Here is a 55180-nt window from a genome sequence, read left to right on the forward strand (position 1 = left end):
AGCGCATCATCAAGCAGGCCCGCACGCTGAACCGCGCGGTGATCACCGCCACGCAGATGATGGAATCGATGATCGAGTCGCCGCTGCCCACCCGCGCCGAGGTGTTCGACGTCGCCAACGCGGTGCTCGACGGCACCGACGCGGTCATGCTCTCCGCCGAAACCGCGGCCGGCGACTTCCCGGTGGAGACCATCGAAGCCATGAACCGCGTCTGTCTCGGCGCCGAGCGCGAGCGCGTGATTCAGGAGTCGGGGCACCGCATCCACGAGGGCTTCAGCCAGATCGACGAGACGATCGCGCTGTCGGCCATGTACGCCGCCAATCACCTCGCGGGGGTGGGCGCCATCGCCTGCATGACCGCCTCGGGCTATACCCCGCTGATCGCGTCAAGGATCAGCTCCGGGCTGCCGATCGTCGGCCTCGCCCACAACCCGGTCGCCCAGCGGCGTATGGCGCTGTATCGCGGCGTGGTGTCGCTACCCTTCGACACCAGCGACATGGCCGCCAACGACCTCAACGACCATGCCCTGGCGCGGCTGGTCCGCCACGGCATCGTCAGCCCCGGCGATCATGTGATCCTGACCCGCGGCGACCACATGAACGCCCATGGCGGCACCAACACCATGAAGATTCTCGATGTGAGCCACGGCCATGAATGATATCCGACCGCGGCGGGACGTCCGTCGCACCCTGCCGGCCCAAAAGCGCATCGCACTGATCGCCCACGATGGCAAGAAGGACGAGATGCTTGAATGGGCCGAACGTTGGCAGGTCATCCTCGCCGAGCATAGTCTGGTTGGTACCGGCACCACGGCGAGCCGTATCTCGCACCAGCTTGGCCTGACGGTCGAGGGGCTGATGAGCGGGCCCTTGGGTGGTGACCAACAGATCGGCGCGCGTATCGCCGAACAGCGCCTCGACCTGCTGGTCTTCTTCTGGGACCCCTTCGCGCCGCAGCCCCACGACCCCGACGTCAAGGCGCTGCTGCGCCTGGCCGCGCTGTGGAACATCCCGGTGGCCTGCAATGCGGCCAGCGCCGACTTCCTGATCACCTCCCCCTGCCTGACACAGGATTACGAGATGACCATTCCCGACGCCGGCGCCTGGGTATCCGCCCGCATTAGCTGATCGACGCGCTGCACGGTGTCACGTCTCTATTGCCAGGCGCTGGCCGACGCGATAGCCATGCCAGGCGGCCGCTAGCCACAGTGGTACGCTGATCATCATATAGCCAAGCGCCAGCCAGGGCCTGGCCTCGTTCAGCAGTTGCAGCGTCTCGAGGCCGAACAGCGAAAAGGTTGTGAACCCGCCGCAGAACCCGCTGGCCAGGAAGGGCTGCCAGCGTGCCACACGACTGTGTAGGCGCTGCGTCGCGACGGCCGCAACGGCACCCATCAGCCACGACCCTACCGCGTTCACAAGCAGCGTCGGCCAGGGGAAGACAGGGCCGAGCATTGCCAGCGCAATCGCGTAGCGCAGCGAAGCGCCAAGCGCGCTGCCCAGCCCCACCGCTGCATAGTGTTGCCAAGCCTTCATGTGAGACCGCCTGCCAGCCACACCCCAAGGCCCAGCGCAGCGAACCCCGCTAACAAGGTAACAAGCACGTTGGCAAGGGCGGCGCCCGTACGGCCCTGTCGCCAGAGCAGCAGGGTCTGCAGGCTGAACGAGGAGACCGTCGTATAGCCACCCAACAGCCCGACCGCGAGCAACGCCCAGCCAGGACGTGGTGCCTCGGGCCCCGGCAGCCCCACCGCGCCCGCCAGCAGCCCCATCAATAACGCACCACTGAGATTGACCGCCAGGGTGCCCCAGGGAAACCCGGCACCGAGCCACGCTGACACGCCATTACCTACCGCCAGGCGGCTCATGCTGCCCAGCGCACCGCCGGCTGCCACCATCAGCAGAATCATCGGCTCAACGTCCATGCGCCCTCATTATTCTTGCTTGCCTGCGCTTAGGCCTACCGGCCTAGTGCGAACCCGACCAGGCGTCATGATAGTCATGCAGCCTATTAACGAGTATGTCATGCCGGGCTGGCAGAACGGCCATGCAGAGTCGTGATCACGCCCTAAAATCCGTATCATGCTGCTACTTGACGCACCCCGACACACCCTATCCACACGCCAAGAAACGGAGGTCACCGCGTGAACCCCAAGCGAACCCTTCCCCTGATACTGGGTTGGCTGTTGCTGGCCCTGATGGCATTTGCCATGCCCGCTCAGGCCCAGCAGGAGCAGAGTGGAGAAGCGCCACCGGCTTATTCCACCCTCGCCGACATGCTCGAGAACGACCAGACCCGTCAACAACTGATCGACCAGCTGCGCAGCCTGGCCGATGACCCGGCGAGCGCCGACACTGCCGCTGACGCCCCTGACCTCATCCGGCTCGAACTCTCGCTGCCGCGTCAGCTGGCCCAGGCCACCAGCCGTATTGCCGGCGACGTCGGCGATCAGTTCGAGAATCTTCTCGGCGCCGTCTCGTCGCTGGTGACTGGTGGCCTTGCGAGTCAGGACAGCGTTTTCGACATGGCAGCCTTCTCCACGGCGGCGATTAACCTTGGCCTGGTGATCCTGACGACTTTCGTGCTATTCGCTGTCGTGCGCCGCCTGGCCAAACCGCTGTTCACGCGAATCAGTCAGTGGTCGCTCAACGGCACCGGCCTCACGCCGGTCCTGCGCCTGGTCATCTGTGTTGCCGTCGCAGCACTCATCGATGTCATGATCGTGGCGCTTTCCTATGTCGGTGGCAACCTCACCGCCACCTTCGCCATCGGCGAAACCGGCGAGCTGACAACTCAGGCTTCGCTGTTTCTCAACGCCTTTCTGGTGATCGAGCTGATCAAGGCCGCCATCCGCATGCTCTTCTCGTCACGCTACGAGGGGCTGCGCCTGTTGCCAATCACTGCCGAGGAAGCCTCTTACTGGAACCGTTTTCTCGCCCGTCTGATCGGCACGGTCGGCTATGGCCTGATGGCGGTGGTCCCGTTGATCAGCGCCAACGTGTCGCCAACCCTGGGCCAGAGCATCGGCACGCTGATCATGTTCGCGGCCTTCATTTACGCGGTCGTCGTTGTGCTCACCAATCGCCAGCGGCTGCGCGACGCCCTCAATGTCAGGGCGCAACAGACCACCATGGCGGCCAGCCGCGTCTCGCTGCAGCTGTTCGCGCGCACCTGGCACCTGTTCGCCCTGGCGTACTTCCTGATGGTGTTAATACTGACGCTGACGCGCCCCGTGGATGCGCTGCCCTTCGTGCTCTTCGCGACTCTCAAGACGCTTGCCGCGGTGATCATCGGCATGCTTGTCTCCAGCCTGCTGACCCAGACCATCGGTCGGCGCATCCGGCTTTCCGATGACCTGCGCCGCAAGCTGCCCCTGCTGGAGCCGCGCCTGAACAGCTACGTGCCCAATGCCCTGCGGGTCATTCGTACCCTGATCCTGATAGTCGTAGTCATGGTCGTGCTCGATGCCTGGGGCGCCTTCAACCTGGCAGGTTGGTATGCCTCAGAGGCGGGTCGCGGCCTGGTCGGCAAGCTGATCAGCGTGGCGGTCATTCTGGTGGTCGCCATTGCCGTATGGCTGGGTCTCGCCAGCCTCATCGAGCACAAGCTCAATCCCGATACCGGCAAGGGCGAACCCTCGTCGCGGGCCAAGACACTGCTGTCGCTGTTCCGCAATGCCCTGGCCATCGCCCTGATCACCATGACGGTGATGATCGTGCTGGCCGAAATCGGCATCAACATCGGGCCGCTGATCGCCGGTGCCGGTGTGCTGGGCCTGGCCATCGGTTTCGGTTCCCAGAAACTCGTCCAGGACATCATCACCGGCGTGTTCATCCAGATCGAGAACGCCATGAACACCGGCGATGTGGTCACGGTCGGCAATGTCACCGGCACTGCCGAGAAGCTCAGCATCCGCTCGGTAGGTATCCGCGACCTTAACGGCACCTACCATCTCGTGCCCTTCTCCAGCGTGGATACCGTCTCCAACTACATGCGCGAGTTCGCCTACCACGTCGGCGAGTACGGCATCGCCTACCGCGAGAGCATCGATGAGGCCATCGTGGCGCTGCGCGAGGCGTTCGATGAGCTCTCCCAGGACGACGAGCACAAGATGAATCTGCTCGCGCCGCTGGAAGTCGCCGGCGTCATCGCCCTGGCCGACAGCTCGGTGAACATCCGGGTGCGCATCAAGACCACGCCGGGGACGCAGTGGTCCACCGGCCGTGCCTACAATCGGCTGGTCAAGCTGCATTTCGACGCCAAGGGCATCGAGATTCCCTTCCCGCACACCACCCTGTACTTCGGTGTCGGCAAGGAAGCCGAGGCGCCGCCGGCCAACCTGCGCGTCATGCAGCAACGCTTCGATATCAACGGACGTCCCGGCGGACAGCCAGCCTCCGGCGAACAGAGCCGCGAAGGGGAAGACGACCCCCGCTCGCGGCCCAACCCCGCCTACCAGGGCGACTTCGACGAAGACTGACGAGATCAACCGAAGCATCATAAAAACAGCGGGGCTGCCCAAGATGGGCAGCCCCGCTGTCGTTTAGCGCCTGGCAATGCCAGGGCACGCTCGGGTCACGTGATGCGTCGGGTCACGTCTTGACGCTCTGGTCTTCAGTGGTTTCAGTGGGTTGCGGTAGCGAGGGCAGCGACTTGTCGAGCAGCTCGACGCTCTGCCGATAGTAAAGCTGGCTCTTGTTGTGCTCGCCAAGGTTGGCGAAAAGCCTGGCGAGCTCAGCACATACCACCCCGCTGGGCCGCTGGCGCTGACTGGCCTCGAAATATTCCTGCGCCTTGCCCCAGAAGGCATTGCGCAGCGACAACCGCCCCAGAGTGAGCAGCAGGTCAGGGTCGTTGGGACGCTCCTGAAGCCACTTCTCGGCGTATACCAGCTGGCGGGAGGCATCCACGTCGAGCAAGCCATAACGCAGCACCAGACGGCTGTCCCAATGCTCCTTGAGGGAGTGACGCAACAGCCGCTCGGCGATCGCTTCCTGCCCACCCCGGATCAATGACTCGGCATAGAGCACGATCAGGTCGGTATTGGTGCGCAGGTGGTCGGGCATATCGGCCCAGAGGCTGCGTACCCGTTCGATATCACCGCCCTCACGGGCTTCATGAATGATCAACTCACGGTAGGCACGCTGCTCGAGCTCTTCACGCTCCTCGCGGGCGATCAGTTGCTGGGCCCCGAGTCGCGGCATCAGGCGACGCAGACCCTCCCAATCGCTCAAGCTGATATAAGCCTGCTTGAGCTGCTTGAGCACCTGAGGGTGGTTGGGCAACTGACGATCGAGACGGGTGAGAATAGCCAGCGCCTCTTCGTATTGCTGACGGTCCAGCATCAGCTGGGCCTGCATCATACCCACCGCGGTATCGGCCCCTTCGGTGCTCAGGTGAGCCCGCTTGAGCAGGGTATCCGCCTGCTCGTAACGCCCTTGGTAGTGGGCGGCCAGGGCCGCGGACAGGTAGTTGACCAGCGGGGCGCTTGAGTCATCGGCGGCCTTGACCAGCGACTTCTCGGCGCGCTTCCAGCGGCCTTCGGCCAGGGCGACCAGGCCGCGCACGGTCCGCTTCATGGCGTTGCGGTTACGGGTACGGCTGTTCCACACCTTGTAACGGCTTACCGGGCGGCGCAGACGCAACAGCAACCGCAGGACGAAATGCAACACGATGAAGGCCGCAAGCAACAGGACCAGACCGAACCAGAAGGAGGTCTGGAAGGACGTGTCGCCCACTCGCACCAGCCAATAGCCGGGCACCGACATCATCAGCTGGCCGAACAGCGCACCGATCGCCAGGCCGAGGACGATGATCAGGATCAGCTTTCTCATGCGTCATCCCCCTCATCACCGCGCGACGCGTAGCGATTGTCGATGAACTCGGCCAACGCCTGCTGAGAGTCGCTGATGTCGGGAAGTTCGGGGCGGATGCTGCGCTGCTTGAGCTCCTCGAGACGCGCGATCACCGACTGAACACCGCTGTCGTCGGTATCGTAATAACCCTCGATCAGGGTCAGCACCTTGTCGAGGCTGGCGTCATAGAGTTCCTGCTCTTCCTTGAGCAGCGCCAGCTGGGCCTGCTCGAGTACCAGGCGCACGCTCTGGCGCAGGTAGGACTCTTGCTCGGGCGAGATCAGCGCCTCGAGGGCCTGGTCGTGCTGGCGCACGGTGACCAGATCCTTGAGCTCCTGACCGAAGCGTGACAATTGATTCTGCCAACTGCCGGTAGGCGCCTCCTCGATCGAGCTGTTGGCGGCGATCTGTTCGATATCCTGGGCCAAGGGCTGTCTGGCGAGCTGTTCCTGCTGGGCGTTGAGCGCCAGGTAGAGGCCGGTGCGATCGACCTCGGGCACCGATTCCAGCGCGGCAAGCTCCTCGGCGATCTCGCGACGCACCGGCACCAGCGCCGGATTGTCGGCCTCCTCCAAACGCTCGTCGGCAGTACGAAGCAGGGCGGCGGCGCCTTCCACGTCACGCTCGAGCTGCAGGCGCTGGTTGGCAAGGCGCAGCAGGTAGGCGGCCTCGGCATGCAGCCATTCGCGCTCGTCGGTATTTTGCTCGCGGGAAAGCTCGGCCAGCACCTGGTCCAGCGTCTCGTCGACACTGCTGCGATAATCGTTGAACTCACTGCGCAGCTCGCTCAGGGCATTATCCAGCGAAGCCTGACGCTCCTGCTCCCCCTCATCGAACCGGGATTCGAGCTCAGCCAGCTGATCGGCAGTGGCGGCCTGTTCGCTGCGCGCCTCGACGGCCGCCAGACGCTGCTGCTGGGCGTCGAGCTTCTGCCAGGCCTGCCAGCCGAACAGGGCGACACCCAGCGCGAGCAGGATCACCAGCACCAGCGCTACGATGCCGGCCTTCCCCCCCCCTTTACTACCGCGACCGTCACCGGAAGACGGACGGGGCGCGGCCGCGCCTCCGCCACCACTGCCAGCGGGCCTGGGCGCTGCCGTCGACGGCCCCGAGGTCTTGGTCGAGCTTGCCTGGGCAGCAGCAGGCTTGTCGGGTTGGGTTGTGCTTTCCTTCCCCGTCCCTTCCTTACCAGCCCCTTCTTTTTCCTTGTCGGCTCCCTCTTTGCCGGTTCCTGGCTTGTCGACACTACTTGTGACCGAACCTGGCGTGGCGGCATTCGGCGCTTGGATGGCGCTCTTGTCAACGTTAGTGCTGGATGGCGTGTCAGCCGAACTACTCGCCGGCTGCGTCTTGTCGCTCCCGGCAGGTGTGGCCGACGATGCCGGCTTGCTCGACTCGGTCGCTGGCGTGGCGTCCGGCTTGGCGGTCCCTGTCGTTGATGCCGCGGCCGAGGCCGTCGTCTGGCCACCCCTGCCGCGCCGTCGTGACTTGCCCTTGGCGGTAGGGCCGCTCTTGTCGGCCTCGTCACCCGGGGACGCCGATGCCGGTCCGGCCTTGGCCGCGCCGGTGGGCGTCTGCTGTTCGTCCTGATCGTGTGGTTGCTTGCTCATCTGTCGCTAGCCCTTTTCGAGATCGTCTTGGTCGACATCGGCATCCTCCGGGTCGCAGGCATCGGCCACCGCAGTCGCCAACGCAGTAGGCGTGGCTCCAGACGCCACGACGGGGGCGTAAAACCCCAGCTTGCCAGCCAGTGTAGCCAACCGGCTACTGGAAACGATTAACGGTTGGTGGAAGGCGGCTTCCCCGCACCATCTTGCCAGATGTTTGAGAATTTCTCCGCTACTGACCACCAGCGCTCGATATTCACCGCTTATCAATCGTTGCTGCATGGGCAAGGAAGGCGCCTGCAGGCCGCGCCGATACACGGCTAACCGGGTGACGCGAGCCCCCCGTGCGGCAAGCGTGTCGGCAATCAACGTCCGCCCTCCCTCGCCGGCGACGAGCAGTACACGCTGCTGCTCAACGCAGTGCAGCGACGCGAGCTGCAACAGCGCCTCGCTGGTATCTTCTCCTGCCTGCGCGGGCGGTAGGTGCACGCGTACGCCGAGCCGCTCGTGCAGCACACCCGCCGTGGCCGCCCCCACAGCATAGTAGGCGATGCCTAGGGGTAACTGCGGCCAATAGCGATCCAGCGCATTCGCCAGGCATTCGGCGGCGAAGGGACTGATCACAATCACCTTGGCAAAGTGATCAATATCCAACCAGGTACTGCGCATCAACGGCGTTTCCGCCAGCGGCTCGAGCTGCATCGCCGTCAGGCGCGCCACGCGATAGCCGCCCGCCTCGATAGCCGCCGCCAGCACCTCGCCTCGATCGCCGGGGCGGCTGACCAGTACCGGAAAGCTCGCCATCAGCCAGGGCCGTAGACCTCGGCGAGAATCTCGCCGGCCCCTTGGTCGAGCAGGTCCTCGGCAACGCGAAGCCCCAGCAATTCGGGCTCATGAATCGACCCACGCCCTTCGGCGCGCAATACGCGCGTACCGTCCGGATTACCCACCAGGGCGCGCAACCAGAGGGTCTGGCCGTCATTGTCGAACACCGCATGGCCGCCGATGGGCACCTGGCAGCCGCCTTCCAGCCGGGTATTCATGGCACGCTCGGCACGCACCCGGGTAGCCGTGTTGGCGTCATCCAGCGGCGCCAGCAGCGAGATCAATTCGGCATCGTGCATGCGACACTCGATGCCCAGCGCACCTTGCCCGCAGGCCGGCAGGCAGGTTTCCGGCGGCAGCTCCAGGGTGATACGTGACGCGAGGCCCAGGCGCTTGAGCCCGGAGGTCGCCAGCAGGATGGCGTCGAACTCGCCGTCATCGAGCTTGCCCAGACGCGTCTGCACGTTGCCGCGCAGGCTCAACACCTCGAGATCCGGGCGCGCCTCGCGCATCTGCAGGCCGCGACGCAGGCTCGAGGTGCCGATGCGCGCGCCCTCGGGCAAGGCCTCGATGGAGGCATAATGGTTGGAGACGAAGGCATCGGTGGGCTCAGCCCCCTCGAGAATGACCGAAAGTCCCAGGCCCTCGGGGAAGTGCATGGGTACGTCCTTCATAGAATGCACGGCGATATCGGCGCGACCGTCGAGCATTGCCTCCTCGAGCTCCTTCACGAACAAGGCCTTGCCGCCGACCTTGGCCAGCGGCACGTCGAGGATCTTGTCACCGCGGGTCGACATGGCGACCAGCTCAACTTCCAGGCCGGGATGGAACGCCATCAGGCGATCGCGGACATGTTCGGCCTGCCACATGGCCAGCTGGCTCTTGCGGGTGGCGATACGCAGGGTGGTGATGGATTGCACGTGGGTCTCCCGGTTCGACTCGTCACTCAGGGCGCTACAGCGCGAGCCCGGTAATGATGGCTGTTGCCCCCATCATAAAGCACCGGAGAGAGCAGGAAAAATTCGCCATGGCCGGCAGCGCGCATCGAGGGCCATACGGAGCAAGGCGCGCCACTCGCCAGCCTCGTCGACTCTGGTACACTTCCGGGCATGTCCCGGCAGCGTCTGCGGCGCTGCGTCGGGCACCTTACCCACCGCACTGTCATGCAGGATGCCCAGCCCGATGAGCCCAAGTCCGACGAGCAATCGCACCAACCAGTCCTGGGGCGGTCGCTTCACCGAGCCCACCGACGCCTTCGTCGAACGCTTCACCGCCTCGGTCGATTTCGACCAGCGTCTCGCTTTCCATGATATCCAGGGCTCCGTCGCCCACGCCACCATGCTGGCGCGGGTCGGCGTGCTTACCGATGACGAGCGCGATGCCATCATTGGAGGCCTTGGCGAGATCCGCGCCGAGATCGAGCGCGGCGAATTCGCCTGGTCGGTGGCGCTCGAGGACGTGCACATGAACATCGAGGCGCGGCTCACCGACAAGATCGGCATCACCGGCAAGAAGCTGCATACCGGCCGCTCGCGCAATGACCAGGTAGCCACCGACATCCGGCTCTACCTGCGCGAGGAAATCGACGTGATCGCCGCCGAGCTGGCCCGCCTTCGCGAGGGGCTGACCGAGCTTGCCGACCGCGAGGCCGACACCATTATGCCCGGCTTCACGCACCTGCAGACCGCCCAGCCAGTTACGTTCGGCCACCACCTGCTGGCCTGGCAGGAGATGGTCGCCCGCGACCACGAGCGGCTGCTCGACTGTCGTCGCCGGGTCAACGTGCTGCCGCTGGGCGCGGCGGCGCTGGCCGGCACCACCTATCCCATCGACCGCCACGTCACCGCCGCGCTGCTGGGTTTCGAGCGTCCCGCCGAGAACAGCCTCGATGCGGTCAGCGATCGCGACTTCGCCATCGAGTTCGTGAGTTTCGCCAGCCTGCTGCTGATGCATTTGTCGCGGATGAGCGAAGAGCTGGTGCTGTGGACCAGCGCGCAGTTCGACTTCATCGACCTGCCCGACCGCTTCTGTACCGGCTCCTCGATCATGCCGCAGAAGAAGAATCCCGACGTGCCGGAACTGGTGCGCGGCAAGACCGGGCGCGTCTACGGCCACCTGATGGGCCTGCTGACGCTGATGAAATCGCAGCCGCTGGCCTACAACAAGGACAATCAGGAGGACAAGGAGCCGCTGTTCGACACCCTTGATACCGTCAAGGGTTGCCTGCGCGCCTTCGCCGACATGGTGCCGGCGCTTGAAGCAAAGAAAGCGAGCATGTATGAGGCGGCACGGCGCGGGTTTTCCACCGCCACCGATCTCGCCGATTACCTGGTGCGCCAAGGGGTGGCCTTCCGCGACGCCCACGAGATCGTCGGCCAGTCGGTGGCCTTCGGCCTGCGCGAAGGCAAGGACCTCTCCGAGATGCGCCTCGAGGAGCTCCGGCAGTTCTCCACCGCCATCGAGGCGGACGTCTTCGAGGTGCTGACCCTCGAGGGCTCGGTCGCCGCGCGCAATCACATCGGCGGCACCGCCCCCGATCAGGTCCGCGCCGCCGCCCAACGCGCCCGCGATGCCCTGGCAGCGCTCTCTCTCCAAACGGAAGGGGCGAACTGATGCGCCGGCTGGCCTGCACCCTGCTCGCCCTGACGCTCGCCGCCACCCTCGCGGGATGCGGCCAGAAAGGCCCGCTGTACATGCCCGACGATGAACGCGCCGCCGAGCGCTACGACCCTACCGGCCAGGAGGATGCCTCCGAGGACACCGGCCAGGACGACGCCACCGCCAGCGAGGACGAGACCTAGGCATGGATCATTTCGACTACCGCGACGGCGTGCTCTACGCGGAAGACGTGCCCTTGACGCGCATTGCCGACGAGTTCGGCACGCCTTGTTACGTCTACTCCAAGGCCACCCTGGCCCGACACTTTCGTGCCTATACCGAGGCGCTGGGCAGCCATCCGCACCTGATCTGCTATGCGGTAAAGGCCAATTCCAACCTGGCGGTGCTGGGGCTGCTGGCCCGCCTGGGCGCGGGTTTCGACATCGTGTCGGTGGGCGAGCTCGAGCGCGTGCTGGCCGCCGGCGGCGACCCTGCCAAGGTGGTGTTCTCCGGTGTCGCCAAGCAGGAAGCCGAGATGGCCCGCGCCCTGGAGGCGGGCATCAAGTGCTTCAACGTCGAGTCGCGCCCGGAGCTCGAGCGCCTCGACGCCGTGGCCCGCCGGCTCGGCAAGGTGGCGCCGGTCTCGCTGCGGGTCAATCCGGACGTCGACGCCGGCACCCATCCCTATATCTCTACCGGGCTCAAGGACAACAAGTTCGGTATCCCGGTGGACGAGGCACTGGCCGTCTACGCGTTGGCCGCTTCGCTGCCCAACCTCAAGATCGTCGGCCTGGACTGCCATATCGGCTCGCAGCTCACTGAGCTCTCGCCTTTCCTGGATGCGCTCGACCGCTTGCTGGCGTTGCTTGCGCGGCTGCGTGAGCGGGACATCGAGATCGAGCACCTGGACCTCGGCGGCGGGCTCGGCGTGCCCTATCGCCACGAGCGCCCGCCGCAGCCCTTCGACTACGCCACGGCGCTTCTTGAGCGTCTCGCCGGCTGGCCGGGCAGCGAGCGTCTGACCCTGCTGTTCGAGCCTGGCCGGTCGATCGCCGCCAACGCCGGGGTGTTGCTGACGCGCGTGGAGTTCCTCAAGCCCGGCGAGACCAAGCACTTCGCCATCGTCGACGCCGGCATGAACGACCTGATCCGCCCCGCCCTCTATCAGGCCTGGCAGGCCATCCTGCCGGTGGATACCCGCCACGCACGCGATACTGCCACCTTCGACGTGGTCGGCCCGGTCTGCGAGACCGGCGACTTCCTCGGCAAGGACCGCGAGCTCGCCATCGCCGCGGGTGACCTGCTGGCGGTGCGCTCCGCCGGCGCCTACGGCTTCGTGATGGCCTCGAACTACAACAGCCGACCGCGCCCCGCCGAGGTGATGGTCGCGGGTGACGAGGCTCACCTGGTGCGGCGGCGCGAGCGCCTGGAAAACCTCTGGGCCGGCGAGGCCCTGCTTCCGGATGTTGCCGACGGGGAGGCCCGTTGATGCTGCTGCACTTCACCAAGATGCATGGCCTTGGCAATGACTTCATGGTGGTCGATCTGGTCACCCAGCGCGCCCATCTGCTCGACGAGCAGATTCGCCGCTTGGCGGACCGCCGTTTCGGCATCGGCTTCGACCAGCTGCTGGTCGTCGAGCCGCCCCGGGACCCGGACATGGATTTCCGCTATCGCATCTACAATGCCGATGGCAGCGAGGTGGAAAACTGCGGCAACGGCGCGCGCTGCTTCGCGCGCTTCGTACGCGAGCAGCGGCTGACCCACAAGCGCGAGATCCGGGTGGAAACCGCCGGCGGCCCGCTCACTCTCGTCATCGAAGACCTCGACCAGGTCCGGGTCGACATGGGCACGCCGCGCTTCGCGCCGCATGCCCTGCCCTTCGACGCCGGTGACGATCGGCTATTGCACCCGCTCGAGGTAGGCGACGAGCGCCTCGATATCGGCATCGTCTCCATGGGCAATCCCCACGCGGTGCTCGAGGTCGACGACGTCGATACCGCCCCGGTCGAGCGCCTGGGGCCCGCCATCGAGGCACACCCGCGTTTCGCGAACCGCGTCAACGTCGGCTTCATGCAGGTCGTCTCGCCCCGCGAGATTCGCCTGCGCGTGTTTGAGCGCGGCAGCGGCGAGACGCTGGCCTGCGGCACCGGCGCCTGCGCCGCCGTGGCCAGCGGTATCCGCCGTGGACGGCTGGAGAGCCCGGTCACCGTGCATCTTCCCGGCGGCGACTTGCAGATCGAATGGGCCGGCGACGACGCTCACCTGAGCATGATCGGGCCGGCCGTGCGCGTCTTCGATGGCCGCATCGCGCTGCCCTGACCGTCTCGGGTTGACGCCCCATCTTCCTCAAGGAGTTCGCCATGACCCACGCCGCCCCCGAACCTCGCAAGACATTGGACCCGGATCGAGTGGCCCAATGGCTGGCTCGTCATCCGGACTTCTTCGTCGGCCGTGAAGGACTGCTTCAGCAGTTGCGCATTCCGCACCCGGAGGCCCAAGGCACGACCTCGCTGCTCGAGCGGCTGGTGCACGACCTGCGCTCGCGCGCCGAGCAGGCCGAATGGCGCCTCGAACAGCTGCTGGAGTCGGCGCGTCACAACGAAGCCCAGTACCGGCGTACCCGCGAACTGGTCCTGGCGCTGCTCGAGGCGGAGAACAATGACGCTTTGGGCCAGGCGCTGGCCACGCAGCTCAGCGAACGCTTCCATACCCCGTCGATCGCGCTCTGGTGTCCGGCCAGCCTCACCGACGACGAGCCCCGACCGCCCCAGCCGCCCCGGCACGTGCTCGACGATCATGCCGGCCAGCGTCTCTCGGCCCTGCTCGACAGCCGCGTCAGCCGCTGCACGCGGCTGACGCCCACCGACTGGAAGCGACTGCTGCCCCACGCGCCGGCCCCGCGCACGGCCGGCTCCTGCGTGCTGACCCGGCTGACGCTCGGCGAGCCGCTGGGCTACCTGGTGCTGGCGAGTCACGACCCCGATCACTTCCGCGCCAGCATGGACACGCTGTTCACGGAATATGTCGGCGACGTGGTGTCTCGTCTGCTGGTCAGCTTGGCGCGCCATCCGCATGACTGAGCGCGCCCCACCCCGGTCGCCGCTTGATGATGAGCGCCATGCCTTCCTGGCCGACCTGGCGCGCACCGCCAGCCCGGCGACGGTGAATGCGTATCGACGCGACCTGGACGCCCTGGTCGCGTTCCTCGATGCGCGCCTGATCGACACCTGGACGCGCCTCGATGTCGGCCTGCTGCGCCGCTTCCTCGGCGCCGAGCGCAGCCGGGGCCTGGCGCCGCGCAGCCTCGCCCGTCGCCGCGCGGCGATCTCGCGCTTCGCCGCCCACCTCGTTCAGGCCGGCCTGCTCGCCCATAATCCCATTGCCCTGATAAGGGCGCCGCGCCAGCCCAGGCACCTGCCCAAGCCACTGGACGTAGACCAGCTGGCGGGCTTTCTCGATACGCCCCACGACGGTTCGCCCCTGGCGTTGCGCGACCAGGCGATGCTCGAATTGTTCTATTCAAGCGGACTGCGCCTCGCCGAACTGGCCGCGCTGGACCTCGGTCATCTGCAACCTCAGCGCGTCCGTGTGCTCGGCAAGGGCGGCAAGCCCCGCCAGGTGCCGGTGGGACGGCGGGCACGACAGGCGCTGGATGCCTGGCTCACCGTGCGCGGCCAGCTGACCGGCAGCGGCGAGGCGGCGCTGTTCGTCGGGGTCCGAGGGGCGCGACTGGGACATCGCGCCATCCAGAAACGCCTCGACGAGCTCGCCCGACGCCGCGGGCTCGCCGAGTCGCTGCACCCTCACCGACTGCGCCACTCCTTCGCCAGCCATCTGCTGGAATCGAGCCAGGATCTGCGCGCCGTGCAGGAACTGCTCGGCCACGCCGATCTCTCGACTACCCAGGTCTACACCCACCTCGACTGGCAACACCTGGCGGCCAGCTACGACGCCGCGCATCCCCGCGCCCATCGACGCGCGGGCGAATCGGGCAAGCTTACGACAAAAGACGAAGACTAGCCGGCACGCTCTGTGGGCTACCTCGACGTCTGGTTCGACATTAGCGCCTGTTTCGACATTAGGGCGGAGCTTGACTAGAGTTTCAGTCACGATACGGACAGAGCCGCGGGAACACGACTCCGAAAGTTCTCGAAGAAAGTTCTCGAAGAAAGTTCTCGAAGAAAGTTCTCGAACGACCAAAGGAATGGGCGTCGGCTGAAAACCTACATGAGAGAGGGAACTCCATGTCCAAGGTAACTTGCACGATTATCTATGATGGGCAGCCCCTGACCGGCGCGGCGGACGAGCCGCTCATCGATTTCCTCGACGCGCACGACATTGATCTGCCGCATGTGTGTTACCACCCATCACTCGGTCCATTGCAGACCTGCGATACCTGCTGGGTGGAAGTGGACGGCGAGCTCAAGCGCGGCTGTACCCTGCGCAGCGCTGATGGCTTGACCGTTTCCAGTCAGGAGCAACGGGCCCGGGCCGCTCGCGAGGAGGGCATGGATCGCCTGCTGGGCAAGCATGAGCTTTACTGCTCGGTTTGCGAACACAACACCGGCGATTGCACCCTGCACAACACCGTGGCGAGCATGGACATTCCCATCCAGCGCTACAAGTTTCGACGCAAACCCTACGAAAAGGACGATTCCGGGCCTTTCTACACCTACGATCCCGATCAGTGCATCCTCTGTGGACGCTGCGTAGAGGCGTGCCAGAACGTCGAGGTCAACGAGACGCTGAGTATCGACTACTCGATGGAAAACCCACGCGTACTGTGGGATGGCGGCATGTCGATCAATGACTCCAGCTGTGTGGACTGCGGGCACTGTGTCACCGTTTGCCCCTGCAATGCGCTACTGGAAAAGACCATGCAGCCCGATGCCGGGCCCTTTACTGCAATGCCGCAAGATCTCAAGCGGCCGATGATCGAGATCGTCAAACGGCTGGAAGAGACCATTGGCGCCCCGCCGATCACCGGCCTTTCCAATATGGACATGTATTGGCGCCAGCCAGAGATCAAGCGCACCAAAACGGTATGTACCTATTGCGGGGTCGGTTGCGCCTTCGAGATGTGGACCCGAGATCGGCATATCCTCAAGGTCCAGCCGGTCGCCGCGGCGCCGGCCAATGGCATCTCCACTTGCGTCAAGGGAAAGTTCGCCTGGGATTTCGTCAATAGCGAAAAGCGCCTGACCATGCCCTTGATCCGCGATAACGGGCGCTTTCGTGAAGCCAGTTGGGACGAGGCGCTGGACAAGGTTGCCAAGGGCTTGCTGCATGCGCGTGACACTTATGGGGCAGATAGCGTCGGCTTTATCGGTTCGAGCAAGGCGAGCAACGAAGAAGCCTACCTGACCCAGAAGATTGCTCGCTTGATCATCGGCACCAACAGCGTCGACAACTCATCGCGCTATTGCCAGAACCCCGCCACCAAGGGCCTGTTCCGTACCGTCGGCTATGGGGGCGATGCCGGCAGCATCGAGGATCTCGAAAAGGCCGAGGTGGTGGTGATCGTCGGCAGCAATACCGCCGAAAACCATCCCGTCATCGCCTCCAGGATCAAGGCGGCGAAAAAGCGGCGTGGCCAGAAGCTGATCGTAGTCGATCCACGCAAGCACGAGATGGCCGAACGCGCCGACATCTTCTTGCGTCCCAACATAAGCACGGACTTGATCTGGGCATCGGCGCTGTCTCGCTACATGTTCGAGCATGGCTACGCCGATCTAACGTTCCTCGACCAACATGTCAATCAGGTCGAGGCGTATCGCCAGTCGCTCGAACCCTTCACCCTGGCGTTCGCCGAGGAGAAAACCGGCATCTCCCGGCAGGCCCTGATCGATACGGCGGAAATGATCGGCACGGCGCAAAGCGTCTGCCTGGTCTGGGCAATGGGCATCACCCAGCATAGCCACGGAGCAGACATCAGCACCGCCCTGTCGAACTTGTTGCTGGTGACCGGCAACTACGGCAAGCCCGGGACGGGGGGCTACCCGATGCGCGGCCACAATAATGTGCAGGGGGCGAGCGATTTCGGCTGTTTGCGCAACATGTATCCAGGCTACGAGAAAGTCACCGACGATGATGCTCGAGCACGCTGGGCCAAGGCCTGGGGCGTGGACAAGGAACAGCTCTCCGACAAGATCGGCGAAGGTAATTTCCTGATGGTCCAGTCCGCCCAGCAGGACCGGATCAAGGCGATGTATGTCATCGGCGAGGAAACCGCCTTTGCCGATGCCGATTCACACAACGTGCACACGGCATTCGAGGAGCTCGATTTCATGGTGGTGCAGGACATGTTCCTGAGCCGTACTGCCGAATTCGCCGATGTGGTGTTGCCGGGGTGCCCGAGCGTCGAGAAGGATGGCACTTTCGTCAACACCGAGCGACGTATCCAGCGCTTTCACGAGGTCATGGCGCCGCTGGGCGACAGCCGCCCCGACTGGGCAATCCTGACGGAGTTGGCGGCGCGCATGGGACATGACTGGGGCTACACCCACCCATCACAGATCATGGCGGAATGCGCGCGTATCGCGCCTATGTTTGCCGGCGTGACCTACGAACGGCTGGAGGGATGGAAATCACTGCAGTGGCCGGTGGCGGCAGACGGCACCGACACGCCGCTACTCTATACCGATGGCTTCCCCACAGAGGATGGCAAGGCAACGCTTTTTCCGCTGGAGTGGAAAGAGCCCGACGAAGAGGCCGATGACGAGTACGACCTGATGCTCGACAATGGTCGCATGCTTGAACATTTCCAGGGCACCAACCAAAGCGGTCGCACTGCGGAGATCTGGCATCAGACGCCTTACGGCTTTATCGAGGTGAGCCCGCAACTGGCCGCCGAGCGCGGCATTGAAGAAGGCACCTGGGTGCGTCTTACCTCGCGTCGCGACAGCGTCGAGATGCCGGCAGTGATCACCGACAGGGTCGATGGAAAAACCCTCTTCGTGCCCATCCATCACGGCAAGATCGGCATCAATGCGCTGACCGGCGAGCACCACGACCCCGACGTGCATACCCCGGCCTACAAGGAAACCGCCGTGAAGCTCGAGGTGCTGGACAGGGAGCGGCACGCACCACCCCTTCCCGCGCATAACTTCCGTTTCGGTCGACGGACGCCAACCGATGGTGTGCCTGTCGAGGTCAAGTGGATGCGGCAGGAGTATGTCGAGCCACCCGCGCACCAGCCCCGCCCGGAGAAACTCTAATGGCCGAACGAATCTCACACGACGTTACGCCCCCGAGGATCGGGCCGGATGCCCGCGAAGAACTGGATCGCCTCTTGCAGACCATGCATGAGCATGGCGTGTTGCGATTTGCCAATGACATGGTGGCGGCCAACCCCCAGATCGCCAAGGTACTGGTCAACGGGCTCAGCAAGGAGGGCTCGCTCAATGCGATACAGAACTTGTCGGCGCTGGCGATGGCGCTTTCCACCATCCCGCCCAATCAGTTTTACAAGATGACCTTTGCCCTGCGCGACGCGGTGGCCGTGATTGGCCAGCATTCACGCAGCAAAGACACTGACGATGCATCGCCCGGGGTTAGCGGTGCCTACCAACTGCTCAAGGACGAGGAGCTTTGGCACGCCGTAAGGCCCTTGATCGAAGGGCTCAAGGCGTTCGGTAAAGGCCTCGACAAGGACATCGACAAGCCTATCTCGGACTTTACCGGCAAGCCCACGGAAGGGCCATGAAGCCAGCGCCGCACCGATGGCCATGACGGCAACCACGCTCACCCCGGAGTCATTAGCCTCTATTTCCAGCGCATTTTTCGTTATTATTTGGCCTGACTTCCCTCGCTCAGGCGTAGCGCATGACAGCTCTTCAGTCGCTCGACGTACCCGACCACCGTGGTGATGAGCCATGACAGCCACCACGCTGAAGGCCATCACCTTCGACCTGGACGATACGCTGTGGGACAACCATGGCGTGATGGAACGCACCGAAGCCGGCCACTACGCATGGCTTGATGCGGCGCTCGCCGAGTGGCTGGAGCACTCGAGCGGCATACCGCCCGAGCGCTTCGCCGAACGCTTTCCGCTGGCGGCTTATCAGGAACGTCGGCTGGCGCTGGCTCGCCGGCACCCCGAGCGTCGCAGCGACTTTACCTGGCTACGCGAGCACGCACTCGCCTCGCTGCTGCGAGACTACGCCCTGCCCGAGCATGACGCGGCGCACTGGGCCGGGCTCGGCATGCAACGCTTTCTGGAGCTTCGTCACGACGTGACGCCCCACCCCGAGGTAGAGGCCATGCTCGAGGCACTGGCGCTGCGCTATCGGCTGGCGAGCATCACCAACGGCAATGTCGATATCGCCCGCCTGGGCTGGCAGCACCACTTCCCCATCGCCATCGCGGCAGGCGAGCTCTGCACGCCCAAACCCGACCCGCGCCCCTTCCTGGCGGCACTGTCGCGGCTACAGACGCAGCCTGCTGAGACCTTGCATGTGGGGGATTCGTGGCAGGAGGATGCCCTGCCGGCGTGGCGGCTGGGCATGCCGGTGGCGTGGATCGCCAGTGCCGATACCGGCCTGCCGGCGGGCATTCACCGGCTGTCGCATATCAGGGAGTTACCCGAGCTGCTGGCCTGGCTGGACAGGCGCTAGCCGTTGATAGCCTCGCCGAGCAACCACTGGTTCAGGCGCGCATGGGCCTCTTCGACGCCCTGTTTCTTGAGGGCAGAGAACAGCTGTATCGACACCAGGTCGTCCCATTCGCGCAAGCGGCTACGCACCTGCTGCAGCGCACTCTTCGCCGCCCCGCTCTTCAGCTTGTCGGCCTTGGTCAGCAGGATGTGCACTGGCATGCCCTTGTCGTCGGCCCAACCCAGCAGGGTCTGGTCGAACTCGGTCAGCGGATGACGCACGTCCATCACCAGCACCAGGCCACGCAGCGAGTCTCGCCGCTGCAGATAATCGGAAAGATGTCGCTGCCACTCGAGCTTGACCGATTCCGGTACCTTGGCATAGCCGTAACCGGGCAGGTCGACCAGTCGCCGCTCGCTGGCATTCTCCAGCGTGAAGAAATTGATCAACTGGGTACGGCCCGGTGTCTTGGAGATTCGCGCCAGGGCTCGCTGATGGGTCAAGGCGTTGATCGCGCTGGATTTTCCGGCATTGGAGCGCCCGGCGAACGCGACCTCGGCGCCCTCATCGGGGGGGCAGCCGGCCAGGGTCGGGGCGCTGGTGAGAAAACGCGCGGTCTGGTAATTGAGTGCAACGTTGAGCGAAGGGCTGTGTGACGGCATTCGGGCGGGTCCTGACGATGGTCGAGGGTGGCAGGGCCGCGGCTTGCATTCCCGCGGCCGGGGTGATTCGTTATACTGCAGTATCTTCTGTCTGCGACCCGGGACACACTAGTGTATCACCGCGCCTTCGATGACCGCGAACCATCGCCCCTTCGAGGCCGCAGGCACGCCCGGCTTGGCCCGATTTCGCAAGGTGGGCGGCACTCAGAGTAGATACCGGTCAATAACATAACGGCATAGTGGATCAGCGATGAGAAAGTTACTGGCAAGCCTGGCAATCACCATGGGCGCCGTCGGCGCCGCCCACGCGGATTTAGCCGCCGACGCGGACGCCTCGGCCGGCAGCGAGAAGGCACAGACCTGTGTCGCCTGTCACGGCCAACAGGGCATCAGTCCCTCGCCGGCCTTCCCCCATCTGGCCGGTCAGCAGGCCTCGTACACGGCCAAGCAGATCATGGAGATTCGTGACGGCGACCGCGTCGTGCCACAGATGGCCGGCATCGTCGATGACTTCTCCGATCAGGATGCCTGGGACGTGGCCGCCTACTACGCCGACCAGGAGGCCAACCTGGGCCAGGCCGACCCCGACGAGATGCTCGTCCAGCGCGGCCGCGAGCTTTACCGCGCCGGCGATGCCTCCAAGGGCATTCCGGCCTGTGCCTCCTGCCATACACCGACGGGCGTCGGCATCGGCACTGCGGTCTACCCGGCGCTCTCCGGACAGACCGTCGATTACACCGTGTCCACCCTGCAGGACTTCGCCGCCGGCGAGCGAAACAATGACCCGGCCAACATGATGGGCGATATCGCCTCCAAGATGAGCGATGAGGACATGCAAGCCGTGGCCAATTACGTGTTCGGCCTTCATTGATAGCGTAGCCGGCGCTCGTGATGCCCGCCCCAGGGGCGGCCCAACGGCCGCCCTTGTCGTTTCCGAACGTCAGGGGAACCCTCGAGGCACCAAACGCTCAAAGCCAGCGAGTTTCTCGCTCCGCTCGCTGTTATATCCTTCTCAGGAGAATCCTACGATGCTCAAGTCCCTGTTGGTCGCCATTGCTGGCCTCGGTCTGTCGACCCTAGCCTCCGCCGCCCCCCTGGTAGAGGGCGAGCACTACACGGTCCTCGATGAGCCGGTGGAAACCCAGGTGGCGGATGACCGCATCGAAGTGACCGAGGCTTTCTGGTACGGCTGCCCTCACTGCTACAACCTGGAAGACCCCCTCAACGCCTGGGTCGACGAGCAGCCCGAGGATGTGGCCTTCCAGCGCATGCCCGCCACCATGGGCGGCGATTGGAACCAGCATGCCATGGCGTTCTACGCAGCACAGGAGCTCGACATCCTCGACGCCATCCATGACGACTTCTTCCACGCCATCCATGAAGACGGACAGAGCCTCACCGATGTTGACGACATTGCGGCTTTCTTCAGTGATTACGGCGTCAGCGAAGACGAGGCTCGCCAGGCGCTGACTTCGTTCGGCGTCAAGAGCCAGGTCAATCAGGCCCATGCCCGCATGCGTGCCATGCAACTCAGGGGCGTGCCGGCTCTCATCGTCGATGGTCGCTACGTGGTGACTCCTGGCCAGGCAGGTAGCCTCGAAAACATGCCGCAGATTGCCGGCGCACTGGTGGAGCAGGTCCGTGAGGCGCGAGCCGACTGAGATGACGCATCGTCTGGCCAATGCCCGGACACCGGTGCTCAAGGATGGCCACCTGAAGCTGCTTACCTTTAACCTTCAGGTGGGTATCCAGACATCGGCGTATCACCATTATTTGACACGCAGTTGGCAACATCTGCTGCCGCACCCTAAACGACAGCACCGCCTGGAGCTGATGGGTGAGGTGATGAGCCGCTTCGATATTGTCGGCCTGCAAGAGGTTGACGGGGGCAGTTTCCGGTCGGGACATGTCAACCAGGTTGAATACCTGGCCACCAAGGCCGGCTTTCCTCATCATTTCCAGCAGTTGAATCGCAACCTGGGGCGCATCGCCCAGCACAGCAACGGCTTGTTGTCGCGGTTGGTGCCGGCGCACATCATGGAGCATCGCCTGCCGGGCACCCTGCCCGGCCGTGGCGCCATCCATGCCCGCTTCGGCGAAGGGTCCGATGCTCTGCATCTCTTCGTGGCCCACCTGGCGCTGAGCCATCGCGGCCGAGTTCGTCAGCTCGATTACCTCAGCGAGATCATCCAACCCCTGCGCCATGTGGTGGTCATGGGCGATCTGAACTGCACACCCGAACAACTCCATGGCCACGGCCGGTTCTGCGCCTCGCTGCCGCTGCACCCGGTGCGCCAGATGCTCAGCTATCCGTCCTGGCAGCCCAGTCGGGCGCTGGATCATATCCTGCTCTCCGATTCGCTGGAGGCCGACGAGGTGCGCGTACTCGATCACCTCTTCTCCGATCATCTGCCGATTGCCGTGGACGTGAAGCTCCCCGAGGCTTGCCTGAACGCTTGTCTCGCATGACGTCGCCGGGTCTTCTTGCATTTCCCTGCACGTTTGTCCTCCCGACCCGGCACATCGGCACCGATACCGTATAGACAACGTTAAACGCACCGCCCCTTTCCCCTGCAGGGGTATGGCACCATGGCGGCCCGCAACAACTGGACTTTTACAACGAGACCCCCTCCATGGCCGACTCACGCGAGCTACCAGGCCTGATCGCCTGGCTCGACCGCGCTTCGGAACGGCTCGGCAAGAGCCTTTCCTGGCTGGTGCTGGCAATGATGCTGATCCAGTTCCTGATCGTGGTGCTGCGCTATGCGTTCAGCTTCAACAGCATCCCTATGCAGGAATCGGTGATGTACATGCATGCCATGGTATTCATGCTCGCTGCGGCCTGGACCCTCAAGCACGACGGCCATGTGCGTGTGGATATCTTCTATCGCGCCATGACACCGAAGCGGAAGGCGCTGGTCGACCTGCTCGGCACCCTTTTCCTGCTGTTGCCGGTGATGACCTTCGTGATCCTCACCAGTCTTGGGTACGTGGGCAAGTCATGGCGAATCTTCGAGGGCTCGCCCGACTCCGGGGGCATTCAGGGCATCTTCCTGCTCAAGACGCTGATTCCGCTGTTTGGCGGTCTGATGATCCTGCAGGGCCTGGTGGAAGCCACTCGCCACTTTCTCATCCTTACCGGGCGCATCTCGCCGCCCAGGGATGATGAAGATCGCCACCTCGAGGAGCGCCTCTGATGCTGGAGTTCATGCCACTGGTGCTCTTCGCTGTCATCTGCATTGTGTTGATGTTCGGCTATCCGGTTGCCCTATCATTGGCCGGCACCGCGTTGGCCTTCGCCGGCCTGGGCCTGGGCCTCGAGACCCTGGGCATCGACGCCCACTTCGATGGTGGCTATCTCGGCGCCTTCCCCAATCGTCTCTACGGCATCATGAGCAACCAGACATTGCTGGCGGTGCCGCTGTTCGTGCTGATGGGAGTGCTGCTGGAGAAGTCCAGGGTCGCCGAGACCCTGCTCGACGCCATGGCCATGCTGTTCGGTTCGCTGCGTGGGGGCCTGGGTATCTCGGTGACTCTGGTGGGGATGCTGCTGGCAGCCTCCACCGGCATCGTCGGCGCCACCGTGGTAACCATGGGCCTGATGTCGCTGCCCACCATGCTCAAGCGCGGCTACAGCATGCCGCTGGCCACCGGCACCATCTGCGCCACCGGCACCCTGGGACAGATCATCCCGCCCTCCATCGCCCTGGTGCTGCTCGGCGACGTGCTGTCCTCCGCCTACCAGCAGGCCCAGCTCTCCATGGGTATCTTCAGCCCCAAGACGGTCTCGGTGGGCGACCTGTTCATGGGCGCCCTGGTGCCGGGGTTGATCCTGGTGGTGCTCTACATCGCCTATGTCGCTGTGGTCGCCTGGCTCAGGCCGCAATCCGCCCCCCCCGCCGACCGCAAGGAACTGATGGCCGAGCTCGGACACGAGGGCGGCCTGGGATGGCTGCTGCTCAAGGGGCTGGTACCACCCATCGTGCTGATCATTGCCGTGCTGGGCTCGATCCTCGGCGGCTTCGCCACCCCTACCGAGGCCTCGGCGGTGGGGGCCTTCGGTGCGATGATTCTGGCCCTGGCCTATCGCCGGCTGGACCTCGCGACCCTCAGGGACGTACTACGCTCGACGACGCATGTCACCACCATGGTGTTCATGATCCTGATCGGGGCCGCACTTTTCTCGCTGGTGTTCCGCGCCTATGGCGGTGAAGAGCTGGTCACCGGCCTGTTCGAAGGCATGCCCGGCGGAGTCGTGGGCGCCACGCTGATCGTGATGTTGGTGATCTTCCTGCTCGGCTTCATCCTCGACTTCATCGAGATCACCTTCGTGGTCGTGCCCATCGTCGGCCCGATCCTGCTGGCGATGGGGCTGGATCCCATCTGGCTGGGCATCATGATCGCCATCAACCTGCAGACCTCGTTTTTGACGCCACCCTTCGGCTTCGCGCTCTTCTACCTGCGTGGCGTGGCGCCGGACTCGGTGCCCACCTCGGCGATCTACAAGGGGGTCGTGCCCTTCATCATCCTGCAGCTGTGCATGTTGCTCGCGCTTGCCTGGTTTCCGGAGCTTGCCACCTGGCTGCCGGACCAGTTTTGATCAACTTGCGTGAGCTCACGGTTGTTGGCGGCCTTATCTCAATAACGCCAATGTGGCAAAGGGTAAAATGGCACAGGAAAAGCAGTCATCAGCAACGAAACGGGATCCCCGACATCGCTGACGGTGCCGTTATGGCAGCCATGTCCGCTTCCACTCGCCAGTCCGCCCCGCCCGGGGCGCTTATAACAACACTCCAATGCCCTGAAGGAACTCCATGAAACTCAGATCACTCGCCATTGCCGTGGCCATGACCGGCGCCTCTGCCGGCCTGCTGCTCGTCTCAAGCATCGACAACACCGCCCAGGCCCAGGAAACCTTCGAATGGAAGATGGTCACCTCGTGGCCCAAGAACTTCCCAGGCGTCGGCCAGGGACCGGAACGCCTCGCCGAACTCGTCAATGAGATGTCCGATGGTCGCCTGACCATCGAGGTCTTCGGCGCCGGCCAGCTGGTGCCGGGTTTCGAGGTGTTCGACGCCGTCGCCGAGGGCACGGCCGAGCTCGGCCACTCCGCCTCCTATTACTGGAAGGGCAAGGCGCCGGCCGCACAGTTCTTCGCCGCCGTGCCCTTCGGCATGAACGCTCAGGAAATGAACGCCTGGCTGCACTACGGTGGCGGCATGGAACTCTGGAACGAGCTCTATGACGACTTCGGTGTCGACGTGCTGGTCGCTGGCGCCTCCGGCGTACAGATGGGTGGCTGGTACAACAAGGAGATCAACTCGGTTGCTGACCTCGACGGTCTCAAGATGCGCATGCCGGGCCTTGGGGGCGAGGTGATGAACCGCATGGGCGTGGCCATCGTCAACATGCCGGGCGGCGAGATCTTCACCTCGCTGCAGTCGGGTGCCATCGATGCCACCGAGTGGATCGGGCCCTACAACGACCTGGCCTTCGGTCTGCACCAGGCCGCCGACTATTACTACTACCCCGGCTGGCACGAGCCGACCGTGATGTTCGAGGCGATCATCAACGAGGAGGCTTTTGCCGAGTTGCCGGCGGATCTGCAGGCGATCCTGAAGGCCGCCGTGCGCGACATCAACGCCGATGTGCTCGACGAGTACACCGCGCGCAACAATGACGCGCTGGAGACGCTGATCAACGAGCACGACGTGGAACTGCGCCGCCTGCCGGACGACGTCCTCGCCCAGGCCCAGGAACACTCCGCCGATGTGGTGGCCGAGCTTGCCGAGTCCAGCGAACTGGCGGGACGCATCCACGAGTCCTACCGCGCCTTCCAGGACAAGGTCGTCAACTACCACACCATCTCGGAGCAGGCCTATTACAACGCCCGCAATCCGGATGAGGCCACCAGTAACTGATCGAGTGGCACCGCGCCGCAAGCCAGCAGCAAGGGCCACCTCCGGGTGGTCCTTTACATTGACGTTCCGTTTATTGGCGTACCATTTATTGACGTTGCGTTTATTGGCGCTCCGGCCGGCGGCGTCCTGTCGTCGGCCTAGCCACACAGCGGCGCCAGCCAGAGATCGGCCAGCCACAGCACCAGCGCATATCGCGCGCCCTTGGCGAGGCCGATCAACAGCGTCGCTCGCCACCAGGGCAGCCGCAACACGCCGGCCAGCACGGTCAGCGGATCGCCGACCACGGGGACCCAGGCACCCAACAGGCTCCACTCACCGAAGCGATGGTACCAGCGCTCGGCCCGCTGCAACCCTGCTGGGGAGACCGGAAACCAGCGACGATCCTGAAAACGCCGGGCATAACGGCCCAACCCGACATTGATCAGGCTCCCCAGCGTGTTGCCCGTGGTAGCGACCCACCAGAGCGTCACCACCGACGGATCCACGCACCATTGCCGCGCCAGCCAGACCTCCGAGCCGCCGGGCAAAAGGGTGGCACTGGCCAGGGCGACCAGAAAGAGTGTCAACATGGCGCCGACCACCGCTTGTGCAGTAGGCTGATGGCGTTTGTAAACCGCAACGACGCGAGTGTGATGACTGCCTCCCGACCCATTCCTAATACGCTTACCATCGCCGGCTCCGACCCCAGTGGCGGCGCCGGCATCCAGGCCGATCTCAAGACCTTCTCGGCCCTGGGCGCCTATGGAACCAGCGTGATCACTGCCCTGACGTCGCAGAACACCCGCGGCGTCAGCGGCGTGCATGCGGTGCCTGCCGATTTCATCGTTGCCCAGCTGGAAGCGGTGCTGAGTGATATCCACCTCGACGCGGTCAAGATCGGCATGGTGGCCAGCCGCGAGGTCGCCGAGGTAATTCGCGCAGCGCTGGCAAACCGCCCGGTGCCGTGGAGCGTATTGGATCCGGTCATGGTCGCCAAGAGCGGCGATATCCTCGTCGACGACGCCGGGATCAGGGCGGTGCGTGAGGTGCTCGTGCCACTGGCCGACCTCATCACCCCCAACCTGCCGGAAGCCGCGGTCTTGCTGGACTGCCCGATACCGCAGGACCGGGCCGGCATGCAGGCGCTGGTCCCGAGCCTCCGGGCACTCGGCGCCCGGGCGGTGCTGCTCAAGGGTGGCCACCTGGCAGGTGAAGCCTGCCCGGACCTGCTGGTCACCGAGGAGGCCATCCACTGGCTCGAGGGTCCGCGTATCGCGACGACCCGTCTACACGGCACCGGCTGCACGCTGTCTTCGGCGATCACCGCTCGACTGGCCCAGGGCGACAGTCTCATTGAGGCCGTGGCGGCGGCCAAGACCTGGCTCACGCAAGCCCTTGCCGAAGGCCACCGCCTTGATGTGGGTCAGGGGCAGGGCCCTGTCCATCATTTTCATGCCTGGTGGTAAGCGATTCGGCTTGCGGGCGCTGCGCGCGCCACCCATCCTGACGGATAGCGGCGGCGGCAAATGCGCTACGACAGTTTAACGATCGGGAGGACGCGTCATGACTCAGACCTTGTTGTTCGCTTGTGACCTCTCCGCCGAGAATCGCGCCGCCTACGCCCGCGCCGTGCGCCTGGCGGTGGAGAATGGCGCCCGGCTGGATGTCCTTCACGTGCTGGACCCGTATCTGCCGAGGCGCGTGCTGCACGATCTGGAGGCAGCCGTGGTGGCCGACATGCAGGCGCTGCTCACCGATATTCGCGAGGATTACGCCCTGCCCGAGCCGGCGACCTTGATGCAGACCGTGACCGGCGCGCCCTATGCCGAGATCGTTCGCGAGGCCCATGAACGCAAGGTTGACCTGATTATTCTCGGGGCACACCGCAAGCGCGGCCAGCCAGACCTGGTCACCGGCACCACTCTCGCCCGGGTACTGCGCAGCGCCCCCTGCCCGGTGCTCTCGGTGAGCCACCTGGCGAACCAGGACTGGGATGACATCCTGGTGCCCATGGACTTCTCGCTGACCTCGCGTCATACCCTGCGCGAGACGCTCAAGCGTTTCCCCGAGGCGCGTCTTACCTTGCTGCACGCCTGGCAGCTGCCTGGCGAACGCGAGCTCGGCTCCTATAAAGGGTATGCCAACTGGCGGGATCGCGAGCTCGAGCGGCTGCGCCAGCAGCTTCAGCGCGAGGTCGATCAGTTGATGAACGAGCTGGACAACGTGCCCGATATCGAGTTGGTACTGGAACAGGGCGACCCGCTCGACATCCTGATGCATCGGCTGCGTCACCAGCCTCCCGACTTGCTTGCCCTGGGCAGCCGAGGGCAGCTTGGCCGCCATGGCCAGATCACCGAATCCCTGCTGACCGAGCCCCACTGCGACATCATGCTCTGTCGCGCCTGGTAGGCACGACAATCTTTTACAGAACCTAGACGTTATAATGATGTCCGTAGAGCTACGAGCCACTTTCATGGGACATCCCTTATGCGCCTTCCCCTCGCCTGGGCCGTCGGCCCCTGGCTGGTTCTGCTCACCTTCCTGCCTGCCGCCGCTGACAGCGTAACGGTCAAGGATGCCAGCTTTCCCGTCTCGTTCGAGGCGCATGATCAGACTTATGCCCTGATCGGCCATGGGCTCTTCGAATACATGATCTGGGACGCCTATGCCGGCGCCTATTACCAGGCCGAAGCGACCCAGCAACAGGCACCGCTCAGCGATGTCCCGAGGCACCTGGAGCTGGCCTATTTCCACGGGATCGACGCCGAGGATTTCGCCAAGGCGACACGCGATACCGTGCGCGACAATCTCGACCGGACCCGCTATGCCCGCCTCGAAGCCGCGCTGGAGGACTTCAACGGCCACTATCGCAATGTCGTACCCGGCGACCGCTACGCGTTGAGCTGGGACGGCGAGCAACTGCGCCTGGCACTCAATGACCAGACGCTCTATCAAGGCGGGGATCCGGCGCTGGCCAATGCCCTCTTCGGTATCTGGCTCGCCGTAAAGCCACTGAGCGAAGCCTTTCGCGATGCCTTGTTAGACAGGTAAGCCGAACCGGTAAGCCGCGCCGGCAACAGCTACGGCCGTGCTACCCTGTGTCGCCTCGAGCCGCGCGCCAGGAGAGCCCTTGATGAAAGCCTTGATCCAGCGGGTCCGCCACGCCAGCGTGATGGTAAACGAACGTGAAGTGGGGGCCATTCAGCACGGCCTGCTGGCGCTGGTGGGCATCGAAAGAGGCGATGACGAGGCCGCCGCCGACAAGCTGCTGCACCGGCTATTGCACTATCGGGTATTCGCGGACGAGGCCGGCAGGATGAACCTGAACCTGCAGCAGGCCGAAGGCGGGCTACTGCTGGTCTCCCAGTTCACGCTCGTTGCTGATACCCGCAAGGGTCTGAGGCCCGGCTTCTCGAGCGCCGCCCCGCCCGACGAGGGGGAGCGAATATTCCGCTACCTGCTTGAGCGCGCCCGGGCCGCCTGGCCGAACGTCGCCACTGGCGAATACGGCGCCGACATGCAGGTCGCGCTGGTCAACGACGGCCCGGTCACCTTTCTGCTGGAAAGCTGAAAGAGACAGAGCTGGGTGAGAGCGCCTGACGAGATGCTCAAGTCTGCAGTTCGGCCTCCATGATCTCCAGCGCCTCCTCGGCGGCCAGCCACGCCTGCTCGAGCTGCTCCAGGCGCGCCTTGAGCTCGCCCTGGCGCGCCAGCCGCTCGGTCAGCTCGCCCTTGCGCGCGGCATCGGTATAGAGTTCGGCCTCGGCCAGTGCCGCTTCTACAGCGGCAAGATCGGCCTGCACTTTTTCCATGGCCTTTTCGGTGCGATCGCGATCACGCTTCAGCGGACGCAACTTCTCGCGCAGCTCGGCGGCGGCGCGCCGCGTCGCCTTGCGATCTTCCTTGGGGGCAGCGCTATCCGCCTGGCGTTCGGCCTTGTCGGCCCGCGCCTCGCGCCGCTCGCCTTCCAGACGCGCCTTCAGCCAGACGCGATAATCCTCCAGGTCGCCATCGAACGGCTCCACGCTGTGATCGGCGACCCGCCAGAACTCGTCCACCGTGGCCCGCAGTAGATGCCGGTCGTGGGAGACGATGATCACCGTGCCTTCGAAGCTCGCCAGCGCCTCGGTCAGCGCCTCGCGCATTTCCAGGTCCAGATGGTTGGTGGGCTCGTCGAGGAGCAGCAGGTTGGGCTTCTGCCAGGCCACTAGAGACAGCGCCAGGCGCGCCTTCTCGCCGCCGGAGAAGCGCCCTACCTCGGCGAAGACATCATCGCCGTGAAAGCCGAAACCGCCCAGGAACTTGCGAATGTCCAGGTCCGCCGCGGTCGGCGAGAGCCGCTGCACATGCTGGAAGGGTGTCGCGGTCAGGTCCAGCCCCTCGAGCTGATGCTGGGCGAAATAGCCGATGGCCAGATGCTCGCCCGGCACGCGCTTGCCGGACAGCAATGGCAGATCGCCGGTCAGCGACTTGATCAGCGTGGACTTGCCGGCGCCGTTGGGCCCGAGCAGCCCGATACGCTGACCGGGCAGCAGCGACAGCTTGATGCCGTCGAGCTGGACCGTCTCGCTGCCGTCTTCGCCCCGGTAACCCAGCCGCGCGCGGTCGAGTATCAACAACGGATGGGAGGTCTTGTCGGCGGCGGGAATCGTGAAGTGAAAGGGCGAGTCGGCATGGGCCAGCGCGATGTCGCCCATGCGCTCCAGGGCCTTCAGGCGACTCTGCGCCGCCCGCGCCTTGGTGGCCTGATAACGGAAGCGGGCCACGAACCGCTCGATCTCCTCCTTGCGGGCCTGCTGCTTGGCGGCCTCGGCCTGCTGCAGGGCCAGCTTCTCGGCGCGGGTGCGCTCGAAGATCGAATAGTTGCCCCGGTAGAGCACCAGGCGCTGGCGCTCGAAGTGCACGATGTGGTCGCAGACGGCATCGAGGAAGTCGCGGTCGTGGGAGATCAGCAGCAGCGTGCCGGGGTAGCGAACGAGCCACTGCTCGAGCCACAGCAAGGCGTCCAGGTCCAGGTGGTTGGTGGGCTCGTCGAGCAGCAGCAGATCCGAGGGCACAAACAGGGTACGCGCCAGGTTGACGCGCATCCGCCAGCCACCGGAGAAGGCCGACAGCGGGCGCTCGAGATCCTGCTGGATGAAGCCCAGCCCCACCAGCAGCTGGGCCGCCTTGGCCGGGGCGCTGTAGCCGTCCAGGGCCTCGATGGTGCCGTGCAGTTCGGCCTCACGATGGTTGTGGCCCTGATCGCGTGCTGCCTCCAGGGCCGCTTCGGTGCGGCGCAGCTCATGATGGCCGTCCAGCACGTAATCGACGATGGAGCGATCCAGTGCCTCGACCTCCTGGGCCATATGAGCGATGCGCTGGCCACCGCTCATTTCCACCTCGCCCTTGTCCGGTGCCAGCTCGCCAAGCAGGAGCTTGAACAGGCTCGACTTGCCGGCACCGTTGGCCCCGACGATACCCGCCTTGTGGCCGGCGTGCAGGGTCAGCTCGGCCTCCTCGAGCAGGCGCTGGGGGCCGCGTTGCAGGGAAACTTGGCGCAGTGCGATCATGCAGGCTCCACTCGGCAGTTGATCAGCTGCCGCCCCAGGGGTGACGACAGTACAGTGATAATGAGCAATTCTACCGAATTACAGCCGGTTCTGCGGGCCCGCCTGCAGGCTATGCCACTCTGGGATTTCGCCTTGGGCCTGTACGGCCAAGAGAATGTCGAACGCGCCTGCCTGACGCTTCAGGACGAAGCCGAGGTCGACGTCTGCGAGCTGCTGTGGCAATGCTGGCTGTTCCACGCCGGCGTGGTGCTTCAGGCCGAACCGACAGGGCTTGCCGAGGTGCGGCGCTGGCAGGCCGAGATTACCCGACCACTGCGGCAACTGCGTCGGGCACTCAAGAGCGAAGCGACGCGGCGACCAGGCGTCGCCGAGCTTCGTCAAACGCTCAAGCATGCCGAGCTCGAGGCCGAACGCGACACCCTGGCGCGACTCGAGCAGCTGGCATTCGACGCCAACCTGACGCAGCTGCCAACGCCACGACCCAGGCTGTCAAGCTACCTTGCCGATGTCCTGAAACTGCAGCAAAAACCTCATCTTCAGGCGCTGTATAGCGTGGAAAGTGCGCTTGACCCCTCTTTGCGCCCACGCTAGCCTGAAACGAGACATGCAGGATTTTCGCCTGTGTCTCGTCTGGCAATGTCGCAAGGCTTGTCCAGTCCTCATCGCAAGGAGAATACAAGAATGATGTCACACAAGCTGTTGACCACGGCCGGTATCGGCGCGCTTATGTTCGGCATGTCCACCGCAGCCTTCGCCGATAATTGGCGCTATGCACATGAGGAATACGAAGGCGATGTTCAGGATGTTTTCGCCTATGCCTTCAAGGAATATGTTGAAGAGAATTCCGATCATACCGTTCAGGTGTTTCGCTTCGGTGAGCTCGGCGAATCCGACGACATCATGGAGCAGACCCAGAACGGCATACTGCAATTCGTCAACCAGTCGCCCGGCTTTACCGGCGCACTGATTCCCGAGGCGCAGATCTTCTTCATTCCCTATCTGCTGCCGACTGACGAAGAAACCGTTCTCGAGTTCTTCGAAGAGAGCAAGGCCATCAACGAGATGTTCCCTGAACTCTACGCCGAGCAAGGGCTCGAGTTGCTCAAGATGTATCCGGAAGGCGAAATGGTCATTACCACTGACGAGCCTATTTCTTCGCCGGAGGATCTCGACAACAAGAAGATCCGCGTGATGACCAATCCGCTGCTCTCCGAGACCTACGACGCCTTCGGTGCTACCCCAACGCCGCTTCCCTGGGGCGAGGTCTATGGCGGCCTGCAGACCGGCATTCTCGATGGTCAGGAGAACCCGATCTTCTGGATCGAGTCCGGCGGACTCTATGAGGTCTCTCCGCACTTGACCTTTACTGGCCACGGCTGGTTCACCACCGCCATGATGGCCAACCAGGACTTCTTCGAAGGGCTTTCCGAAGAAGACCAGGAGCTGGTACGTGAAGCGTCCGACGCGGCCTACGATCACACCATCGAGCACATCAAGGGCCTCGCTGAGGAGTCTCTGGCCAAGATCCAGGAGGCCTCCGATGAGGTCACCGTAACGCGGCTCGACGAAGAGCAGATTCAGACGTTCCGCGAGCGTGCGCCTCAAGTCGAGGAAGCCTACGTCGAAATGACCGGTGAAGACGGCAAGGAACTGCTCGAGCAGTTCAAGGCCGACCTGGAAGCCGTGACCGAGGAATAACTCGGAGGCTTTCCAGTCGCAAGGGGGCAGCATCGGCTGCCCCCTTGTCGTTTCAGCTAAGCGTGCCTGCGAGCCCCTTGTCCGTTACCTGCGTGCATCCAGCGTTGAGGCCAGGGTCAGTTGTATCGCCGACGAGCGAGTAGGCTAATGTCAAGATGGTTAATGGCAGGATGGTTAATGGCAGGACGGCCAGTTGTGGCAGGTCAGGCAAGGCTTTGCATGCCAAGGGGAGTGCAGACGATGAGCGACGAAGAATCCGAAATTAATTACCGATCCGGCCTGCCGGGTTTTCTAGGCACCATCGATACGTTCATCAGCAAGCTCGAGGCCGTAATACTCGCGGTAGGGGTGCTGCTGATGGCGGTGAACACCATCGCCAACGTGATTGGTCGCTTTGTGCTGGGCGAGAGCATCATGTTCTCCGGTGAAGTCAACCGCATCCTGATCATCATGATCACTTTTGCCGGCATCGGTTATGCCGCCCGTCATGGGCGCCATATCCGCATGTCGGCGATTTACGATGCCTTGCCGGCAGGAGGACGCAAGGCGCTGATGATTTTCATCTCGCTGTTCACCTCGCTGATCATGTTCTTCCTGCTCTATTACGCGATCATCTATATCGTCGATCTCTATTCCAAGGGCAGGGTATTGCCGGCGCTGGGGTTTCCCATCTGGGTCATCTATATCTGGGTCCCACTGGGCTTTCTGATCACGGGCATTCAATACCTGCTGACTGCCGTCAAGAACCTGACGTCACGAGATGTCTACCTCTCGACCGGTGTGGTTGACGGTTACAAGGATACGGAAACGGAAGTCTAACGCAGGGCGTCGCGCCCGGGGGAAGCAAGATGACGACAATAATGGTAGTAACCATGATCGGCCTGCTGTTGCTGGGCTTTCCGATGATGGTTCCGTTGATTACCGCAGCCATCATCGGTTTTTTCATGATGTTTGATGGCTTTGGCCAGATGGGCACCCTGATCCAGCAGATGATGGCCGGCATCCGCCCGGCGTCGCTGATCGCCGTGCCCATGTTCATTCTCGCCGCGGACATCATGACCCGGGGTCAGTCGGCAGACCGCCTGATCGCCATGGTCATGGCCTTCATCGGTCACGTTAAGGGCGGCCTGGCGGTCAGTACCGCCACCTCCTGTACCCTCTTCGGTGCGGTTTCGGGCTCCACCCAAGCCACGGTGGTGGCCGTCGGCTCACCCCTACGACCCAAGATGCTCAAGGCCGGTTACTCCGACTCCTTTACCCTAGCGTTGATCATCAACGCCAGCGATATCGCCTTCCTGATACCTCCCAGCATCGGCATGATCATCTATGGCGTGATCTCCGGCACCTCCATCGGTGAGCTGTTCATTGCCGGGATCGGCCCCGGGATAATGATTTTGATAATGTTCTCGGCCTATTCGGTGCTCTATGCGGTCATTCGCGACGTGCCGACCGAGCCTCGGTCGACCTGGAGAGAGCGCCTCACCGCCGTGCGCATGGCGCTCTGGCCGCTGGGCTTCCCGGTGATCATCGTGGGAGGCATCTATGGTGGCATCTTCAGTCCCACGGAAGCCGCAGCTGCCTGCGTGCTCTATGCCGTCTTCCTGGAGTTCGTGGTCTTCCGATCGCTGAAACTCCATCATATCTATGCAATCGCCAAGTCAACCGGCTTGATCACCGCCGTGGTGTTCATCCTGGTCGCGGTGGGTAATGGCTTTTCATGGATCATCTCCTTCGCCCAGATTCCACAGGCGCTGCTAGGTGCTGCGGGCATCAACGAAGCTGGCCCGACGGGTGTGCTGATCGCGATTTGCATTTCCTTCTTCGTCGCCTGCATGTTCGTCGACCCGATCGTGGTGATCCTGGTGCTGACGCCAATCTTCGCGCCTGCCATCGCAGCAACGGGCCTCGATCCGGTGCTGGTCGGCATCCTGATCACCCTGCAAGTGGCCATTGGGTCGGCGACGCCGCCCTTCGGTTGCGATATCTTCACGGCCATTGCCATTTTCAAGCGGCCCTACTGGGACGTGATCAAGGGCACACCGCCTTTCATCTTCATGCTCATCCTGGCCGCGGCCCTGCTGATCATGTTCCCGCAGATCGCCCTGTTCCTGCGCGACGTGGCGTTCCGTTGAGAGCTGCCATCCGGACCCAAGGAGTGACATGACGATGTTCAATCGAATCATGGTGCCGGTGGACGGCTCCAAAGGCGCCCTCAAGGCGCTCGAGAAAGCGGTGGGTCTGCAGCAGCTGACCGGCGCTGAGCTGTATCTCCTCTGCGTGTTCAAGCATCACAGCCTGCTCGAGGCGTCGCTGTCGATGGTCAGACCCGAACGGCTCGACCTGCCCGACGATGCGCTGAAGGAATACGCCACCGAAATCGCCGTGCACGCCAAGACGCATGCCGTCGAGCTGGGGGTGGCGCCCGAGAAGGTGCGCGCCTTCGTCAAGGGCGGCCGGCCCTCGCGAACCATCGTGCGCTTTGCCCGCAAGCGCGAATGCGACCTGGTGGTGATCGGCGCCCAGGGTACCAATGGCGACAAGAGCCTGATGCTGGGCAGCGTGGCCCAGCGAGTGGCCGGCTCGTCGCACTGTCCCACCCTGGTCGTCTAGCGGGCTAACCGCTTGCGGTTTTCCTGCCGGTTGCGCAGCCTCGCGGAACCGGCAGGCGCTTGCTAGAGTCACATGTCTTATCATTGCTGTTTTTCCTTTACCACTATGGCGCTTCAGCGCCCGACCATCCATAAGGTTTGTTCATGAAACGACTGCTGACCACCGCCTCTCTCACCGCTCTGCTGGGCGTCGCCCCTCTGGCGCTGGCTGACCTGGAAACCGACGAGGAGCGTCTGGGCTACAGCCTGGGGGTCACCCTCGGCCAGAGCATCCAGCAGGATGTCGATAACCTCGATGTCGATGCCTTCACGCAGGCCATTCGTGACGTCTTTGCCGGCGACGAACTGGAAATGAGCGATGAGGAAATGGCCGAGGCCCTGATGCGTTTCCAGCAGGAAGCCATGGCCGCCCGCGAGGCCGAGACCGAGGAGCAGGCCACTTCCAACCGCGAGGCGGGCGAGGCCTACCTTGCCGAGAACGCCGAACGTGACGGTGTCGAGACTACCGATTCCGGCCTGCAGTATCGGGAGCTGGAATCCGGTGATGGCGCCTCGCCAGAAGCCGATTCGAGCGTGGAAGTGCATTACGAGGGCGCGCTGATCGACGGCACCGTCTTCGACAGCTCCTACGAGCGAGGCGAGCCCGTCAGCTTCCGTGTCGATCAGGTGATCGAAGGCTGGCAAGAAGCCCTGCAGATGATGAGCGTGGGTGACACCTGGGAAATCGCCATCCCCTCCGAGCTGGCCTATGGGGCCCAGGGTCAGGGACCGATCGGTCCTCATGAAACCTTGGTCTTCAAGGTCGAACTGCTCGGCGTGGACGACAACTGATCCGCCCGGTGCGCCTTTTGCAATCCTCGCTCGTCAGCCTCGCACTCGTGGGGCTGGCGCTGCCGTCCGCTGCCCAGGAATCACCTCCCGACCTGCCGGGCCTGGCGATCGATACCGAAGATGTCAGCCTTGTCGGCGTGTCCTCCGGGGGTTACATGGCCACGCAATTGGCGGTGGCCTGGCCGGAGCGTTTCGTGGGACTGGGGATGCTGGGCACGGGTCCTTGGGCCTGTGCCCAGGGGTCATTGAGCCTGGCTCTCGGACAATGTATGAGCAACCGCCTCGGCCTGCCCGATCTCGACCAGCTCTCGCAGCGGCTGCAAGACTATCGGCGTCGTGACCTGGTGGGCGACGCCGATGAGCTCGCCGACCTGCGCGTCTTCGTCTGGCATGGCGAGGAGGACGAAACCGTTCTGCCGCAACTGGGCGACGCGCTCGTTACCCAGTTCAAGAACTGGCTGGCCGACCCCGAGGACCAGCTGCGCCTGGTGGTCAGCGATGATGCCGGCCATGGCTGGCCCGTCGCGGCGCGGGGCAATACCCCCATCACGGCGCTGGCCGATTGTCGCGAGGGCGGCGGCACCTACCTGCTGGGCTGCGATCTGGATATCGCGGGCCGCATGATGAACTGGTTGCATGGTGGCCTGACTCGTCCGACGAGCGGAGAACCCGAGGGCCAGTTGTTGCGTTTCGATCAGACAGAGTTTGACACCAAGGGCTTTGCCGACAGTGGCTATAGCTTCATTCCCGAGGCGTGCCAGGGAGGCGGTTGTGGCCTGACCGTAGCGCTGCATGGCTGCGGGATGGGGGCCGAGCAGATCGATGAGGCCTTCGTACGCCACAGTGGCCTGAACGAATGGGCCGCCGCGAATCAACGCGTCGTGCTCTATCCCCAGGCTGAAACCAGCCTACCCAATCCTCAGGGATGCTGGGACTGGTGGGGCTTTGCCGAGAGTACCTGGCAACTCAACCCGCTCCATGACAGCCGCGAAGGCACCCAGCTGAGCGGCCTGATGGCGATGATCGATCGACTCCAGCAGACCCCGAAACGCTGATCCCCCACCAATAACCATGAACTCGGCTCGGGGGGCTAGCCCTCGAGCTCGCTCTCCAGTGCCGACCGCAGGGCATTGGGCACGGGAGAGTAGAGGACTCGCTGACGTATCTCGCCCTCGTTGTTCACCAGATACAACGACGAGCTGTGGTCGATGGTATACGCCATGGCTGAATCCGGCGTTTCCACCTTGCGCCACATCACACCGTAGCGCTCGGCAATGTCTTCGAGCTGCTGCTGGTTGCCCGTGGCACCGATGATGCCATCGCCGAAATAGGCGGTGTATTCTTCAAGCCGCTCCAGGGTGTCGCGCTCGGGATCCACGGACACCATGACCGGCACCACGCGCTCGCGCTGCGCCTCGTCGAGTCCCGTCAGCGCCTGACGCACCACTGACAGGGTCATCGGGCAGACATCCGGACAATAGGTATAACCAAAGAACAGCACCGCCAGTTGATCTTCGCCGAGCTGGCTCAGCGAGAAATCGCCCTGCGTCGAGGGTAGCGCGACCTCGCCTCCGGGCGGGCTATCGTTGTCGCTTCCGGCACCCTGCTGCAGGTACCAGGCGCCTCCGCCGAACCCGGCAAGAAACACGATCATGCCCAGGCCCAGCCATAGCCCCTTGCGCTTCTTTATGCTCCGCATCATCCGCCTCGCTCCACATTGAAATCGAACCAAGTGCCAAGCCGCCCTCGTGGTGTATCGACTACGACGTTCGCTCGCCAGGCCATCACCGCTTGGGTGCATAACCCAATTTGGCCCTCGCCACGAAAGGCCCCATCATCCGGCGTCAGAGGAAAGCGATGCAACCCCATGTCCATGTCGCGCCCCACGAACTCGACGACTGCCGACCGAGACGCCAGCCCCTCAAGCCTTACCTCCAATGGCAACACCTGAAGCGCTTGCACGGGGCCATGGACACCGAACTCGAGGCTAAGCTCGGCCATCCCATCAAGCCTCGTCGTGCAGGCGCCTTGTCTCAGGTCGCAGGCACGCTCTGGGGTATACCAGGAGATCTCACCTTCATCGCTCAGGTGATAGCGGAACAAGTACCAGAGCGCCACACCGATGACGACCAGGGTGACCAGGATCAAGAAGCGCAGCAACGGGGGACGCGCTCCGGCATCGCTCAAGGAAGACGGGGACATGGCGGCGAAGGGGGCACTCCATTGCGGGCAGGATAACGGTAAGCTTACCAGTATTTGCCCGTCGCAGAGTGCGCAAGGATGTCGCAGGGCAACCACCAGAGAGAGGCATGGCATGCAAGATGTGGCGAGTGCGCTCGGGCCGCTGTTCCTGTTGATCCTGCTTGGCGCGCTGCTCGGCTGGGCCCGACAGCCCGGCGGCGATTTCTGGCCGAGCATGGAGAGGCTGATCTATTTCCTGCTGTTCCCCGCGATGCTCGTTGCCACCCTGGCCAGCGCCGACGTGAGCCAGGTGCCGGTGGCCCGCCTGGCCTTGGCGCTGCTCGGCACCCTGACCCTCTTCGCCGGTCTGCTGTGGGGCCTACGCCGCTATTTGGGGCTCGAAGCCGCGGCCTTCACCTCGGTCTTTCAAGGCGCGCTGCGCTTCAATACCTATGTCGGTGTCGCCGGTGCCGCCGCTCTGCACGGCCATGCGGGGGCAACGGTGGCGGCGGTCGCCGTGGCGCTGATGGTGCCGGTAATCAACGTGTTGTGCGTGACCAGTTTCATTGCCGCCGGCACCCTGGGGTCGTCGAGCCTCGCCAGGAGTTTTGCCGCGCTTTCGCGCAATCCGTTGATTCTCGCCTGCCTGATAGGGATCGGCCTCAACCTGAGCGGCATCGGTCTGCCTGGCTGGAGCGGCGAGGCCGTGGCACTGCTCGGGCGCGCTGCGCTACCGCTCGGGCTGGTGGCGGTGGGGGTGGCGCTGCGTCCCGCTGCACTGATGCGCCTGGATCGCGGCGTCTGGGCCGCCAACCTGGTCAAGCTGGTGCTGGTCCCGGCAACGGTGCTCGTGCTTGCCCTGCTGCTGGACCTCGACCCGGTCAGCCGCGACGTGGCGTTATTGTTCGCCGCCCTGCCTACCGCCACCTCGGCCTATATTCTGGCCCGACAACTGGGCGGAGACGCCGAGTTGATGGCGGCGCTGATCACCGGTCAGACCTTGCTCGCCATGGGAACATTGCCCTTGTGGTTACGGCTGGTCACGTGATGCGGGACATCATCAACCCATCAATCAGCCAATTAAACAAAAAGCATTCGTATTTGCATTGACAGCATGAATGAGAATGACTACTCTGCAGGGGTGGCGTTGATGAGGCGCCGCAGGCCCGGCAGGGTCCTGCCAGTCGCCTGCCAGGGTATCTCCCACTCATTGCTAGTCACGTTTGATAGACACGGTCCTTATGCCGCTCCCTGGGAGCGGCTTTTTTGTTTACCGGTTTCTGCGTGCCGGTCAGCCACGCCGCCCAAGATGCTGGGTCAGCATCTCGCCGAGCGCCTCGACGGCGGGCCAGGACGCCGCGGATACACGACGACCGTAATGCAGTTGGGCCTCGCAGCCCTGCAGCGCAGGCAGCCCTTCGGCCTCACCCAGTTCGCGCATCGCCGGCGTCAGTCTGTCCCGCTCCAGAATGCTCACCGCCAACCCCGATTCCACGGCCGTTTCCACCGCATGCAGGCTGGTGCTGGTGAAGACGGCATGCCATTGGCGGCCGATGGCGGCAAGCGCCTCCACGCCGAGGTAGCGATAGGGACAATCCACCGGATGCAGGGCCAGCGGCAAGGGCTGCTCGGGCGTCATCCGTAACTCCCGTGCCCCGGCCCATACCGGTGCGGTCCGCCACAGGGGTACACCCCCCAGTAACTGATGAGGGCGATCCAGCGCCACGATCAGCGATAACTCGCCGCGTTCCAGCCGCCGCGCCAGATCCCCGCTGGTCGACGTCACGGCCTCCAGCACCACGTCGGGATGACGCGCCAGGTAGTCGGGCAGCAGGCGCCCGACAATGCGGGTGGCGTAATCCTCGGGCATGCCGAAGCGCACCCTCCCCCGCAGTCCGCGTCCGCTGATGCGCGCCACCAGCCCATCGTGCTGGCGCAACAGCTCACGCGCCTCACCCAACAGCGCCTCGCCGGCCGGGGTAGTCGTCATTCCCCTGGCGCCGCGGACCAGCAGGCGCGTGTCCAGGCGGGCTTCCAGGCGCTTGATCTGCATGCTCAGAGCACTGACCGTGCGGTGGCGCTCGTCTGCCGCCGCCGCCAGGGTGCCCAGCCTGGCCACCAGCACGAAGCTGCGAAGCGCCTCGAGATCCAGGGCCGCTGTCGAGAGTTCAGACATATTGAACGCTCAGTGAAAATAGTATCGATTCCCTGAAGACTCTAGACGGGACAGACTGGCAGCACAAGTCACCGAGTCGTCAGGAAGTGAATCCTCATGTTGTCCGTCAACCGCCAGTTCTTTTACCCCGTACTCCGCCTGCACTTGCGGCCGCTGGGCGGCTTGGCCGTGGCCCTCGGTTTCGTCATCTGCTGGAGCAGCGGCTTCGTCGGGAGTCGCCTGGGGGTGGAACTCGATACCCCGGCGCTTGCGCTCTATGCCTGGCGTTTCGCGCTGGCCACCCTGCTAGTGGGCGGATGGTGGTGCCTGCGTGCCCAACGACAGGGACGACAGGCCGTTGCGCCTCGCGACCTTGCCGTCGATGCGCTGGTGGGCAGCCTGACGGTGGGCGGCTATCTGCTGGCCATGCTGCTGGCCATCGAACAGGGGGTCAGCGCCGGGTTGGCGTCGCTGATCGGCGCCCTGCAACCGCTGGCCGCCATCGCTCTGGCCGGATGGTGGCTGGGCGAGCGCTCAAGGCCGCTGCAGTGGCTGGGCATGCTGGTCGCCACCCTGGGGGCCGGTTTGAGTGTGCTGGATGACATGCAGGGTGTGGGCGGCGCGCCGGCCTGGAGCTACGGATTGCCGATACTGGCCGTCGTGACCGTAACCCTGGGCAGCGTCATGGCGGCACGCCGGCCGACCACGCTACCCCTGGAGGCACGCCTGACCGCCCAGTTGGGCGCGGCCACGGTCGTGTTCTTCGCCGCCGCCTGGGGGTTGGACGAGGGCCGGGTGGCCCCGCCACCGCTGACGACGGATAGCGTGATGGTGCTGGTGTGGTTGATTGTGCTGGCAACCTTCGGCGGCTACGGCTTCTTCAATGCCAGCCTGCAGCGCTTCGGCGTGGGACGCAGTGCCGCGCTGATTGCCCTGACCCCGGCCGCCACCCTGGGCTGGACGGCGTTGATGTTCGGTGAACTGCCGGGCTGGCTGGGAATGATCGGGATGGCGCTGGGGCTGCTGGGTGCCATCGGTGCCCTGCTGGCCGGCCGGCGCCCGACACAGCCCGGCCAAGGCACCGCCACGGTCGCGCGTAGCGTCAGGCCGCACGTCGGAAGATCAGGTCCCAGACGCCGTGCCCCAGCCGTTCGCCACGCACCTCGAACTTGGTAAGTGGCCGGAAATCCGGACGTGGCACACAGGGTGACGTAGACGAGTCGGCGGTATTGGCATAGCCGGGCGCGGCGGCCAGGATTTCGGCCATCCACTCGGCATAGGCCTGCCAGTCGGTGGCCATGTGCAGCGTGCCGCCGAGCTTCAGGCGCGTGCGGATCAGCTCGACGAAGGCCGGCTGGACGATGCGCCGCTTGTGGTGCTTCTTCTTCGGCCAGGGGTCGGGGAAAAACAGCTGCAAGGTATCCAGGCTCGCCTCGGGCAGGCACTGCTCCAGTACCGCCAACGCATCCTCGCGATAGACACGCAGGTTGGTCAGGCCGCGCTTGTCGGCGTCGTCCAGCAATTTGCCCACACCGGGCGCATGGACTTCAATGCCAATGAAGTCGGTTTCCGGGTGACGCTCGGCCTGCTCGACCAGCGAGGCGCCCATGCCGAAACCGATCTCGACGACGCGCGGCGCTCGGCGGCCGAACAACGCATCAAGATCCTGGCGGCCTTCCGCCAGGGTCAGGCCCAGCCGCGGCCACACCTCTTCCAGGCCACGCGACTGGGCCTGGGTCATGCGCCCGGCCCGCAGTACATAGCTCTTGATGCCGCGGCGATGCAGGGGAGCGTCCGGCCCCTCGGGGCCGGCGCTGGCAGAGTCATGCGGGTGCAGGTCGGTCATGGTATCTCGTGACAGAAGATGGTTCGGGACGCTCAGGCGTTGATGCGCCCGGCGAAGGGCGAGGAAGGCTCGGCGCTCTGACGACGCGGCATGCGCCCGGCCAGGAAGGCCTCGCGCCCGGCCTCGACGGCCTTCTTCATGGCCCCGGCCATCAGTACCGGCTGGCGGGCATGGGCGATGGCGGAGTTCATCAGCACGGCGTCGCAGCCCAGCTCCATGGCCAGGGCGGCCTCGGAGGCGGTACCGATGCCGGCATCCACCAGTACCGGCACCTCGGCCTGTTCGATGATCAGGCGAATGTTGTACGGGTTCTGGATGCCGTGGCCCGAGCCGATCAGCGAGCCTAGCGGCATGATGGCGCAGCACCCCAGGCGCTCGAGCTCGCGGGCGACGATCGGGTCGTCGCTGGTATAAACCATGACATCGAAGCCGTCGGCGATCAGCGTCTCGGCCGCCGCCAGGGTCTCGACCACATTGGGATAGAGGGTCGCGTCGTCGCCGAGCACCTCGAGCTTGACCAGGTTGTGGCCATCGAGCAGCTCGCGGGCCAGCTTGCAGGTCCGTACGGCGTCCTTGGCCGTGTAGCAGCCGGCGGTATTGGGCAACAGGGTGAAACGCTCCGGCGGTACGGCGTCGAGCAGGTTGGGCTCGCCGGCGTCCTGCCCCAGATTGGTGCGCCGAACCGCGAAGGTCACGATGTCGGCGCCACTGGCGGCGATGGCCTCGGCCGTCTCGTCAAAGTCGCGGTACTTGCCGGTGCCGACCAGCAGCCGCGAGGCAAACTCGCGCCCGGCGATACGCAGCGGCGAATCCTGAAAAAAATCACTCATGTGGGGCTCCTGTAGGCCGACGGCTAGCCGCCGCCGATGGCGTGGACGACCTCGACCCGGTCGCCCTCGGTCAGCCGTGTGCCGCCGTGCTCGCTCTTGGGCACGATCTCTTCGTTGACTTCCACGGCGATGCGCCGACCAGCAAGTCCGAGCGACTCGACCAGCTCGGCAACCGTCGCGTCGGACTCCAGGGCGCGGGTCTCGCCATTGAGTAGTATCTGCATGGCGTCCTCTCTCGATGCACTTATTCTCAGCTGGACAAGCCCTGTTGGCGCTGAGCGATCGTCGTTTCCATGGAGCCATATTGTAGCCGACTCGGGACTGGCGGGGTACGGTAGGCAGCGATTCGCCCGCAAGGAGAGGACGCATGCAAGACAGAAGCTGGTGGCTGGGCACGGCATTGTCCGGCGCCCTGGTGGTACTGGCCGGAGCCTTCGGCGCCCATGGCCTGGAGGGACAGCTCGAGCCGCGCTTCGCGGCGGCCTTCGAGACCGGCGTGCGCTATCAGGCCTGGCATACCCTGGCGATGCTGGGGGTGCTGGCGTGGCGCGCCTCACTGCCGCTCGTCGGGCAGGCCCTCGTGCTGGGGCTGTGGGCGGCCGGCATGTTGCTCTTCTCCGGCTCACTGTATGCCATGGCGCTTTCCGGGGTCGGCGGGCTGGGCGTCATCACGCCCGTCGGGGGCGTGCTGTTGATTGCCGGTTGGCTGGCCCTGGCGGTCAGCGTCGCGCGCGCCAGGCCCGGCGGTCAGTCGCCGTCTGGCAACACATAGGTGGCCGTGACCAGCGCCACCGGCGCTTCGTCCCCAGCGGAGAAGAGCTGTACCTCGCCGACCGCCAGTCGTCGTCCCAGCTTGAGGATTCGGGCGTTGGCGATGACGTCGCGGTCGCCGCGCGGCCGGCGCAGGAAACGGCAATGCAGGTCGCTGGTCACAGCCATGGGCTCAGGCCCGATCTGGGCCAGTATCGCCACGTAAAGACAGACGTCGGCCAGTCCCATCAGGGTGGGGCCGGAGACGCTGGCTCCGGGGCGCAGGTGCTCGTCCTCGATGGCCAGGCTCATGGTGGCGCGCATCTCGTCGATGCCCTCGATGGTCCCCGTCCGCTGGGGAAAGACCTCATCGAGAAAGTCCTCGATGGCGGCGGCGGTCATCACGGTCATCGGTAAGCTCCTTGCGGTTCATGGGAAAGATGACGCTTGCATCAACATAACCGAAAGCGCCCCGGGCAGGTACCCGGGGCGCTTGATGGCGCTACAACGTCAGCCGGCGGCCATTGCTTAATGCTTCTTGCTTACTTGGCCTTGTGCACGGCGCGCCAATGGTGAAGCAGCGGTTCGGTATAGCCGGCGGGCTGCACGCGGCCCTTGAAGATCAGGTCGCTGGCGGCCTGGAAGGCGGTCGAGGCAGCGAAGTCGGCGCTCATCGGCGTGTAGGCCGGGTCGCCGGCGTTCTGCTGGTCGACTACCTTGGCCATGCGCTCCAGGGTTTCCTGGACCCGGGCGGGATCGACCACGCCATGATGCAGCCAGTTGGCGATGTGCTGGCTGGAGATCCGCAGGGTGGCGCGATCCTCCATCAGGCCGACATCATGAATATCCGGCACCTTGGAGCAGCCCACACCGTGCTCGACCCAACGCACCACGTAGCCGAGGATGCCCTGGCAGTTATTGTCGAGTTCCTGCTGGAGCTCCTCGTCGCTCCATTGCGGTGACTCGGCCACCGGCACGGTGAGCAGGTCATTCAGGAAGTCCACATCGCCCTGGCCTTCCAGCTCGCGCTGCAGGGCCGTCACGTCCACCTGATGGTAGTGCAGGGCGTGCAGGGTGGCAGCGGTGGGCGACGGCACCCAGGCGGTGTTGGCGCCGGCCTTGGGATGGCCGATCTTCTGCTCGAGCATGGCGGCCATCAGGTCCGGCATGGCCCACATGCCCTTGCCGATCTGGGCGCGGCCGCGCAGGCCGCAGGCCAGGCCGACCTGGACGTTGTTCTTCTCGTAGGCCTGGATCCAGGCAGAGCCCTTCATGTCGCCCTTGCGGATCATCGGACCGGCTTCCATGGCGGTGTGCATCTCGTCGCCGGTGCGGTCGAGGAAGCCAGTATTGATGAACACCACCCGCGAGCTGGCCTCGTTGATACACGCCTTGAGGTTGACCGAGGTACGACGCTCCTCGTCCATGATGCCCATCTTCAGGGTATCGCGCGCCATACCGAGGACATCCTCGATGCGGCCGAACAAGGTGTTGGAGAACGCCACTTCCTTCGGGCCATGCATCTTCGGCTTGACGATGTACATGGAGCCGGTGCGCGAGTTGCGCGGCTCATCCTTGCCCTTCTTAAGATCGTGCAGGGCGACCAGGCCGGTAACGACACCGTCCAGGATGCCCTCGGGCAGTTCGTTGCCGTCGGCATCCAGTACCGCCGGCGTGGTCATCAGATGGCCGACATTGCGTACGAACATCAGCGAGCGGCCCGGCAGGGTCACGGTATCACCGCTGGTGTTGGTCCAGGTACGATCCGGGTTGAGGCGGCGAGTGAGGGTCTTGCCGCCCTTCTCGATCTGCTCCTCCAGGTCACCTTTCATCAGGCCCAGCCAGCTGGCATAGACCCCGACCTTGTCCTCAGCATCCACTGCGGCCACGGAGTCTTCGCAATCCATGATGGTGGTCAGCGCGGCTTCCACGATCACGTCCTTGACGCCGGCCGGATCGGTCTTGCCGATCGGGTGGCTTGGATCGATCTGGATCTCCAGGTGCAGACCATGGTTAACCAGCAGGATCGCCTCAGGGCTCTCGGCCGCGCCGTTGAAGCCTACCAGCTTGCCCGGGTCCTTGAGGCCGGTCTCGCGACCGCCTTCCAGAGAGACCACCAAGTGACCGTCACGCAGTACGTACTTGACGGCATCATGATGGGAGCCGGTGGCCAGTGGGGCGGCACGGTCGAGAACGCCGCGGGCATAGCCGATGACCTTCTCGCCGCGCTTGGGGTTGAAGCTCGAGCCCTTCTCGGCACCGTCCTCTTCAGAAATGGCGTCGGTGCCGTAGAGGGCGTCGTAGAGGCTACCCCAGCGGGAATTGCCGGCGTTCAGGGCATAGCGCGGGTTGTTGACCGGCACTACCAGTTGCGGGCCGGCCTGGACGGCAATCTCACGGTCGACGTTGGTGGTCGTTACGCTGACTCTGGACGGCGACTCGACCAAGTAGCCGATCTCGCCAAGAAAGGCGCGATAGGCGGCCATGTCACGCACCGGACCGGGGTTCTCGCGATGCCAGGTATCGAGCTTCTCCTGCAGGCGGTCGCGCTCGGCGAGCAGTTCGCGATTTTTCGGGGTCAGATCATGAAAGAGGGCATCCACGCCGGACCAGAAGGCCTCCGGGTCGACGCCAGTGCCGGGAAGCGCACGCTCGTTGATGAAACGGTCCAGCTCGGCGGCCACCTGTAAACGGTGGCGAGTGACACGTTCGGTCATGGATGAATCTCCTCGTGCTTGGCAGCCGGACGGTACCCAGGCCGGCCAGGTAATAGGGACAGCGTGAGACAGATTTTGTGGAAATTACTTCCATTTGTAAAGCCATTGGCCTGCATTGACACCTCGAGCTCGACCAAAAGAGTCCATCAGCGAGGCATCGCTCTTGTCTCGAAGGGAATTCAGTGACTCTTCTGGCGGCATGACGCTAGCATGGCCCAGCGTTGCGGAGGATGCGATGAGTGATTTTACCCCACTGCAGGCCCTGGGCCCGATTCGCCTGGTCGAGCTGACCGAGCAGCTAGCCGGCCGTGGCCACCTCGAGCATTACCTGACCCATTATGGGCTGGCACCGCTGCTGGTCGACCATGTGGGCCTTTACGCCGGATACGTGGACGCCTCGCCCTTTAGGCTCTGGACGCAGGTATGGAGCCCGGCCGCGCCAATCGGGACCGCTTTCGTGGTACACGGCTATTTCGATCATCTGGGCCTGTACCGTCATCTTCTGGAACGTCTGCTCGATCGCGGCTGGCGTGTGGTGCTCTGGGACCTGCCCGGCCATGGGCTGTCCAGCGGGCCGCGCGCCTCCATCAACGACTTCGAAGACTATGGTCGTTGCTTGCGTGCCCTGCAGCAGCAGCTCGACACGCAAGGCCTGGCGCCGCGCCCCTGGCTCGGCATCGGCCAGAGCACCGGGGCAGCGATACTCGCCACCGATGCCCTCACGCGCGGCGATGACCAGCACTGGGCCGGTCTCGCCCTGCTGGCGCCGCTGGTGCGACCCTGGGGGTGGAGTCAATCGAGCTGGCTGCATCGTCTGGTGGGGCCCTTCGTGCGCTCGGTACCGCGCAAGTTTCGCGATAACTCGACCGACGCCGAATTCGCCGCCTTCCTGCGCGAAGGCGACCCGCTCCAGGCCCAGCGCCTGGAAATGGAATGGGTCAGCGCCATGCGCCGCTGGATGCCCCAACTGCTCGCGCTGACCCCCAGCACTGTTCCGACGTTGATCCTGCAGGGCGAACAAGACCTGACGGTGGACTGGGAATGGAATCTCACCGTGCTCGAGGACAAGTTCCCCAATGCCGAGATCCACCGCCACCCCGAGGCTCGCCACCATCTGGTCAACGAAGCCGAACCGATCCGCAAGACCTTGTTCGAGACCCTCGACCGCTTCGTTGCTACGCTAGAACCTGACGCCACGCTTCCGACCGGCGCCCCCTCGGAGACCAGACGCCGATGAATGCTCGTGTCGCACCCCTTCCGACAACCCTGCGGTTAGCCTTGCTGATGGCCCTGCTGCTGGCCGGGTGCGTCAGTGCGCCCGAGCGCCCCGAAACCCTGCGCCAGGCACTGTTCGGTCTCGGTGCAGTGGCCGCCGAGCGCGTCCTTGCCGCACCCGCGCTCCCCTCGCCCAAGACTAACCAGGTGCTGTTACTGGCGACCCCCGAGGTCGATCCCTCCCTGGGAATCGATCAGGCGCGGCTTCGCGAGAGCCTGACGCGGGCGCTGCTGGGTGCCCCCGGCGGCCCACAGGTGCTCAACTGGAGCGACGCCATGAGCGAGGGCGGAGGCGACAACCAGTGGCGCCTGGAGAGCCGGCTGGACGCTGAGGGCCCACGCCTGACCCTTTCCGACCGCGACCTGCTGCCCTACCGGCTGACCCTGGCCCTGCGCCGCCCCGGCAGCGAAGAGGCGCTATGGACTACCGACATCAGCGGGGCCCTGGATGCCAGCGCGCTTTAGGAGGCGGGGGCTTATCGCTTGAGCAGACGATCCAGCTGGCGATAGCCAATCGCCTCGATCAGTTGATCACGCTCGGGGCGAGGCAGGCCGGCCAGATCGGCCAGAGTCAAGGCCACCCGCAGCACGCGATGATAGGCCCGCGCCGACAGCTTCAAACGCTCGAGCACTCCGGCCAGCCAGGCGCGGTCGCCCGACGTGAGCGCACAGGCTGCCTCGAGCTCGCGGCCGGCCAGTTGGGCGTTGAGCGTTCCCCGCTCCAGCTGGCGTTGACGCGCGATCATGACGCGCTCTCGCACTACCGCCGAAGGTTCTCCGGCCTCTCGCGAGGTGAGCTGTTCGGGCGGCAGGGCCGGGACCTCCACCTGCAGGTCGATGCGATCGAGCAACGGTCCGGACAATCGCGCCTGATAGCGCTGGATCTGCGCCGCCGTGCACTGACAACGCTGACGCGGGTCGCCGAGGTGACCGCAGGGGCAGGGATTCATCGCCGCCACCAGCTGGAAGCGGGCCGGAAAGCGGCGCTCATGATTGGCCCGCGCGATATGAATGCGACCCGATTCCATGGGTTCGCGCATCACCTCCAGCACGTGACGCGAGAACTCGGGCAGCTCGTCCAGAAACAGCACCCCATGGTGGGCCAGGGAGATCTCGCCGGGACGCGGTCGGGAACCGCCCCCCACCAAGGCCACGGCGCTGGCAGTATGGTGTGGCGAGCGAAAGGGACGACGCCCCCACTGTTCGCGCAGCGCCAGCCCGCTCACTGAACGAATGGCAGCCACTTCCAGGGCTTCCTCCTCGCTGAGCGGCGGCAGGATGCCGGGAAGACGACTGGCCAGCATGGTCTTGCCGGTACCGGGAGGACCAGCGAACAAGAGATTATGTCCCCCGGCCGCGGCGACCTCCAATGCCCGCCGCGCCTGATGCTGACCGCGGACCTCGGCCAAATCGGCGCCCAGATCAACGACCGGTGCCGGGCGCTCGAGGCGGTGCGCCGCGATCGGTGTCTGGCCGAGCAGATGAGCCACTACCTCGAGCAGATGATCGGCGGCGATGACCTGCAGGTCGCCGGCCAGCGCCGCTTCATCGGCATTGGCGCGCGGCACGATGAGCTTCCTGCCGGCTGCACGCGTGGCGAGCGCCAGCGGCAAAACGCCGTTCACCTGGCGAAGCCGACCGTCCAGGGCCAACTCACCAACGCATTCCAGGCCTTCCAGCGCCTCGGGCGGCACTTGGCCGGAGGCCACCAGCAGGCCCAGGGCGATGGGTAAATCGAAGCGCCCGCCGTCCTTGGGCAGGTCGGCGGGCGAGAGATTAAGCGTAATGCGGCGGGTATTGGGAAAATCGAAGCCGGCATTGACCAGGGCACTGCGCACCCGTTCGCGGCTTTCCTTGACGGCGGCCTCGGGTAGGCCCACCAGGGTCATGCCGGGTAGGCCGTTGGCCAGGTGCACTTCGACCTGCACTTCCGGCGCCTCGAGCCCGAGCCCGGCACGGGTATGAATGATTGCCAGCGTCATTGAAAGGCGCCCCTCGCCGCGAATGTACCCTCAGGCTACCCCAGGTCGGTACGTCCCGCCCAATGACGCGACAGTCTCAGGGGTCGATCTTATCGTCGCGGGCTCCCTTGGTGGAGGGGGTGTCCGCGGCCTTGTGGTCCGCGGCTTTGGCGCTTGCCCCCTCGCCTGCTGTTGCATCCGCGGCGGTGCGCGGCGTGCCGGGCACCGCAGCAGCCGTGGCCGGTTGATTGGCCTGTACCGTCTTTTCCAGCTCAGCGACCTGCTTTTCCAGCGCCTCGACCCGGCCACGGGTGCGCTGGAGGACATCCATCAGGATGTCGAAATCCTCGCGCGACACCAGCTCGAGGCGGTCGAAGGCGCCACGCACCACCTGCTGAATTCCCTTCTGCATTTCCTCGGGCGCCTGCGAGGCGCCCTGCAGGCGCTCGCCGATCTGCTGGGCCAGGCGGCTGATGCGGTCTTGGCTCACCATGGGGGTCTCTCCTGATTGATGAAGTGCCTGACCACAGGATACGCAAGGCGTCCGAGATACGCATGTCCCCGCCGTGCTCTGTTATGGCGCACCTGCACCGTCACTCAGCACCAAACCGGTGCGTTTCATCTGTCTCCCTGTGACGACAGGCGCAAGACTGGCCATGGAATTTCTTCCATCTTGCTGAAAACATTGAATATATATAGCCATGGCATGCTTTACGCAAGGTCACAAGCGTCATGCACCGACGGCAACTTCCGTCGCCAACTCAGTAGTGGAGATACGGGATGAAGCTCATCACCGCCATCATCAAGCCGTTCAAGCTCGACGACGTTCGTGAGGCGCTGGCCGAGAACGGCGTTCAGGGAATCACCGTCACCGAGGTCAAGGGCTTCGGCCGCCAGAAGGGTCATACCGAGCTCTATCGCGGGGCGGAATACGTGGTCGACTTTCTGCCCAAGGTCAAGGTGGAAGTCGCCGTCGACGACGCGCAACTCCAAGGGGTGCTCGACGCCATCTGCTCCTCGGCCAATAGCGGCAAGATCGGCGATGGCAAGGTCTTTGTCGTGCCGCTGGAAGATGTCATCCGCATTCGCACCGGCGAGCGCGGCGCCGACGCGGTCTGACGACGCTTACCGATTCCCGCTACGGAGAGTTCCTTATGAACGACCTTCCCGAACTGATCGAGTTGATGTACGCCGTCGACACCTTCTACTTCCTCATCTGCGGGGTGCTGGTGATGTGGATGGCCGCCGGCTTCGCCATGCTCGAGGCCGGCCTGGTGCGCTCCAAGAATACTGCCGAGATCCTGACCAAGAACGTGGCGCTGTTCGCCATTGCCTGCACCATGTACCTGTTGCTCGGCTACTACCTGATGTATTCCAGCAGCGCCGGCGGCATCCTGCCCAACCTGGGCTTCCTGATCGGTGGCGAGAATACCGTCGATGCCATCACCTCCGGTGAAGAAGGGGCGCCCTACTATTCCATGCGCGCCGATTTCTTCTTCCAGGTGGTGTTCGTGGCGACCGCCATGTCCATCGTTTCCGGCGCGGTGGCCGAGCGCATGAAGCTGTGGGCCTTCCTGGCCTTCGCCGTGGTGATGACGGGCGTCATCTACCCGACCTCCGGCTACTGGACCTGGGGTGGCGGCTGGCTCTCCGAGGTCGGCTATTCGGATTACGCCGGCTCCGGCATCGTGCACCTGGCGGGCGCCGCAGCAGCGCTCGCCGGCGTGCTGGTACTCGGCCCGCGCAAGGGCAAGTACGGCAAGGATGGCGGCATCTACGCCATTCCCGGTGCCAACATGCCGCTGGCCACCCTGGGCACCTTCATCCTGTGGATGGGCTGGTTCGGCTTCAACGGCGGCTCTGAACTGAAGCTCTCCGATGCGGCGTCTGCCAACAACGTGGCCCAGGTGTTCGTCAACACCAACGCCGCGGCCGCCGGTGGCGTAATCGCCGCGCTGGTCCTGGCCAAGCTGTGGTTCCGCAAGGCCGACCTGACGATGGCGCTGAACGGCGCCCTGGCCGGCCTCGTTGCCATTACCGCCGACCCGCTATCGCCCTCCGCGCTGGGTGCCGCCATGATCGGTGCCATGGGGGGGCTGATCGTGGTGGCCGCCATCGTCACCCTCGACAAGCTCAAGATCGATGACCCGGTCGGTGCCATTTCGGTGCACGGTGTGGTCGGCATTTGGGGCGTGATGGTCGTACCGCTGACCAATGGCGATGCCAGCTTCGGCGCCCAGATCATCGGTGTCCTCGGCATCTTCGCCTGGGTGTTCGGGGCCAGCCTGGTCGTCTGGCTGATCCTCAAGGCCGTCATGGGCATCCGGGTCAGTGAAGAGGAAGAATATGAAGGGGTCGATCTGGCCGAGTGTGGCCTGGAAGCCTACCCCGAGTTCAGCGCCTCGAAGAAATGAGGCGCCCTACCGAGTGAGCCGACGAGCTCCTCCTGGCCTCCTTCGGGAGGCTTTTTTATTCCCGGGCCACGCGGTGTATGCTTGTCGACAACGCCACCTCACATTCGCGATGGTGACCGCCATCGTCACCCGGACAGGACGAGGACAGACATCATGAAATTGGTAACCGCCATCATCAAACCTTTCAAGCTGGACGACGTGCGGGAATCCCTCTCCGAAATCGGCGTTCAGGGCATCACCGTGACCGAGGTCAAGGGCTTCGGCCGCCAGAAGGGCCATACCGAGCTCTATCGCGGCGCCGAATACGTGGTCGACTTCCTACCCAAGGTGAAGCTCGAGGTGGCCGTTGACGACGACATGGCCGAGAAGGTCATCGACGCCATCACTCAGGTCGCCAACACCGGCAAGATCGGCGACGGCAAGATCTTCGTCACCCCACTGGAACAGGTGATCCGCATTCGTACCGGCGAGACTGACAAGGACGCGGTCTGACCGCTCGAAACCGAACAGCCTTAGCTCGCCGGTGTAAGGGAAGCCCCCCGTGGCCAGGGCCGCGGGGGCTTCTCTTTCGGCTTTCAGCCATGCGCCTCGCGCTTACTTCTCGACGAAGGCGCGCTCGATCACATAGTCGCCGGGCTCGCCCATTCGCGGAGAAATCGTGAAGCCGAGCTCGTCGAGCAGGCCGCTGGTGTCGTCCAGCATCGCCGGGCTGCCGCAGATCATCGCGCGGTCCTGACGCGGGTCCAGGGGCGGCAGGCCGGTATCTTCGGCCAGTTTGCCGTTGCGGATATGGTCGGTCAGCCGGCCTTGGGTATGAAACGCCTCACGGGTCACCGTGGGATAGTAGACCAGCTTCGCGCTGATCTCCTCGCCGAGGTACTCGTGGGCGGGCAGCGCCTTCTGGATGAACTCCGCGTAGGCGAGCTCGCTGACGTTGCGTACCCCGTGCACCAGCACGATCTTCTCGAAGCGCTCGTAGGCCTCGGGGTCCTGGATCAGACTCATGAACGGGGCGAGCCCGGTGCCGGTGGAGAACAGGTAGAGGTTGCGACCCGGCAGCAGGTCGTCGGTAACCAGGGTGCCCGTGGGCTTGCGGCTGACCATGATCTGGTCGCCGACCTTGAGGTGCTGGAGCCGTGAGGTCAGCGGGCCATCCGGCACCTTGATGCTGAAGAACTCCAGGTGATCCTCGTAGTTGGGGCTGGCAATCGAATAGGCGCGCATCAGCGGCTTGCCGGCCACCTCGAGACCGATCATCACGAACTGACCGTTCTTGAAGCGCAGACTGCGCTCGCGCGTGGTGCGAAAGCTGAACAGGGTGTCATTCCAGTGGTGGACGCTCAAGACCTCTTCCAGGGCAAACTTGCTCATACCGACTCCTTGATATTCCTAATTCGAATAATCTTTCTTTAAAAGAATTGGGTTAATTATAAGAGGTCGACGGATATCTGTTAAATGGATTGTATGGATATCGATCATCTATATTGTAGATAAGAAGCCAAGGGAGTCGGTCCATGCGCTATACGCTGCGTCAGCTGGAAGTCTTCGTCGCGGTGGCCCAGCACGAGAGCGTTTCGCGCGCCGCCCGGGTGCTGGCGCTCTCACAATCGGCGGCAAGCACCGCGCTTGCCGAACTCGAGCGTCAGTTTGACTGCCAGCTACTTGATCGTGTCGGCAAGCGGTTGAAGCTCAATGCGCTGGGCTTTCAGCTGTTGCCCAAGGCCGTGGCCCTGCTCGACCGCGCCGAGGAGGTCGAGGAACTGCTGCGTGGCCAGCAGGGCGTGGGCTCGCTGGACGTCGGGGCCACCCTGACCATCGGCAACTACCTGGCGACGCTGTTGATCAGCGACTTCATGCAACGCCATCCGGGCAGTCGGGTGCGCCTGTCGGTTCGCAACACCCGCGCCATCATCGACCGGGTACGCCAGCATGAACTGGACCTGGGGCTGATCGAGGGGCTGTGCGAAGACGATGATGTGATCACCCAGCCCTGGGTGGAGGACGAACTGGCGGTGTTCTGCTCGCCGCGTCATGCGCTGGCCGGCAAGGGCCCGATCGAACTGGACCGGTTGCTGCGCGAGGACTGGATCATGCGCGAGCAGGGCTCGGGCACCCGCCTGACCCTGGAACAGGCCGCCCGACACCGCCGCGGTCGCTTCAACACCCTGCTGGAGCTGGAACACACCGAAGGCATCAAGCGGGCCGTCGAGTCGGGGTTGGGGATCGGCTGCGTCTCACGGCTGGCCCTGCGAGACGCCTTCCGCCGCGGCAGCCTGGTGCCCATTGTGACACCTGAGCTCGACCTGAGCCGCCAGT

57 protein-coding genes and 1 pseudogene (1 of these 58 cut by a window edge) are annotated in these 55180 nt (G+C 64.4%); 38 read left to right on the forward strand and 20 right to left on the reverse strand.

Going from position 1 to position 55180, the window contains the following annotated elements; translation table 11 throughout:
• Window positions 1-659, forward strand: a 659-nt coding sequence (locus BM341_RS16540; RefSeq protein ID WP_245784310.1) for a pyruvate kinase, incomplete at its 5' end; no start/stop codon positions are given.
• Window positions 652-1128 carry a methylglyoxal synthase gene (locus tag BM341_RS16545; RefSeq protein WP_089797165.1) on the forward strand — a complete coding sequence of 159 codons (477 nt, stop codon included), beginning with the start codon at window positions 652-654 and terminating at the stop codon, window positions 1126-1128. The genes BM341_RS16540 and BM341_RS16545, both read left to right, overlap by 8 nt.
• Before the next feature lie 18 nt (window positions 1129-1146).
• On the opposite strand, the gene BM341_RS16550 is transcribed toward BM341_RS16545, so the two are convergent.
• A complete protein-coding gene (locus tag BM341_RS16550; protein ID WP_089797166.1) occupies window positions 1147-1536 on the reverse strand; it encodes a fluoride efflux transporter FluC in 390 nt (129 codons plus the stop codon).
• Window positions 1533-1925, reverse strand: coding sequence for a fluoride efflux transporter CrcB (gene crcB, locus BM341_RS16555; protein ID WP_089797167.1), 393 nt, complete (start codon window positions 1923-1925; stop codon window positions 1533-1535). Before crcB ends, BM341_RS16550 begins: the two co-directional genes overlap by 4 nt.
• Before the next feature lie 219 nt (window positions 1926-2144).
• Between crcB and ybiO the strand changes: the two genes are divergently transcribed.
• A complete protein-coding gene (gene ybiO / locus BM341_RS16560; protein WP_089797168.1) occupies window positions 2145-4481 on the forward strand; it encodes a mechanosensitive channel protein in 2337 nt (778 codons plus the stop codon).
• Between the two features lie 112 nt (window positions 4482-4593).
• On the opposite strand, the gene BM341_RS16565 is transcribed toward ybiO, so the two are convergent.
• From BM341_RS16565 to hemC, 4 genes are read right to left on the reverse strand one after another with little or no spacing between them, the layout of a single operon-like run.
• Window positions 4594-5835 (reverse strand): heme biosynthesis HemY N-terminal domain-containing protein, encoded by a 1242-nt coding sequence (locus tag BM341_RS16565; RefSeq protein WP_089797169.1) that lies wholly within the window; start codon window positions 5833-5835, stop codon window positions 4594-4596.
• Window positions 5832-7466, reverse strand: a complete 1635-nt coding sequence (locus tag BM341_RS16570) for a uroporphyrinogen-III C-methyltransferase (RefSeq protein ID WP_089797170.1) — start codon at window positions 7464-7466, stop codon at window positions 5832-5834. Before BM341_RS16570 ends, BM341_RS16565 begins: the two co-directional genes overlap by 4 nt.
• Window positions 7467-7472: 6 nt before the next feature.
• Window positions 7473-8267: a uroporphyrinogen-III synthase gene (locus tag BM341_RS16575; RefSeq protein WP_089797171.1), complete on the reverse strand. Its 795-nt coding sequence runs from the start codon at window positions 8265-8267 to the stop codon at window positions 7473-7475.
• Entirely contained in the window at window positions 8267-9208 is a 942-nt protein-coding gene (gene hemC, locus BM341_RS16580; RefSeq protein WP_089797172.1) for a hydroxymethylbilane synthase, read from the reverse strand. The genes BM341_RS16575 and hemC overlap by 1 nt, the downstream gene beginning before the upstream one ends.
• 262 nt (window positions 9209-9470) lie before the next feature.
• Between hemC and argH the strand changes: the two genes are divergently transcribed.
• The 9 genes and pseudogenes from argH (at window position 9471) to BM341_RS16625 (ending at window position 19504) form a co-directional block, all read left to right on the forward strand.
• Window positions 9471-10901 carry an argininosuccinate lyase gene (gene argH / locus BM341_RS16585; protein WP_089797173.1) on the forward strand — a complete coding sequence of 477 codons (1431 nt, stop codon included), beginning with the start codon at window positions 9471-9473 and terminating at the stop codon, window positions 10899-10901.
• Window positions 10901-11011, forward strand: a pseudogene (gene lptM / locus BM341_RS19575) (LPS translocon maturation chaperone LptM); the annotation flags it as partial. The gene argH and the pseudogene lptM, both read left to right, overlap by 1 nt.
• An 80-nt stretch (window positions 11012-11091) precedes the next feature.
• A complete protein-coding gene (gene lysA, locus BM341_RS16595) occupies window positions 11092-12375 on the forward strand; it encodes a diaminopimelate decarboxylase (RefSeq protein ID WP_089797175.1) in 1284 nt (427 codons plus the stop codon).
• Window positions 12375-13208 (forward strand): diaminopimelate epimerase, encoded by an 834-nt coding sequence (dapF, locus tag BM341_RS16600; protein ID WP_089797176.1) that lies wholly within the window; start codon window positions 12375-12377, stop codon window positions 13206-13208. Before lysA ends, dapF begins: the two co-directional genes overlap by 1 nt.
• A gap of 41 nt (window positions 13209-13249) precedes the next feature.
• Entirely contained in the window at window positions 13250-13969 is a 720-nt protein-coding gene (locus tag BM341_RS16605) for a DUF484 family protein (RefSeq protein WP_089797177.1), read from the forward strand.
• The gene (locus BM341_RS16610; RefSeq protein ID WP_089797178.1) at window positions 13962-14909 is read left to right on the forward strand and encodes a tyrosine recombinase XerC; all 948 of its coding nucleotides are present in this window, start codon (window positions 13962-13964) and stop codon (window positions 14907-14909) included. The genes BM341_RS16605 and BM341_RS16610 overlap by 8 nt, the downstream gene beginning before the upstream one ends.
• A gap of 224 nt (window positions 14910-15133) precedes the next feature.
• Window positions 15134-18106: a formate dehydrogenase subunit alpha gene (gene fdhF, locus BM341_RS16615; protein ID WP_089797179.1), complete on the forward strand. Its 2973-nt coding sequence runs from the start codon at window positions 15134-15136 to the stop codon at window positions 18104-18106.
• Complete coding sequence (locus tag BM341_RS16620) at window positions 18106-18594, forward strand: helical membrane plugin domain-containing protein (RefSeq protein ID WP_089797180.1); 489 nt, start codon at window positions 18106-18108, stop codon at window positions 18592-18594. The genes fdhF and BM341_RS16620 overlap by 1 nt, the downstream gene beginning before the upstream one ends.
• 169 nt (window positions 18595-18763) lie before the next feature.
• Window positions 18764-19504, forward strand: coding sequence for an HAD family hydrolase (locus BM341_RS16625; protein ID WP_089797181.1), 741 nt, complete (start codon window positions 18764-18766; stop codon window positions 19502-19504).
• Here the strand turns inward: BM341_RS16625 and yihA are convergent.
• On the reverse strand, window positions 19501-20145 hold the full coding sequence (gene yihA, locus BM341_RS16630) for a ribosome biogenesis GTP-binding protein YihA/YsxC (RefSeq protein WP_089797182.1): 645 nt from the start codon (window positions 20143-20145) through the stop codon (window positions 19501-19503). The genes BM341_RS16625 and yihA overlap by 4 nt on opposite strands.
• Before the next feature lie 250 nt (window positions 20146-20395).
• Between yihA and BM341_RS16635 the strand changes: the two genes are divergently transcribed.
• The 6 genes from BM341_RS16635 (at window position 20396) to BM341_RS16660 (ending at window position 26066) form a co-directional block, all read left to right on the forward strand.
• A complete protein-coding gene (locus tag BM341_RS16635) occupies window positions 20396-21016 on the forward strand; it encodes a c-type cytochrome (RefSeq protein WP_089797183.1) in 621 nt (206 codons plus the stop codon).
• Between the two features lie 157 nt (window positions 21017-21173).
• Window positions 21174-21806 (forward strand): thiol:disulfide interchange protein DsbA/DsbL, encoded by a 633-nt coding sequence (locus BM341_RS16640; RefSeq protein WP_089797184.1) that lies wholly within the window; start codon window positions 21174-21176, stop codon window positions 21804-21806.
• Between the two features lies 1 nt (window position 21807).
• Window positions 21808-22614: an endonuclease/exonuclease/phosphatase family protein gene (locus BM341_RS16645; protein WP_089797185.1), complete on the forward strand. Its 807-nt coding sequence runs from the start codon at window positions 21808-21810 to the stop codon at window positions 22612-22614.
• A gap of 164 nt (window positions 22615-22778) precedes the next feature.
• Complete coding sequence (locus BM341_RS16650) at window positions 22779-23342, forward strand: TRAP transporter small permease subunit (protein ID WP_089797186.1); 564 nt, start codon at window positions 22779-22781, stop codon at window positions 23340-23342.
• A complete protein-coding gene (locus BM341_RS16655) occupies window positions 23342-24745 on the forward strand; it encodes a TRAP transporter large permease (protein ID WP_089797187.1) in 1404 nt (467 codons plus the stop codon). Before BM341_RS16650 ends, BM341_RS16655 begins: the two co-directional genes overlap by 1 nt.
• A 214-nt stretch (window positions 24746-24959) precedes the next feature.
• Complete coding sequence (locus BM341_RS16660) at window positions 24960-26066, forward strand: TRAP transporter substrate-binding protein (protein ID WP_089797188.1); 1107 nt, start codon at window positions 24960-24962, stop codon at window positions 26064-26066.
• Window positions 26067-26203: 137 nt separating this feature from the next.
• Here the strand turns inward: BM341_RS16660 and BM341_RS16665 are convergent, their stop codons facing one another.
• Complete coding sequence (locus tag BM341_RS16665; protein WP_089797189.1) at window positions 26204-26635, reverse strand: YqaA family protein; 432 nt, start codon at window positions 26633-26635, stop codon at window positions 26204-26206.
• 63 nt (window positions 26636-26698) lie between these two features.
• Here BM341_RS16665 and thiD point away from each other — a divergent pair, with 63 nt between their 5' ends.
• The 4 genes from thiD (at window position 26699) to dtd (ending at window position 29616) form a co-directional block, all read left to right on the forward strand.
• The gene (gene thiD, locus BM341_RS16670; RefSeq protein WP_089797190.1) at window positions 26699-27511 is read left to right on the forward strand and encodes a bifunctional hydroxymethylpyrimidine kinase/phosphomethylpyrimidine kinase; all 813 of its coding nucleotides are present in this window, start codon (window positions 26699-26701) and stop codon (window positions 27509-27511) included.
• Window positions 27512-27608: 97 nt separating this feature from the next.
• Entirely contained in the window at window positions 27609-28454 is an 846-nt protein-coding gene (locus BM341_RS16675; RefSeq protein WP_089797191.1) for a universal stress protein, read from the forward strand.
• A 78-nt stretch (window positions 28455-28532) separates the two neighbouring features.
• Complete coding sequence (locus BM341_RS16680; protein WP_089797192.1) at window positions 28533-29096, forward strand: chalcone isomerase family protein; 564 nt, start codon at window positions 28533-28535, stop codon at window positions 29094-29096.
• 82 nt (window positions 29097-29178) lie between these two features.
• Window positions 29179-29616 (forward strand): D-aminoacyl-tRNA deacylase, encoded by a 438-nt coding sequence (gene dtd / locus BM341_RS16685; RefSeq protein WP_089797193.1) that lies wholly within the window; start codon window positions 29179-29181, stop codon window positions 29614-29616.
• Between the two features lie 37 nt (window positions 29617-29653).
• On the opposite strand, the gene BM341_RS16690 is transcribed toward dtd, so the two are convergent.
• On the reverse strand, window positions 29654-31597 hold the full coding sequence (locus BM341_RS16690) for an ATP-binding cassette domain-containing protein (RefSeq protein WP_089797194.1): 1944 nt from the start codon (window positions 31595-31597) through the stop codon (window positions 29654-29656).
• A gap of 60 nt (window positions 31598-31657) precedes the next feature.
• Here BM341_RS16690 and BM341_RS16695 point away from each other — a divergent pair, with 60 nt between their 5' ends.
• The 7 genes from BM341_RS16695 (at window position 31658) to BM341_RS16725 (ending at window position 37790) form a co-directional block, all read left to right on the forward strand.
• On the forward strand, window positions 31658-32188 hold the full coding sequence (locus BM341_RS16695) for a TIGR02444 family protein (RefSeq protein ID WP_089797195.1): 531 nt from the start codon (window positions 31658-31660) through the stop codon (window positions 32186-32188).
• A gap of 90 nt (window positions 32189-32278) precedes the next feature.
• Window positions 32279-33295 (forward strand): TRAP transporter substrate-binding protein, encoded by a 1017-nt coding sequence (locus BM341_RS16700; RefSeq protein WP_089797196.1) that lies wholly within the window; start codon window positions 32279-32281, stop codon window positions 33293-33295.
• A gap of 240 nt (window positions 33296-33535) precedes the next feature.
• Entirely contained in the window at window positions 33536-34114 is a 579-nt protein-coding gene (locus BM341_RS16705) for a TRAP transporter small permease (protein WP_089797197.1), read from the forward strand.
• 29 nt (window positions 34115-34143) lie between these two features.
• The gene (locus BM341_RS16710) at window positions 34144-35427 is read left to right on the forward strand and encodes a TRAP transporter large permease (protein WP_089797198.1); all 1284 of its coding nucleotides are present in this window, start codon (window positions 34144-34146) and stop codon (window positions 35425-35427) included.
• 34 nt (window positions 35428-35461) lie between these two features.
• A complete protein-coding gene (locus BM341_RS16715) occupies window positions 35462-35905 on the forward strand; it encodes a universal stress protein (RefSeq protein WP_089797236.1) in 444 nt (147 codons plus the stop codon).
• A 143-nt stretch (window positions 35906-36048) separates the two neighbouring features.
• On the forward strand, window positions 36049-36735 hold the full coding sequence (gene bamJ, locus BM341_RS16720) for a BamJ family beta-barrel-assembly machinery protein (protein ID WP_089797199.1): 687 nt from the start codon (window positions 36049-36051) through the stop codon (window positions 36733-36735).
• Window positions 36736-36743: 8 nt separating this feature from the next.
• Window positions 36744-37790, forward strand: a complete 1047-nt coding sequence (locus BM341_RS16725) for a prolyl oligopeptidase family serine peptidase (protein ID WP_342713901.1) — start codon at window positions 36744-36746, stop codon at window positions 37788-37790.
• Between the two features lie 35 nt (window positions 37791-37825).
• Here the strand turns inward: BM341_RS16725 and BM341_RS16730 are convergent, their stop codons facing one another.
• Window positions 37826-38434, reverse strand: coding sequence for an SCO family protein (locus BM341_RS16730; protein WP_089797237.1), 609 nt, complete (start codon window positions 38432-38434; stop codon window positions 37826-37828).
• A complete protein-coding gene (locus BM341_RS16735) occupies window positions 38434-38895 on the reverse strand; it encodes a hypothetical protein (protein ID WP_139233029.1) in 462 nt (153 codons plus the stop codon). Before BM341_RS16735 ends, BM341_RS16730 begins: the two co-directional genes overlap by 1 nt.
• 154 nt (window positions 38896-39049) lie before the next feature.
• Between BM341_RS16735 and BM341_RS16740 the strand changes: the two genes are divergently transcribed.
• A complete protein-coding gene (locus BM341_RS16740) occupies window positions 39050-39964 on the forward strand; it encodes an AEC family transporter (protein WP_089797202.1) in 915 nt (304 codons plus the stop codon).
• Between the two features lie 243 nt (window positions 39965-40207).
• Here the strand turns inward: BM341_RS16740 and BM341_RS16745 are convergent, their stop codons facing one another.
• Window positions 40208-41092, reverse strand: a complete 885-nt coding sequence (locus BM341_RS16745; RefSeq protein WP_089797203.1) for a LysR substrate-binding domain-containing protein — start codon at window positions 41090-41092, stop codon at window positions 40208-40210.
• A gap of 96 nt (window positions 41093-41188) precedes the next feature.
• Here BM341_RS16745 and BM341_RS16750 point away from each other — a divergent pair, with 96 nt between their 5' ends.
• Window positions 41189-42247 (forward strand): DMT family transporter, encoded by a 1059-nt coding sequence (locus BM341_RS16750; RefSeq protein WP_089797204.1) that lies wholly within the window; start codon window positions 41189-41191, stop codon window positions 42245-42247.
• Here BM341_RS16750 and trmB read toward each other — a convergent pair.
• From trmB to thiS, 3 genes are read right to left on the reverse strand one after another with little or no spacing between them, the layout of a single operon-like run.
• Entirely contained in the window at window positions 42174-42917 is a 744-nt protein-coding gene (gene trmB / locus BM341_RS16755; RefSeq protein ID WP_089797205.1) for a tRNA (guanosine(46)-N7)-methyltransferase TrmB, read from the reverse strand. The genes BM341_RS16750 and trmB overlap by 74 nt on opposite strands.
• Window positions 42918-42949: 32 nt before the next feature.
• A complete protein-coding gene (locus tag BM341_RS16760) occupies window positions 42950-43747 on the reverse strand; it encodes a thiazole synthase (RefSeq protein ID WP_089797206.1) in 798 nt (265 codons plus the stop codon).
• A gap of 23 nt (window positions 43748-43770) precedes the next feature.
• Window positions 43771-43971, reverse strand: a complete 201-nt coding sequence (gene thiS, locus BM341_RS16765) for a sulfur carrier protein ThiS (protein WP_089797207.1) — start codon at window positions 43969-43971, stop codon at window positions 43771-43773.
• Window positions 43972-44114: 143 nt separating this feature from the next.
• Between thiS and BM341_RS16770 the strand changes: the two genes are divergently transcribed.
• Window positions 44115-44519 carry a DUF423 domain-containing protein gene (locus BM341_RS16770; protein ID WP_089797208.1) on the forward strand — a complete coding sequence of 135 codons (405 nt, stop codon included), beginning with the start codon at window positions 44115-44117 and terminating at the stop codon, window positions 44517-44519.
• Here the strand turns inward: BM341_RS16770 and BM341_RS16775 are convergent.
• Both BM341_RS16775 and BM341_RS16780 read right to left on the reverse strand, forming a co-directional pair.
• Window positions 44495-44908 carry a PaaI family thioesterase gene (locus tag BM341_RS16775; protein WP_089797209.1) on the reverse strand — a complete coding sequence of 138 codons (414 nt, stop codon included), beginning with the start codon at window positions 44906-44908 and terminating at the stop codon, window positions 44495-44497. The genes BM341_RS16770 and BM341_RS16775 overlap by 25 nt on opposite strands.
• A gap of 131 nt (window positions 44909-45039) precedes the next feature.
• Window positions 45040-47214: a malate synthase G gene (locus BM341_RS16780; RefSeq protein ID WP_089797210.1), complete on the reverse strand. Its 2175-nt coding sequence runs from the start codon at window positions 47212-47214 to the stop codon at window positions 45040-45042.
• Window positions 47215-47449: 235 nt separating this feature from the next.
• Here BM341_RS16780 and BM341_RS16785 point away from each other — a divergent pair, with 235 nt between their 5' ends.
• Window positions 47450-48451, forward strand: coding sequence for an alpha/beta hydrolase (locus BM341_RS16785; RefSeq protein ID WP_089797211.1), 1002 nt, complete (start codon window positions 47450-47452; stop codon window positions 48449-48451).
• Complete coding sequence (locus BM341_RS16790) at window positions 48448-48954, forward strand: hypothetical protein (protein WP_089797212.1); 507 nt, start codon at window positions 48448-48450, stop codon at window positions 48952-48954. The genes BM341_RS16785 and BM341_RS16790 overlap by 4 nt, the downstream gene beginning before the upstream one ends.
• A gap of 11 nt (window positions 48955-48965) precedes the next feature.
• Here the strand turns inward: BM341_RS16790 and BM341_RS16795 are convergent, their stop codons facing one another.
• Together BM341_RS16795 and BM341_RS16800 are read right to left on the reverse strand one after the other, a co-directional pair.
• Window positions 48966-50471 carry a YifB family Mg chelatase-like AAA ATPase gene (locus tag BM341_RS16795; RefSeq protein WP_089797213.1) on the reverse strand — a complete coding sequence of 502 codons (1506 nt, stop codon included), beginning with the start codon at window positions 50469-50471 and terminating at the stop codon, window positions 48966-48968.
• A 76-nt stretch (window positions 50472-50547) separates the two neighbouring features.
• Window positions 50548-50943, reverse strand: a complete 396-nt coding sequence (locus BM341_RS16800; protein WP_089797214.1) for an accessory factor UbiK family protein — start codon at window positions 50941-50943, stop codon at window positions 50548-50550.
• 287 nt (window positions 50944-51230) lie between these two features.
• Between BM341_RS16800 and BM341_RS16805 the strand changes: the two genes are divergently transcribed.
• The 3 genes from BM341_RS16805 to glnK all read left to right on the forward strand — a co-directional run bounded on the left by BM341_RS16805 (window position 51231) and on the right by glnK (window position 53356).
• Complete coding sequence (locus BM341_RS16805; RefSeq protein ID WP_089797215.1) at window positions 51231-51569, forward strand: P-II family nitrogen regulator; 339 nt, start codon at window positions 51231-51233, stop codon at window positions 51567-51569.
• A gap of 35 nt (window positions 51570-51604) precedes the next feature.
• On the forward strand, window positions 51605-52864 hold the full coding sequence (locus BM341_RS16810; RefSeq protein ID WP_089797216.1) for an ammonium transporter: 1260 nt from the start codon (window positions 51605-51607) through the stop codon (window positions 52862-52864).
• 153 nt (window positions 52865-53017) lie between these two features.
• Window positions 53018-53356: a P-II family nitrogen regulator gene (glnK, locus tag BM341_RS16815; protein WP_089797217.1), complete on the forward strand. Its 339-nt coding sequence runs from the start codon at window positions 53018-53020 to the stop codon at window positions 53354-53356.
• A gap of 102 nt (window positions 53357-53458) precedes the next feature.
• On the opposite strand, the gene BM341_RS16820 is transcribed toward glnK, so the two are convergent.
• Window positions 53459-54235, reverse strand: a complete 777-nt coding sequence (locus tag BM341_RS16820; RefSeq protein WP_089797218.1) for a ferredoxin--NADP reductase — start codon at window positions 54233-54235, stop codon at window positions 53459-53461.
• A 143-nt stretch (window positions 54236-54378) separates the two neighbouring features.
• Here BM341_RS16820 and BM341_RS16825 point away from each other — a divergent pair, with 143 nt between their 5' ends.
• A protein-coding gene (locus BM341_RS16825; RefSeq protein ID WP_089797219.1) for a LysR family transcriptional regulator crosses the window boundary here: on the forward strand, window positions 54379-55180 show its 5' portion. 125 nt of this gene lie beyond the right edge of the window; only the first 802 of its 927 coding nucleotides appear in the window; it begins with the start codon at window positions 54379-54381; the stop codon falls past the right edge of the window.

The organism is Halomonas korlensis (assembly GCF_900116705.1).
GTDB lineage: Bacteria > Pseudomonadota > Gammaproteobacteria > Pseudomonadales > Halomonadaceae > Halomonas > Halomonas korlensis.

Coding starts and splice junctions, on each gene's coding strand:
- BM341_RS16700 (WP_089797196.1), top strand. CDS start 32,279: ATGATGTCACACAAGCTGTTGACCACGGCCGGTATCGGCGCGCTTATG.
- BM341_RS16665 (WP_089797189.1), bottom strand. CDS start 26,635: ATGTTGACACTCTTTCTGGTCGCCCTGGCCAGTGCCACCCTTTTGCCC.
- BM341_RS16655 (WP_089797187.1), top strand. CDS start 23,342: ATGCTGGAGTTCATGCCACTGGTGCTCTTCGCTGTCATCTGCATTGTG.
- BM341_RS16695 (WP_089797195.1), top strand. CDS start 31,658: ATGAGCAATTCTACCGAATTACAGCCGGTTCTGCGGGCCCGCCTGCAG.
- BM341_RS16715 (WP_089797236.1), top strand. CDS start 35,462: ATGTTCAATCGAATCATGGTGCCGGTGGACGGCTCCAAAGGCGCCCTC.
- BM341_RS16740 (WP_089797202.1), top strand. CDS start 39,050: ATGCAAGATGTGGCGAGTGCGCTCGGGCCGCTGTTCCTGTTGATCCTG.
- BM341_RS16610 (WP_089797178.1), top strand. CDS start 13,962: ATGACTGAGCGCGCCCCACCCCGGTCGCCGCTTGATGATGAGCGCCAT.
- BM341_RS16660 (WP_089797188.1), top strand. CDS start 24,960: ATGAAACTCAGATCACTCGCCATTGCCGTGGCCATGACCGGCGCCTCT.
- BM341_RS16550 (WP_089797166.1), bottom strand. CDS start 1,536: ATGAAGGCTTGGCAACACTATGCAGCGGTGGGGCTGGGCAGCGCGCTT.
- BM341_RS16795 (WP_089797213.1), bottom strand. CDS start 50,471: ATGACGCTGGCAATCATTCATACCCGTGCCGGGCTCGGGCTCGAGGCG.
- BM341_RS16745 (WP_089797203.1), bottom strand. CDS start 41,092: ATGTCTGAACTCTCGACAGCGGCCCTGGATCTCGAGGCGCTTCGCAGC.
- BM341_RS16730 (WP_089797237.1), bottom strand. CDS start 38,434: ATGCGGAGCATAAAGAAGCGCAAGGGGCTATGGCTGGGCCTGGGCATG.
- BM341_RS16810 (WP_089797216.1), top strand. CDS start 51,605: ATGAACGACCTTCCCGAACTGATCGAGTTGATGTACGCCGTCGACACC.
- thiS (WP_089797207.1), bottom strand. CDS start 43,971: ATGCAGATACTACTCAATGGCGAGACCCGCGCCCTGGAGTCCGACGCG.
- crcB (WP_089797167.1), bottom strand. CDS start 1,925: ATGGACGTTGAGCCGATGATTCTGCTGATGGTGGCAGCCGGCGGTGCG.
- BM341_RS16770 (WP_089797208.1), top strand. CDS start 44,115: ATGCAAGACAGAAGCTGGTGGCTGGGCACGGCATTGTCCGGCGCCCTG.
- thiD (WP_089797190.1), top strand. CDS start 26,699: ATGACTGCCTCCCGACCCATTCCTAATACGCTTACCATCGCCGGCTCC.
- BM341_RS16780 (WP_089797210.1), bottom strand. CDS start 47,214: ATGACCGAACGTGTCACTCGCCACCGTTTACAGGTGGCCGCCGAGCTG.
- BM341_RS16710 (WP_089797198.1), top strand. CDS start 34,144: ATGACGACAATAATGGTAGTAACCATGATCGGCCTGCTGTTGCTGGGC.
- BM341_RS16705 (WP_089797197.1), top strand. CDS start 33,536: ATGAGCGACGAAGAATCCGAAATTAATTACCGATCCGGCCTGCCGGGT.
- BM341_RS16645 (WP_089797185.1), top strand. CDS start 21,808: ATGACGCATCGTCTGGCCAATGCCCGGACACCGGTGCTCAAGGATGGC.
- BM341_RS16650 (WP_089797186.1), top strand. CDS start 22,779: ATGGCCGACTCACGCGAGCTACCAGGCCTGATCGCCTGGCTCGACCGC.
- BM341_RS16620 (WP_089797180.1), top strand. CDS start 18,106: ATGGCCGAACGAATCTCACACGACGTTACGCCCCCGAGGATCGGGCCG.
- glnK (WP_089797217.1), top strand. CDS start 53,018: ATGAAATTGGTAACCGCCATCATCAAACCTTTCAAGCTGGACGACGTG.
- BM341_RS16570 (WP_089797170.1), bottom strand. CDS start 7,466: ATGAGCAAGCAACCACACGATCAGGACGAACAGCAGACGCCCACCGGC.
- argH (WP_089797173.1), top strand. CDS start 9,471: ATGAGCCCAAGTCCGACGAGCAATCGCACCAACCAGTCCTGGGGCGGT.
- BM341_RS16690 (WP_089797194.1), bottom strand. CDS start 31,597: ATGATCGCACTGCGCCAAGTTTCCCTGCAACGCGGCCCCCAGCGCCTG.
- fdhF (WP_089797179.1), top strand. CDS start 15,134: ATGTCCAAGGTAACTTGCACGATTATCTATGATGGGCAGCCCCTGACC.
- BM341_RS16545 (WP_089797165.1), top strand. CDS start 652: ATGAATGATATCCGACCGCGGCGGGACGTCCGTCGCACCCTGCCGGCC.
- lysA (WP_089797175.1), top strand. CDS start 11,092: ATGGATCATTTCGACTACCGCGACGGCGTGCTCTACGCGGAAGACGTG.
- BM341_RS16565 (WP_089797169.1), bottom strand. CDS start 5,835: ATGAGAAAGCTGATCCTGATCATCGTCCTCGGCCTGGCGATCGGTGCG.
- BM341_RS16800 (WP_089797214.1), bottom strand. CDS start 50,943: ATGGTGAGCCAAGACCGCATCAGCCGCCTGGCCCAGCAGATCGGCGAG.
- BM341_RS16575 (WP_089797171.1), bottom strand. CDS start 8,267: ATGGCGAGCTTTCCGGTACTGGTCAGCCGCCCCGGCGATCGAGGCGAG.
- BM341_RS16640 (WP_089797184.1), top strand. CDS start 21,174: ATGCTCAAGTCCCTGTTGGTCGCCATTGCTGGCCTCGGTCTGTCGACC.
- yihA (WP_089797182.1), bottom strand. CDS start 20,145: ATGCCGTCACACAGCCCTTCGCTCAACGTTGCACTCAATTACCAGACC.
- trmB (WP_089797205.1), bottom strand. CDS start 42,917: ATGACCGACCTGCACCCGCATGACTCTGCCAGCGCCGGCCCCGAGGGG.
- BM341_RS16675 (WP_089797191.1), top strand. CDS start 27,609: ATGACTCAGACCTTGTTGTTCGCTTGTGACCTCTCCGCCGAGAATCGC.
- BM341_RS16790 (WP_089797212.1), top strand. CDS start 48,448: ATGAATGCTCGTGTCGCACCCCTTCCGACAACCCTGCGGTTAGCCTTG.
- BM341_RS16785 (WP_089797211.1), top strand. CDS start 47,450: ATGAGTGATTTTACCCCACTGCAGGCCCTGGGCCCGATTCGCCTGGTC.
- BM341_RS16775 (WP_089797209.1), bottom strand. CDS start 44,908: ATGACCGTGATGACCGCCGCCGCCATCGAGGACTTTCTCGATGAGGTC.
- BM341_RS16760 (WP_089797206.1), bottom strand. CDS start 43,747: ATGAGTGATTTTTTTCAGGATTCGCCGCTGCGTATCGCCGGGCGCGAG.
- bamJ (WP_089797199.1), top strand. CDS start 36,049: ATGAAACGACTGCTGACCACCGCCTCTCTCACCGCTCTGCTGGGCGTC.
- BM341_RS16605 (WP_089797177.1), top strand. CDS start 13,250: ATGACCCACGCCGCCCCCGAACCTCGCAAGACATTGGACCCGGATCGA.
- dtd (WP_089797193.1), top strand. CDS start 29,179: ATGAAAGCCTTGATCCAGCGGGTCCGCCACGCCAGCGTGATGGTAAAC.
- BM341_RS16680 (WP_089797192.1), top strand. CDS start 28,533: ATGCGCCTTCCCCTCGCCTGGGCCGTCGGCCCCTGGCTGGTTCTGCTC.
- BM341_RS16750 (WP_089797204.1), top strand. CDS start 41,189: ATGTTGTCCGTCAACCGCCAGTTCTTTTACCCCGTACTCCGCCTGCAC.
- BM341_RS16625 (WP_089797181.1), top strand. CDS start 18,764: ATGACAGCCACCACGCTGAAGGCCATCACCTTCGACCTGGACGATACG.
- dapF (WP_089797176.1), top strand. CDS start 12,375: ATGCTGCTGCACTTCACCAAGATGCATGGCCTTGGCAATGACTTCATG.
- BM341_RS16805 (WP_089797215.1), top strand. CDS start 51,231: ATGAAGCTCATCACCGCCATCATCAAGCCGTTCAAGCTCGACGACGTT.
- BM341_RS16820 (WP_089797218.1), bottom strand. CDS start 54,235: ATGAGCAAGTTTGCCCTGGAAGAGGTCTTGAGCGTCCACCACTGGAAT.
- BM341_RS16635 (WP_089797183.1), top strand. CDS start 20,396: ATGAGAAAGTTACTGGCAAGCCTGGCAATCACCATGGGCGCCGTCGGC.